The organism is Arthrobacter sp. B0490, assembly GCF_002929355.1.
GTDB lineage: Bacteria > Actinomycetota > Actinomycetes > Actinomycetales > Micrococcaceae > Arthrobacter_D.
On the sequence record NZ_PJIR01000015.1, the window covers coordinates 1 to 57,671 of the forward strand.

Here is a 57,671-nt window from a genome sequence, read left to right on the forward strand (position 1 = left end):
GAGCAGGAAAGAGCCCCGCTTCGCGAGAAGCGGGGCTCTTTCCGTACTGCGGCGATGCCGACGCATGCCGGCCGCGGCCATTCCCGCGCCGCCTGATCCCACGACGACATCGAACACAGCACTAACCGTGACGACGGATCACCGGTAGACCACGCCAACCCACGTTGTCCCCTACCAACGCCCGTGAACACCGCCGACCCTCGAATGCACCGGGCGCTCTTAGTACTCATCGGATTTCTCTTCGAGTTGGAGCACACGGGATGCGACGTCAGCTCGCGCGGTCCCCTCGATCTCTGAAATCGAGGACGATGCGACCGCGCTTTCCGCCGGCCTCGACGGCCTCGTGCACCTGGCTGACATGTTCGACCGGAACGACGTCGGCGACGCGCGGGGTGAGAACTTCGAGTCCCGCATTCCGGGCCTTTTCGCTCAACGTTTCCGGGGCGCCGTAGGCTTCGAGGACCGACAGGGATCGGCGGGTGATTCGGGTGGTCTCCGGCAGCTGCTTTGGGAGCACTTGGACGAGGATGCCTCCATCCCGAAGCGCCTCCTCGACGTCTACACCGATATTGGCGGCGTCGACGACACCGTCCACACCCTCAGGGGCGATCCGTTTTACCGCCGCGACGAGGTCGTCGTCCGAGGTGATGACCGCTGCCGCCCCCAACTCTTCGAGGGTGCGCTGATCGCTCGCTCGACCCTGCGCGATGACCGACATTCCCGCACGCCGCGCCAGCTGCACGACGTAACCGCCGAGAATGCCGCCGGCGCCCGTCACGAGCACGGTCTTAGACGAGTCCGGTTCTAGCCGATCAATGACCATTCCCGCAGTCAGCCCATTCATTGGAATCATGCTCGCAGCTTCGAGCGAGAGCCCGTCGGGCACGGCCGCGACGTCACCGCTTGGAACAATGACGTACTCCGCCTGAGCTCCGCCCTCGGCGCGACGCGGGCTCACGATACCCATCACTTTTGCCCCCACGTCGATATTGTCCTGCGGGGCGCCCGTGATCTTGTCGACGACGCCAGCGAACTCGAGGCCAGGAATCCACGGCTGAGGGATCGACTCGAACGCCTTCGCCTGGAGCCCCGCGCGCAGCATCACATCCGTGGGGTTAACGGGGGTGTAGTGCACACGCACCCGCACTTCGCCTTCGCCCGGTTCGGGGATGGGGAGCTCTTCCACCCGAATGTTCTCTGTTCCACCGAATTCACGTACGACTGCTGCTCTCATGGAGCTTCTCCTTTTGCCGCGCTGCTGCTCGGCCTCGGTTATTTTGGTCGGGTTAGCTGGGCTCAGCGTGTGGCTTGCGACTGGCGTAGCCGAGCTTCCTCGACGCTGAGCGGTCGGTCGTACGACGGGTCGGTTCGGTCACGCATCGGCGGCCTGGCGGACGTCGTAAACGAGCTTTCTGTCGGGTCAAAGTCCTTGCCGACGACCAGGCCGGTCAGGTTTTCGCGCCCGATACGCTCCTCGGTAGCCATCCAGTCGCGCACGACGACCCGGGCGGCAATCGCCCAGCGACCGTTGCGCTTCTCAAAGCGGTCAATGTATCGCCCGGCGACCATCGACCACGGCTCGCCGTGGTTGTTGAGGGAGACGAAGTGATAGTAGCTTTCGGTGTGGGCCGTCTTGCCGTCACTGTCGAGATCGCAGGTGTGGTTGAGGATTGCGTGCTGGTGGCTCGCGTGAGCTTCTCCGTGGACCGAGAACGCCCAATCGAGAAATTCGTCTACACCTCCCACGAACTGCCCATGGTCATCGATGGCGTCGTCGTGGTACGCGGATCGCGCCAGTTCGCGATCCCAGCGGTCCATGCCCCGTGCGTATCTGTAGACACAGTCGAGGATCTCCTGCCGATCGAGCAGGTACTGCACCGTATCTGATTGATTCGATTCCATGATTTCTCCTTTGTGTCTCGTATGCGTGTCGATGAATCCGGATACGCCCGCGTCACCGCTGATGCATTACGGTCTGCGTCGCGTTTCTGGAAACCGTCGCAGCGTAGAGTCGCAGAGCTATTGACGAATGCGCCCGTGCGGGACGCGGCCGGATCGCACACGTCCACAGCGGACTTTCCTACTCCTACCGGAGCGTGACCTGATCCGGCTCGGGAGCTTCGTTGCACTGTATGCAGAATCGCAATTATTGGGAACGCTTTTGTTCAGGGTATGCGAGTAGCTTTCGCTTACCGGTTGCCAGTAATGCATTAAGTCGTGGCCGCCAGGGCCAACCTGGCGGGGTGGATCTCGCTCCCTTGGGGATCGAAACATTCACGGCCATAGGACGACGCTCAGCGCTTCATGCTTCCCGCCCAGTGTCCTGCTCGACACGATCACCGCCAGCGACGATGTCGAGCACCGCGCTGTAGGAGTTGACCATGGCCGCGCCGATCGAGGAGCCGGCGCCCGGGTAGGTGTCGCCCATGACGGAACCCGAGCTGTTGCCGCCCGCATACAACCCAGCGATCGGCTTGCCCTCGGTGGACAGCACGCGCGATCGCTCATCGATCTTCAGACCACCCTTGGTACCGACGTCGCCGGGATACACGGCCACCGCGTAGAACGGAGCTTGGTCGATGGGGGCTAGGTTGGGATTTTTCAGAGTCGGATCGCCGTAATAGTGGCCGTAGACGCTGCTTCCCTTTCCGAAATCCTCATCAACGCCCTCTTTAGCGAACGAGCTGTACCGGCGCAACGTCTCTGCCAGTTGCTGAGCCGGCACGTTGATCTGCGCCGCCAAATCCTCCACCGTCTGTGCAACCTTCACGTATCCGCCGCTCGTCCATGACTTGGGAAACTTAGACATCGGGAACGTGCGCAGCAGCATGTATCGCCGCTTTCCCCGATGGTCGAAGATCATCCAAGACGGGATGGCTGGCGCGATCTCTTTCGCATGTTCCACGTACATCGCGTTCGCGAACTCGGTGTACGGGGCGGACTCGTTGTAATAACGCTTTCCCTCGCCGTTCACCACCAGAGTGCTCGGGTTCGCGCGATCGATGTGCAGAAACTGCACGCGTAGCTGACCGGTACCGTCCGCGGGCACAAGAGTGGACGGCTGACCCCAGATCTTGTCCATTAGTTCAACGGCCGCTCCCACCCCGAGCCCCGCGGCGATGCCATCGCCATCCTGTCCCTCGGGGGTCATCGTCCACTCCGCCTGCGAGGGCGACGGGTGGTACTCGTCACGCAGTTGCTGTGAGCGGCCAAAGCCTCCTGCTGCGATGATGACCGCCCGTCGGGCAACGATCGTCGACTCGACGCCGTTGCGCTGGACCTTGACTCCACTGACGCGCTTCTCGCCACCTTCATCTGAGGTCGTGAGCTCGACGACTCTCGTGGACAGATACAGCGGGATACCGGCGTCGCGCAGGGCCAAACGGAGACGACCGACAAGCGCGCGCCCCGCGGTGAGCTTCGGCTTCGAGAACTTCCCCTGGACCGTGCGATACAGCACACGGAATATGGCTCGCTTGCCGCTCCACGTGCGGGTCGCCATGTTGAGGTCGTGGAAATCGGCGGGAGTGATTGTCAGACCCTTCAGACCCATGGTGGCGATCGAAGGAGTCATCGCCGCCAGGTCTCCCCCGAGTTCTTCGGCGTCCAGCAATTCGGGAGCGATGGCGCGTCCCTCTTTCAGGCCGCCGGGCAACTCGGGATAGTAGTCGGGGTACCCCTTCGCCCAGTGGAAACGGAACCAGTGGCTGGCCTGCTCGAGTTCGAACAGCATTCGCCGGCCGTCTTCCAAGAAGGACTCCCGGCGTTCGGGCGATACCTGATCCCCGATCAGCGCATCAACGTAAGTGCGCCCGAGGTCGGGTGTGTCGGACGAACCCTCACGCTTGATGATGTGGTTCGCGGGAACCCAGACGATGCCGCCCGAAACGGCGGTGGTGCCGCCGTACGTGTCTTGCGCTTCGATGACAACGCAAGAGAGTCCGCGGTTGTGCGCAGCCAGCGCAGCGGTCATCCCACCAGCCCCTGAGCCGACGATGACGACGTCGAACTCGGCTTCGACGGTCATCGCTCTACCTCCACATGGGGCAAGCGCGGTGCTGAGCAGTTACTCATGGGGACTCCTCGTCGAGTTCAGTCATTGTTCACGCATGGCGGCCGGGGAAACGGCGTCCTGCACCGCCACAAGCGGCTATCGTTTGCCCCACTCTTTACCTCTGCAAACGGGGCCTGTCAGTATTCGTACTACGATACATGCATTCATATCGAGACTGTTTTGCGCGGTAGCAGAAGGACTTCCTACTCGCGCAAGAAGTTGAAGAGCACTTCGTGGAAGCGCTCTGTCTGCTCGATCTGCGGGCAGTGCCCAGCGTCTTCGATGACGACCACGCGGGCCGACGGAATGGGCTCGGCCACCTCGGTCGCCCATCCGGAAGGCTTCAACTTGTCGTACTGACCCTCGATCAGCAGTGTGGGAACCGAGATCCGTTCGTAGGCGGGAGGCGTGGCGGGCACACGATCGGGCGCCGTCGGCCGACGGAACCGTGCGGACGCGACAGCTTCCCACGCTCCGGGCTCGAGGCTGATCTGGTGGCGGCGCTGAAGGTAGGCCGGGTTGCTGTTCCATTCCTCTTTGTGGAACAGCGCCACGAGCAGCCGCTGCATGGCTTCGATTGAGCCGTCGTAGTCGAAGAGAGCAGTGACGTGCTCGTTGCGATCAACCTTTCCACCACCGCACACGCTCACGATTCGATTGGCGGGCAGCAAGGGCGCCTCTGATGCGGCATCGGCCAGCAGCAGGGTTCCAGCGATCGAGTTGCCGACGAAGGGTGCGTCGGTAATCCCGAGCTCTTCGAGGAAGCGTGCGAGGTGTAGAACCATCTTGCGCACGCCGAGCACGAAGTCGTGCACCTTCGCGCTCTGGCCGTAGCCCAGCCAGTCGGGGGCGATAACGTGATAGTGCTTAGCGAGTTCCTCGAAGTTGCGTTCCCAGCCGAGCTCTGCAGACCCGCCGAACTCCCCGCCGTGCAGTAGCACAAGCGGCTCGCCCGACCCTGCTTCCAGGTAGTGGGTTTCGAGACTGTCGACGGTGATGAATCGGGAATGGACTTCAGCGGACTGGCTCATGGAGTTCCTTTCGACGGTGATGGAACGGTGATGGAACGGTGATGGATATGGCATATGTTCAGGCGTCGGCCTAACGGCGCACTCAGGCGCCGCTCAGGGAGTGCTGGGTGCGATCGAACGGCACCACCTGGTCGAGGTGGCCGGCGCGGACCTTCGCCACCCACGCGGGATCGGCGACAAGCGCGCGTCCCACGGCGACGACGTCGAACTCGCCAGCCCGGAACTGTTCGGCCAGATAATCCAGGCGGTCTTCGACGGATTCCCGGATGACTAAGGGGTTCTTTGGTGCTGCCGCTCCCGCTCCGCGGAACTCGGTCTGCACGCCAACGGATCCGACGGTAATGACTGATCTGCCGGTTAGGCGTTTGGTCCAGCCCGCCAGCGAGAGCACCGCGTCGTCGTCGGGGAACTCAGGATGCCAGTGGCGTCGGGTGGATGCGTGGAAGGCGTCGACTCCTGCGTCGCCAAGGGGGACGAGAAGCTTTTCGAGCTCCGTGGGCGTCGTCGCGATTCGCTCCGTGTACCGGCTGGCCTTCCACTGCGAGAAGCGGAAGATGACCGCGAAGTTCTCGCCCACTGCGGAGCGCACAGCTTGCACTACCTCGAGCGGCATCTGCACACGCGTTCCGTAGCGTCCGTCTCGGGTGTTCGTGCGCTTCCACAGGAATTCGTCGAGGAGATAGCCGTGCGCCCCATGCAGCTCCACTCCGTCGAAGCCGATCCGCTGTGCTAGCGCCGCGGCATCGGCGAAGCTGGTAATGACCTGGTCGATCTGCTGAGTTGTCATCGGCTCACCAAGGGGGCCCGCATCGAGATCGAGGCCCGATGGAGACAGGGCCGGAACGCCGGGGTTCAGAGGGGGTGAGGCGCCACGAAGCGCTCCGACATGCCAAAGCTGCGGGACGATGCTTCCACCTGCGTCGTGGACGGCATTTACGACGCCGCGCCAGCCGTCCGCCGCGTGCTCCGTGAGTCGGGGCACATCGGCGCGGGGACCAGACGCGGCTTCGTCGTCGATGTATGCACCCTCGGTGATGATGAGGGCCGCGCCGCCCTCCACACGCATCCGGTAGTGCTCGGCGTTCTCGCTCGTTGGGATGCCGCCGGGCGACATCTCACGAGTCATCGGTGCCATCGCAAAGCGATTGCGAAGGCTCAGCGACTTCAGATTGAAGGGCGAGAAGAGCGGCGTGAGTGAATCTGTCACAGCGACGAGCCAATCATGGGTCTTCCCACTTTCAAGAGGCATTACGACTGCGGGCCGATTACTCCCGCGTCGGGGTGGATCACGAAAAATCCGGTCGTAGCACCTCGCAACCGGCCACGGCATAGCACGAAAGTATCATCACCGGAACGCTACGCACGATATCCGAGCGTTGGAGCATCCACAGCTTCGCGGAAGCCATGACCAAAGGGTATGCCGCTGGTTTCTGGAGGCGGCGTAACGAGTCAATTTAGGCGCGGTTTCCTGCCGTATTGGCGCACTGACCCTAGGTGCGTCCTCAGTGTTCGCCCACGATAGGCGCGATGGAACGGTCGCCGTTCCCGAAGGATCAGTACTATCCCGTCCACGAAGGCATCGATCCCGTCCTCACAGACGTTGATTAACGCCACCCCATGCCCTTTCGACGGCGCCTGCCTCAAACCGTTCCTGGATGCGATCGGCGGTCTTCTCTGCAGTAGACACTGGTGTCGGTGGTAATCGATGACAGCATGCGCCAAACGTCGTCGGACAGCCCGCCCCCACCGCTCCATTTCCGGTGACTACAGGGCACGCGTAATTGTGGACCGATGATGGCATTGGTGCAGCGCCCCGCGACCTTCCTTCCGTAGGTATCACCGCCGGCCTGAAAGATCACGGGCTGACCCTGCTCCGAAGAAGCCAAGGGCCAAGCCCCCGCGGAGAAACATGGCGGCCCGGGAGCTTGACGGTGCGAATCTGGCGTTCAGTTGGGTGCCCGGCGCGGCAATATTGGACGAGCGATCGTCAGTTACCCCGAGGACTCTCCTGCACGCGGGTTGGGTGGGCTGAAGATTTCGAACCATCGCCGGGTCCGCGGCGGCGGGGAAAGCTATGGCGCCGTGCGACGAGGACGATCACGAGTACGGGCACGAGAAGAGCGAACGTCGTGAAAGGCAGCGCGGCAGCACCTATCCCTGCGAGAACAGCGCCACCAATCGCCCCACCCGTCGCGATTCCGACGTTCCAGGCAGTCACGAGGATGGACTGAGCCGTGTCGACCGCGCTGCGTGCGGCGTTTGCCAGAGCGGTCTGCGGAACAGCGCTCCCGCCGGCGCCGAACCCAAGCCCCCATGCCCCTGCACTGACGAAAACGAGCGCGGGCGCACGCGACAGGATCCCCAGCACAAGCATGCTGCTCGCGAACAGAATTACACTCACGATCATGACGGTGCGAAGGTGCCGGTCGATGACTACCCCGGCGACCCAGAGGCCGATGAGCGCGCAAACTCCGAAGGTGAGCAAGAATGCCCCGATAAACTTGGACATATTGAGTGAAGCGAGGAACGGAGCCGCGTAGGTGTAGAGGACGTTGTGCCCGACGACGAAGAACACGGACGCTGCGATGATCCCAGCGACCCCGGGCAGCCGAGCGGCTTTCAGTACCGGCACGCGTTCACCCCTCGGCTGTCCGGGGAAATCGGGCACACCGATGAATACCCACACGAGGGTAGCTGCTGTGCACCCGGCCAGAATGACGAACATCAGACGCCAGCCCACCATATCCGCGACGAAGGCCCCCAGTGGTGTGCCGATGGCAAGTGCGATGGGCGGCCCTGACAGCGCTATCGTTAGACCTTGCCCGCGGCGCTCCTGCGGCGTAAGCCGGCTGGCATAACCGGCCAGGATCCCCCATAGGACCCCGGCAAAGATGCCCGCGACAAATCGGGCGGCGAGCGTCACGACGAACCATGGTGAGGCGGCGACGATGAGCATTGTCACGACGAAGCCGAGGAGGGCGGTTGTGAGCAGGCGACGGCGGGGCCATCCCGCCGTGGCGCTGATGATCGGGATTGCGCCGGCAATCGAACCGATGGCATATACGGTAACCATTTGCCCTGCAAGGCTCTCCGACACGCCGAGGGATTCGCTCATCACCGGCAGAATTCCTGCGGGCATAGTCTCCCACGCTACGGTGATGAAGCCTGCCGCCGCGAGTGCCAATAGGCTCCCCCACGGCAGCGCCCCGGAGTCGGACCGAGATACGCGCGCGGCGATCCGGCTCATAGTTGTGCCGCTATTTCGGCTTCGGCAGTCATCAGTGCGTCACGCTGGCCGGAAGAGCGGGCATGGTCTGACGTAGTCGTACAAGCTCCTCCGCGTGTTCGCTGAGCCGCCGATCTTCGGTGCTGGAGAGCGGGAGCGGTTCCACGTTCGCCGCGGTTTCGGTGGGAAGGACGTCTACGAAGACCGTCATGGAGCGTGTCGTGATTGTCAGAGGCTGGCCAGGCGCGCCGGAACTGACCGATACGGAGATGTGCATGCTGCGCGTTGTGGTGTGGATCAGGCGGGCGCGCACCTCCACAATGTGTCCGATGACGATCGGGGCGTAGAACTGGATACCGCCCGAGTACACCGCCACTGCCCGTGCGGAAGACCATGATGCTGCGCAGGCGTATGCAGCTTCATCGATCCATCGCATCACTGTCCCCCCGTGTGCTTTGCCGCCCCAGTTGGCGTCGGCCGGAGCGGCGAGGAATCGGAAGACGGTCTGAGGCGTCGTGCCGGCGTTGGAGTACTCCTGTGCCGCCATCGCCCGCTGAATTGCTCGGCGCGGTTCAATGCGATCAGCGACGAGCTGTTGCAGCTCGCTATCCGTTGCCGACGAGGGAGTCCATGGTTGCACCGCGATCGGACTGCCGTCTTCGTCGACGGCGACGAAGACGAGCATGCAGTGCATGGCGGATGAATAATCACGGTCCCGCACATCGCTGGCCTCCACTGTGACCAGCAGATGCATACTTGTTCGGCCGGTGTAGACGATGCGGGCATGCACCTGCACAAGTGCACCTGGCCGGATGGAACGCGTGAAGTGGACATTGCCTACATATGCGGTGACGCAGTAGGTCCGCGCCCATCCGACGGCGCACGCGTAGGCGGCTTTGTCGATCCACTCGAGCACTCGACCTGCCGGCACCGAATCGCCGTGCGCTGTCACGTCAGCTGGTGCCGCGAGAAATCGCAGAGTGATGCGATCGCTCGGCTCGTGGCCATTCTCTGAGGTGAACATGGGCCTCCGTTGATCAGAGCGGGGCTTCAACCCCCGCCGTATTTGAGCGCAGCAATTGCAGAAAGGTGAGCTCGATCCGTGCTTGTCGCAGAGGATGTGCCTGGTACGGCGCGGTCCGTCCCCTCCCGCCGAGGCGGAGGGGAACGGACCGGGCTGAGCGGCGGGGCAGTCGCACCGATCCCTGTGGTGGGGTTTGGCCGAACAGCACGGGTCAGCCGGTGATGCCCCAGAGCTCCTGGAAGGTGTCCTCCAGGCCGTCGGGCTGCCACCGCCCGTTGTCGGCCACGAACTTGTCGGCATTCTCAGCTGCGATCACCGCAACAGGCACGGTGCTGAAGTCGGTAATCGGCTGGCCGTTGAAGATTCGCGCGAGCGTGTCGACGTCACCGTAGGACAGAAGCGACTGAGAGATAAGGGTCGAACCGTACATCAGCGGAGAATGCTCGCCATTCTTGATCCACGTCGATACCGGCGCGTCTCCGTAGGTGTCGATGATCTTGAAGTCATCGCGGCCGGCTTGCTCCGCCAACCCGAGCAGGGAGGTGACTGCCGGACCGAACGGAGCGATGTAGGCGTCCAGCTGCCCCGGCGGGTACTGCGACAACATGTTCACCAATGACGGTGCGACCGGCTTGCCGATGTCAGCGGCAGTGAACGGGATCTCGACAATCTCGCATCCGGGGCATTCCTCCTTCAGCATGGGGATCAGTGCCTCCTGCCACGCCTTCACAATCGCTTGTCCGCTGTCCACTCCCACGACGATGGTCGCGTCGGGCTTGTCCAGCGCAGCCAGAACGAATCGGGTCTGCTGCTCGGCTACAAGCTCTACGTCCGTTCCGATCATGTAAACACCGTCCGAGGACTTCTCCGGCATGCACTGGTTGCAGATGACGGGAATGTCCGCGGCGCGTGCCGAGTCGATCGCACCTGCGACCTGAGAGGGGTAGATGAAGTCGAGTACGATCGCGTCCACACCGCTCAAGACGGCCTTTTCGATCAATGTTGCCTGCGTGCTGGGGGTGAACTTACCGTCCAGCGGACCATCCACCGTCCACCCCGCTTTCTCGATGATCGTCTTACGCTCCGCCGCGACCTCGGATGCTCCACCCGCACCTTGACCACCAATGATGTAGGTAATCTGCCGGTCACCGCCCACCGTGGTTGGCTCTTGCGGCAACGGGAGCTCGATCTCCTCGTTAAGGACTTCGTCGAGAGCTGCGTTGCTCCCAGCCGTGGGGTTGGGGCTGGTGCCACCATCGGCGTTGCCACCGCCTCCCGAACCGCAGCCCGCAAGGGCCAACATTGCAGCGATGGTGACGGTTCCGACGAGCAGCCGGGCGCGGCTTCGGTTTGACTTCGTTGCCGGCTGGTTCATCTGGTGCGTCCATTCATGTGTCGGATACCTCTTGAGGCGTCGGGTTGCCCTACGCCGAAGGGAAGCTGCAGGAAAGAGGTGAGCTTGACGCTGGTTGTGGGGTCGATGCTACGAATCGTGGCCATAGGTCCTCCAGGAGAAGCGTTAGATAAGGATGCTGAGCGGATTCTCAATGCGTCGCTGGAACGCCGCGAGCCATTGGGCCGCTACTGCCCCGTCGAGCACACGATGGTCGGCCGAAAGAGTTACAGTCATCACGGTTCCGGTAGTCAGTTCACCGTTGTCGTCGATGATTGGCGCACGTCGCGCGGCACCGACGGCCAGAATGCCGGACTGGGGCGGATTGAGGATTGCGCTGAATTGGTTGGTTCCATACATGCCGAGGTTGGAGACGGAGAAGCTCCCACCTTCCAACTCGTGCTGGCGCAACCGTCCGGCACGGGCGCGCGCGGCGAGTTCGGTCACGGTCGCCGACAACTCCCCGAGCGGTGTCCGGTGGACGCCGCGCACGACTGGAGTCGTGAGGCCCCCTTCGGTCGCGACCGCCACCGCTATGTCGACAGTGGAAAATCGGCGGATACTTTCGCCCAGCCAGATGGCGTTGGCCGCGGGCACCTCGACGAGCGCCGCCGCGACCGCCTTCAGCACGAAGTCGTTGACGGAGATCTTGCGGGGCGCCGACTCGTTGATCTGGCCCCGCAGCGCGAGCAATGCGTCGGCGCGGCAGTCTGCCACAAGGTAGAAGTGCGGGACGGTCGACTTGCTTTCAGTGAGGCGCCGGGCGATTGTTCGCCGCATCCGGTCGACCGGAATGTCTTCGTAGTCGGCGGATACGGTGGTCGGAGGTTCAACCGTCTCAGCGGGTGTCGGTGCCCGCGTTGCAGTCTCCGACTCGGGCGCTTCGGCGGCGGGCGTAGAAGCGAGGTGCCGCTCCAGATCGCGGCGCGTGACGCGACCGTCCGGCCCGGTGCCCGCGACGTCTTCGAGTGCAATGCCCTGGGAAGCGGCCAGTCTTCGTGCCAGCGGACTCGCAAACAGGCGGCTACGCGCCTTTTGTTCGCCGTACTCTTCGGGGGCCGCGGCTCCGGTCGCCACACCGATGTCGGGTGCGGGCACGGGTGCCGCTGTGTCGGGCGACGCGGGCGCCGCTGCGGTTCCAGCTTCGGCAGACGGTCCGTCCGTGTTCTGAGCGCCGTTCTCGGCGGTTGCCGCTCCCGCCGCGCGCAGCGCGGCTTCGATCGCGTCGTCTCCTTCGCCGTCGGCAACGAGGACGAGCACGGGGTCGCCGACGGCAACGTTCTCGCCCTCGGCGACGAGAAGGCGCCCCACGGTTCCGCCCGCTTCAGCGGCGAGTTCGATGATGGCTTTTTCGGTCTCGACCTCCGCGAGTGAGGCGCCGACCGTGACGGTCGTCCCCACACTCACGAGCCACGTCTGGATAGCGGCTTCGGTTGCCCCCGCCATCACCTCGGGCATGCGAACGATCTCGGCCATGTCAGTTTCCGAATCCGTCGCGGACGGCTTCGAGAGCCGTCACGACCTCTTCAGTGCGGGCGATTGCCGCACGCTCGAGCACACGGGAGATTGAGGGTGAGGCCTCGCTGCCGGTCACGCGGGCAATTGGCTGATCGAGCCAGTCGAAGTAGCGACGTTGGATCTCGTCAGCGAGCCATCCTCCGTACGAGGTGCCCTGCGCCCCCTGTTCCACGATGAGCACGGCGTTGGTCTTGCGGATGCTTTCGCCGATTGTGTCCCAGTCGATCGAGGCGCGATCGAGCCAACGCAGATCGATGAGTTCTGCATCCACGCCCGTCTGCTCGATCGCCTCGGCGGCGTGCTTGACCATCGAAAGATATGACAGCACGGTCACCTCGTTGCCTTCGCGCACAACCGCGGCAGACCCCGGTGGAATGATGTAGTCGAGGTCACCCTCGGGCACTGAGTCCGTAATGCCGTACAGGTCGACGTGCTCTATGACGAGCACCGGATCCTGCAGCGCGAGGGCTGCGTTCATGAGGCCCACGTAGTCGGCGGCGTTGGATGCCGCAACGATCCGCCAGCCCGGTGCTGTGGCGAACACACCAGCCGGGTCCATCAGGTGTTGGGAGCCATAGCCCGAGCCCATCGCGACCTTAGTACGCAGCACCAGGGGCACCGGGTTGTCGCCACCGAACATGTGTCGAGCCTTGCCGATTTGGTTGAACACCTGATCGGCCGCAACCCAGAGAAAGTCGGGATACATGAACTCCACGACCGGACGGAATCGACCGTCGAGAGCGAGGCCACCGCCCAGACCGACGAAGGCGTTCTCGCTGATCGGTGTACCCATGACCCGTGTGGGACCGTACTTCTTGGCCAAGCCCTTCGTGGCGCCGTTAGTGCCTCCATTAAGCCTGTGGACGTCTTCGCCCATGACCACAATCCGGGGATCAGTCTCCATCCGTCGGTCCATAACCTCGGACACGGCGTCGACGAATTTCACCCCACGGCTCGTCGAGCCTTCGGGCCGCGTGGGCAGGCCTTCCAGTTCGCTCGCGTCGCCACGCATTCCGACGTCGACGAATGACGGCTCCGGCCATAGCTCGGGTCGGATGCGGCGCTTGCCGGGACGTTCAGGATCGGATTCGACCAAAGCCTCCACCGCAGCGGCCGTGCCTTCAAGCACACGGGCGCGAAGCGAGCCGATCTGGTCATCGTTGATCAGTCCGCGCTCGGTCATCCGTTGGGCGACGAGGTCGAGCGGGTCACGTTCTCGCCACTCTGCTTCTTCGTCCTTGGTGCGGTAGCCGAAAGCACTACCGGGGTAGGGGCCGTTTTGGTGGAAGAACCGATACACCTCCGCCTCGATGATGGCGGGACCATTTCCCGATCGCATCAGCTCAGTGGCCTCGCCCATCGCCAGGTGCACCGCGAGAGGGTCCATGCCGTCAACACGCCACGAAGGGATGCCAAACCCTTGGCCACGCACGGAGAATCTGGGGTCTGCGGTGATTTCGTCCGCGCGGGTTGATACGCCGTAGAGATTGTTCTCCACAAAAAAGCACACCGGTAGCTTCCATGCGGCGGCAAGGTTCATCGACTCGAGCACGGAGCCGATCTGAGCGGCTCCGTCACCGAAGTAATTGACCGATACATCTGTCGTGTCGCTGTGCTTTTGTGCCCAGGCGTTGCCGGTCGCCATGGGAGCCCCACCACCGACAATGGCGTTGGTGCCGAGTGCGCCGGCTTCGAACCACTGGAGATGCATCGAGCCGCCACGGCCCCGGCAGTACCCCTGAGCTAAACCGAGAATCTCGGCGAGCGTTCGCTGTAGAACCGTCTGGACGTCGTCGCTGACCGCATTGGCGGGGTCGATGACTCCGCCACTGACGTGCGTTAACGCTTTCGCGAGAAATTGATGGTGCCCTCGGTGAGAACCGTTGACTCCGTCAGTGGAACGGAGGCCGACGATGGAGCCAACTGCACCGCCCTCCTGACCGATACTCGAATGCGCGGGGCCATGCACCAGCCCTTCTCCGGCCAGCTCGAGCACCGCCTCTTCAAAGGCCCGGATTAGGTGGAGCTGACTGAGCATGGTTCCCAGCAACGCCGGGTCGGCGGCGTCCCAGTCCGCCGAGGTTGTTGTCAGCTCAACCCAGTCGACTCCGGTCTGCAGTTTCGTCCGTTTCGGCATCGTTGCCTCATCCCATCTGCGGCCGCGGGCCGCTGTCGATCCCCCCGAGCGTAGGCGAAAACTCGATTCAATACAACACATCATGAACGTTACTCTCGCACTATGAGAGTCTTTTTCCTCGAAACTGGCGTTCAGCGGCACGGATTGAATGTATGTAGCCTTCCGAACGCCACTGCCGTAATCGCGTGTAGGCGGCTCGAAGCAAGGCCGTTGTTCATCCCGTCGGCAGTTGAGTTGCCGCGCTGTTGCCTTTTTGTGGCCCTGAGGCTGTGGTTGTGCGTCAGTTAGGCCGTCGGTAGGGGTTGCGGTGGTAAGGCTGCGCTTCCGCCGAGAGAAGCCTGAGGCGCTGCAGCCTGAGCCGTCCGCAAGGACTTGCCATGGCCGCGACGCTTGCCCGCACTCACGGCACAACAGGTGTTCGTATCGCCATCACCCTCCGGGGCCTCAACCTCGCCGATATTTACTCGCCGGGAGACCGGATTCGCCAAGACGAGCTGGCTGAACGTCATGGAGCTAGCCGGCCGATGCGCGAGGCCCTGCCAATGCCGGAGGCTGAGGGTCTAGCCAGGCTCGTCGCCAATACCGGTGCGTGGGTCTCCACACCCAGCATGGGGGAATGCCAGGAGCTGTATCCCATCTGCGAGCGACTGGAACCGATCTGCTCCGAATGAGTTTGCCGCTACTTGCAACCGACGAGGTCGAACGATTTGCTCTACTCGCAACGGAGATGGAATCGACGGCCGACGTAGAACGTCTCCTCGCTCATGACCGCGAGCTTCACCTCTCAGCTTCGAACCAAGCCCCAACCACCGTCCTCACTGAACTCGTGCTCAACCTGTGGAATCACACCCAGCAGTACCGTCAGGCTGTGACCCGATTGTTCTTGACGCAGGGCGACCGAAGTCTGCACTTTGACCATCATCTGATTGTCGGCGCGCTGCAGCTCGCCGACAGCGATGAAGCCGTGCAGGTGCTTGCGCAGCACAGCCACCGCAACCACCTTGGACTGGCGCGGCGCGGCGAAGTAGTCGATTGAGCAGCGGTGACCGACGGCTGGCTCCGCGAGGCAGGACTTAGCTGTTCAGCACCCGACCAAGACGCACAAAATAGTCCGGCGCAAGAACAGCACCGCCTTTAGTCAGTTCGGTAATGGTGTGCACCATCAGATCCCGTCGGAGTGCAGACTGCGAACGATTTGCTGCGGCAAGCGCATCGCGCAACTCCTCCTGAGTGAAATCGTTGCAGTACGCCGGAGTCCCCGGCTGCTGCCGCCAGGAGTCTTCCAAAACCCCGGCGTCCAGTCCGTCAAAGCCAGTGTCGCTAACGAGCGAGATACCGACCGCTCGATCCTCGTCAGAGTCTGCTGCAACCGGGATGGCGATGCGTCCAGGGCTCTTGGCTGGTTTGCCGTTTACGGCTAATGAGTGAGCTCCGATCGCATTCCAGGCTTTTACCACCGAGCGCCCGATTTGCTCGGAGACCCACACGCTCTCAACCTGTCCATCCTCTAACTCGTCGATGCGCCCGTCCCGGCCCGGGTAGTAGTTCGAAGTATCGAGAACTACGGCATGGGGCGGAAGCGCCGCCACTATGGGGGCAAGGCCAGCGAGGCGGTTAAGTGGCACCGATAGGATCAGAGCGTCGGCCTCGGTCGCTGCCTCCTCTGCGCATACGGCCCGTGCGCCTGCCGTAAGCGAATCGGCCGGAATAGTCTCCGGACCCTTCGAGTTGGCCACTACGACGTCGTGTCCACTCTGGCCGAGTTGCCGGGCCAGGCTCGCGCCTATGTGTCCAACGCCCAAAATACCAATGCGCATGGCTCTCCTCTTCGAGTGCGGTGGGCGAAGCCGATATCCTGCAACCCTTCGCCCGAACGGCCTCTGGCGATGTTACATGATGCCGTCCGACGCTCGCGCGCAGTGTTTTCATTCTGGTGCCCCAAAGAACGTCAATCAAAAAAGCGACACCAGCGTGAACGCAATGGTCCGAAGCGCACGGTTTGTGGAGCGCAGCTAGATTCAGTACCTATTCCTACCCGACGCTTTGCTCTCCCAACCCGCATCAGTCACGAGCAGGCTGGCTGGAACCGCTGCGACGAAAAGTGATCCGACATCCACTCGGCATCGGAACCACACCCATCAACCGAGTGTCACCAACCTCATGACCCAGCACACCTAGAGGACGAGGATGGTCACAACGGGGGCCACCAGAACGGCATGTACCTCCGGCCTCGGCAGGTAACTTACCTGCACCCGCATGAACAGAGAAAGGCCGCCCTTTCTCTGTGTTCGGGCAGCGCTCCATACCGCCGTCCCGGTTGTTGGTCTTCATCCGGAGCATTGTGTTTGCGTGCTGGTCAGGAGAAATCTGCGCAGGCGACCCCGATCGAACTGGTGTCGGGTTGGCGAACAGCATGTCGCGCCTGGCCCAGAGGGACGCACGACCTTATCGACTCGTACCCAGCGCAGCTGCAAGCTCGTTCCACCGGTTAAGTAGTGACCCACGTGCTGTCTACTTGAAGGTCGCAAGCAGCATTGGTGACTCAAACGCAGCCCAAATGCCACCTAAGCCGCCGGCATTCAAGCCCGCTGGCGTCTCTTCAGCAACAACTGCTTCGTTACTACAAGTGAAATCACAATCGGTTTATTGTCCGCCTTTAAGGGATTGGTTTGGTGCATCTTGGAGTGCTTTTGCTCCGATGCTGACGAGCACGAAGGCTTGGACGAGTAGCAGGACGAGACTGGCAAGAGAGTAGCCCGACACATCCGATGTGATGAGGACTGTGATGATCGCTCCAGCACCCATCAAGCCCATAATGCCACCGAGGCCAATGCAGGCCCATAGAAGGTAACGGGGTGTGCAGTAGTTCGCTTCTTCATCCCACATGATTTAGATGTCGGTTGTAAGAGATCACTTTTCTTCTAGACGAAAACCCAGCTTTATAGTGACCTGCCAATCGGCAACTTTGCCCTCCTCTAAGTGGCCCCGAATTTCCTTCACCTCAAACCAATCGAGGTTTCGAAGAGTTCGGGAAGCCGTTGCAATTCCATTCCGGACGGCTTCGTCGACTCCCTCATCCGACGTGCCGACAATTTCAGAAATGCTGTATGTGTGATGTGACATAATTACCCCTTATTGTGGTGTCGGGCGTCTCGGTTCCGAGACTCCTTGCAGAACTCTTTCGGCCGCCCGGAACGCTTGCTCCGAGGGGTTTCGCTAACCGTCCGCTGGAAAATCCCGGGCCGGTGCTGCGTATATTTAGTTGGCATAGGGGTCGGCGATTCCGATGTATTGGGTATAAAGGTACTCCTCGATGCCTTCGCTTCCGCCTTCTCTACCGAGTCCTGATTGTTTGATGCCGCCGAAGGGTGCAGCCGCATTGGAGACGACGCCGGCGTTAAGCCCGAGCATCCCGGTTTCGAGCTGTTCGCCCATGCGGATGCCCCGGTTCAGGTCGCGCGTGTAAACGTAGGCCACGAGGCCGTACTCGGTCTTGTTCGCGAGCCGTACGGCGTCGGCCTCGTCCTGGAAGGTGATGATCGGGGCGACGGGCCCGAAGATTTCCTCGGAGAAGAGCCGGGCACTTTCGGTGACGCCAGTGAGCAGGGTGGGCTGGTAGAAGTAGCCGGGCCCGTCTTCGGGTCCGCCGCCGACCAGTGCAGTGGCACCGGCGGACACAGCGTCCGTGACGAGCTCGTGTACTTTGTCCCTGCTTTTGGCGTCGATTAGTGGGCCGACCTTGGACGCTTCCTCAGTGCCCCGGGCCGTCGTCATCATCGCCATTCTGGCGGCGAACTTGGTCGCGAATTCCTGGGCCACCGAGTCATGGACGATGAAGCGGTTGGCAGCGGTGCAGGCCTCTCCCATGTTCCGGAGCTTGGCCAACATGGCACCATCGACGGCGGCGTCGAGATCGGCATCGTCGAATACCACGAAGGGTGCGTTGCCGCCCAGTTCCATGGAGGTGCGCAGCACGGTCTCGGACGCATCAGCAAGCAAGCGTCGTCCGACCTCGGTGGACCCGGTGAAGGACAGCTTCCGGAGCCGGCTGTCCTTGATCAGGGGCCCGGTGGTGGCACCGGCGCTGGTAGAGGCAATGACATTCAGGACCCCGGCAGGCAAGCCGGCTTCCATCATGACGGCAGCGAAAAGCTGCGAGGTCAGCGGGGTGAGCCTGGCGGGTTTGAGAATCATGGTGCACCCGGCCGCCACTGCAGGGGCGATTTTGCGCGTAGCCATTGCAAGGGGGAAATTCCATGGAGTGATCAGCAGGCACGGTCCTACCGGCTTTTTTGTCACCAGGAGACGGGATTTGCCGTCCGGGGACACGGAGTAGCGGCCTGATACGCGGACTGCTTCCTCGGAAAACCACCGCAGGAATTCGGCACCGTAAGCTACCTCACCGCGGGCCTCTGCCAGTGGTTTGCCCATTTCCAGGGTCATCAGCAGCGCGAAGTCCTCGGTCCGGGCAGTGACTAGTTCGAAGGCCCGGCGCAGGATTTCTGCCCTCTCTCGGGCCGGGACCTTGGCCCAGGAGGCCTGGGTTGCGGCTGCAGCGTCCAGGGCGGCTGCCCCGTCCTCAGCTCCGGCATCGGCGATGCTCATGAGCACTTTCCCGGTGGCGGGGTCTTCAACATCAAAAGTTTTGCCTGAGGTGGCGGGGCGCCATTGCCCGTTGATGAGCAGACCGGTGGGAACGGTGTCCAACAGGTCCAGTTCTGTCATTGCTGCGATAGTCATGCTTCTACTTCCATCCAGGTGGGTGCGTCTAAGAATGAGTGGGGGTGGAGCGTGGAGCAGGGGTGTCGTGTGAGTGGTGGTTCGGGAGGAAGAGCCCTAGTAGGCCCTGACGCGTTGTTTGACGACAAGGTGGATAAGGGCGAACACGTGATTCTCGTCGATGGCTTTCAGCGCTGCGGCGACAGCGGCCGGGATGTCCTGGTCGTGCTCAACCTTGACGCCGAATCCGCCGCAAGCCTGCGCCATGAGCGCGAATTCAGGGTTTTTCAGTTGGGTTCCGGAAATCCGCCCCGGGTAATGGCGTTCCTGGTGCGTGCGGATGGTGCCGTATTCCTGGTTGTCCATCACGATCACCAGCGGAGTGGCCCCATACTGAGCGGCGGTGGCCAGTTCCTGGCCATTCATCAGGAACTCCCCGTCTCCAGCGATGGTCACGATACGCCGGCCGGGGTATGCCAGGGACGCCGCGATCGCGGATGGCACCGAGTAGCCCATGGAACCGTTGCGCGCGCTGATCATCGAGGCGTAGCCCCGTGTGGGGAAGTACCGGTGGGCCCAGTTCGTGTGTTCACCGGCGCCGAGGGTGATCATCGCATCCGCGGGCAAGGTAGGTACCAGGTTGGCCATGAGAGTGTCCATTCGTGCCAGCCCGTCGCCGGGCGCAGGATCGGGCAGGGCGGCGAAGGATTCCTGTTCGCCACGCATCCGCGCGGTCCATGTCCGCCATTCGTCTTTTACAGGGAGCTGGAGTTTGACGAGGTCTCGGACGAACACGTCCGGTTTGGCGACGATTTGGTAAGACACGGGGCCGGACCGGCCGCGGAGAGACGAATCGATTGTGACCAGGAAGTTCTTCTTATTCCAGTCCTGCCGGCACAGGAACCCGTCGGTAATGACATCACCGGGCACAGTGCCGACGAAGACCAGTAGGTCGGTCTCCTCGAACAGGTCATAAGTCGGCCGTGGCCGGCCGTAACCTATCGGCCCGACGTAGGACGGGGAATCGAACGGAACAGTGCCCTGGGTGCGCCATTCGGCGGCGGCCGGGATGTGGTGTTCTTCCAGCCACGCCGTGAACTGGTCAGCGCCTTCCTGAGTCCAGTCGTTCCCACCGGTCACGAACAAGGGCTTGGTTGAGGCTGCCAGGGCCTCAGCGAGGGCCTCCGAGTCCGTGGTCGTCATGCCGCCGGTCGCTACCGGGATCCGCGGGTGAAGCGTTGGATCGATCTGCTTGCGGATGACGTCCTCCGGGAGACCGATGACGACAGGGCCTGGCCGGCCACTCATCGCTGCAAAAAACGCTTCAGCGACGATCTCGGAGGCCCGTTCGGCGTGGTCCAGGACCATAACGCGCTTGGTTCCGGTGCCAAACCACGCTTTGATGTCGAACTCCTGGAATGCTTCGCGGTCCCGGTGGGCGAAGGGGATCAGCCCGACGAAGAGGATCATCGGGGTGGAGTCCTGCCACGCAGTGTGCAGGCCCACATGGGCGTTCGCGGCACCGGGACCGCGGGTGACCATCGCGATGCCCGGGAGTTGGCTCATCTTGCCGTCCGCTTCCGCCATATAGGTGGCTCCACCCTCGTGCCGGCACACGATGGTTTCTATGTTGGAGCCGTGTAGGCCATCGAGGACATCTAGGAAGCTCTCACCCGGAACTACATGGGCACGTTTGATCCCATGGGCGACGAGGGAGTCCACGATGACGTGCCCCGCCGATTTCAAGGTGTCGGTGCGTTCAGGCTTGGATGTCTCAGAATGCTCGGACATGGTCTGTGTCATGTACTGGGCCCTTTGCGGTGATTCACTAGCGATTGATTGGGCGGTGCTGTGTCTGCCTCAGCAGATTGTGGTGGCATCGGCGGGTAGGCCTGTCGCCCCGACGGGCCGGAGCCAGACATCGCGAGGTCCATCGCGAAGCGCCCGGGCTCACCATGCAGCTCCGACCAGTGCAGGAACTCCGGCGTGTAGCGGTACGACGTCCACTCCGTGATGCCGAACATACGGCCATAGACCTCGAGGGCACCGTCCAGGTCTGGGACGAGGATGCCGATCTGATCCACAGCACCGATGGGGGTACCAAAATTCTCGAAACTCGTGACTTGCAATGCAGACACCTCGCTGTGCTGGCAATCGAAGTTCGTACGCTCACTATCTGGTGAAGATAGGTACGTTCACGATGCCATTTTTATCCCCTTACGTGCGCCTGTCAAACCTTGCCCTTCCCAGCGGTGACGGGCGCTCTCATTGCTCTCGGACTTTTCCTCGAGTGGGAGTGCACAGGATCCGTTCGCGCCGAGCGCAGTAGTCGATCGCGACATCAGCTCGCGCGGTCATGTCAATCTCTGAAATCGAGGACGATGCGACCGCGCTTTCCGCGGGCCGCGAAGGCTCGTGAACCCGGCTGACATCTTCGACCGGAACGACGTCGTCGACGCGCGGGGTGAGAACGTCGACTCCGCCTTCCGGGCCTATGTTCACCCGGTGATAGGTATCGCGGCGGCATTTTCATACATGATCTCTCGAACCTGTGCTCGTCGCGCTTGGTTGAGGGCACCACCAGCAACGGAATCGAATAGTGCGAGGAACTGGCTGCCAGGGCAACTGACCCGATGCGCCCCGAGAACGCCTACCCTGTTGCGACACCCCCACAACGATTGGACGCAGACACCATGGCAACCGACTACGACGAGCCGCGCGTCCGCCCGGAAGACCAGCCAGCCAACGAATCGCTCCAGGACATCCACGCCCAGCGCAGCAGCACCACACAGACCTCCATCATCGACGTCGAAGACGCCGACACCGCCGAGGGCTTAGACCTGCCCGGCGCCATCCTCGAGGAAGAGCTCATGGTGCAAGTCGTCCCCGTGCAGGAGGACGAATTCACCTGCATGTCCTGCTTCCTCGTGCACCACCGAACCCAGCTCGCGCGCGAGAAAAACGGCGACAAGTACTGCGCTGAGTGCGAAGGGTGAGAACCGAGCGGTCAGAGCGCTGCTACTGGACGCTTGAACCCCCAAGGAATTGCGATCACTCGCAATGGTGCAGACAGCGTCTGCACCATTGCGCGTACGGCCGCATCGAGCAACAGCGCGTTGCCAACCGGCTCAGGTGACGGCAATTCCTCGTGGTCTCGCGGTGGTTGTCGCAGTGCAGCAAGCTTCTCTGCGCCGATGGACACTTAAGCTTCTCCCGAGAGTTGACCTGGACGAGCTGAGGTGGACTGCCGCTCACTCACGAGCTCTCAGCGACGACTTCGTAATCTGCACCCCTAGCGTGACCTTCCCTCGTCACGCGCCTTCGTTTCTGCAGCCTTTCTACTTCGGGCCGAAGCGGCATCCTTTGATGCCGACGTCGCCGGGTCGGCTGTTGCGGCTGCTTCCCGTCGTCGACGGACGGCTTCAGCCTGCATGGCACTCAAACCCCGACCATCGTTGGTTCTGAATAATTCCTTGCTTTCACGCACGACCGTCTCCTTTTTGTTCTGGTCTGACACCCCCGTCGTCTGTTCGGACCCGGTGGTGTCATTGGCGGCGCGGTGCTTGGCGATTGCGCGGGCGACGGCCTCGGAGACGTTGTCAGCCTGCTGCAGCCGGGGCTCGGTCTGTGTGGCTTCGAAGATGTGCGCTTCACGCTGCTGCGGGCCCGGCAACGGATCGCTGGCTGCCGCGCGTTCGGCCCGAAGCCGGTCGATGACGCGGCGGGCGGCGGCCTGCTCGGTGGTCATCCGGTCTACGATCGCCGATTCATCCGCTCCCTGCCGGTTCTGTGGAGCAGTCCGCGGCGGGGTGGTGGTGAGCTCGCCGTGCTTGTGCAGGGAGGTGGCACGCTCGATGAGGCGCTGCGCGGTGGGATCGGCCCGGTACTGCTTCGGGATGAACGCCGTCTCATGGGTGCCAATTTTGTACCGGTTCCGGTATGCCTCAGTCTCCGCCGCGATGCGGTGCCACTCGGCGGCTTTCGCGTCCTTCCCGGGCACGGGACCGAGGGCCTTCGTCCACGCAGGCTTCTCTTCCGCGAGCTGCGCGCCGCGGACCATGACCCTCTGTCCGAGATGTACCCGGAGCCGGTGGAGCTCGGCCCGGTACGACGCCGGCACAAGCGGATCCTTCAGGAGGACGGCTGGCGCAAGGTCCTCGCTCACAGCTGCTGCCGTACTGGCCGGCTGCATTCTTGTATCCGTTGCGTCGCTTACTTGTGGCAGTGCGACGGCGCGGAGCTGCTGCTCGTGCCGCATGGCGTCGCCGATGGTGATCTGGTGGGCGGAGCGGGGATCTTCCCCGCGTGCGGTGCGCTCGATGGCGGCCTGGGTCGGGGAGAGATTTTGGCGGCGTTCCAGCTCGACGGTCATTGCCTTCACCCGCCACTGATCCTTGAACACGGATCTCGGTGTCTCTGCGCCAACTGGTGTGGCGGGGTCGATGGATTGGACCCGCGCGATGGCACTGGGGCGGGCATCGATGAGCATGTCGGTCCGCATGAGAGCGAACGGACGTGCCGCCCACTGCGTGTCCATCGGCACTTCCCCGGGCGAGCGGCGCGGCAGCTCGGATCCTGCTGCGTGCTGCGTGGCCTGCTGTGCGAGGCGCTGCAGGTGCTCATCGGACACGGCACCGAGGGGACGCTGGTCGGCGTTGGCAAGGAGGCTGCGGGCGGCGTCGATGCGCTGCTCGAGCCGGTACGCGAGGACGGCCGCCAGGTCCTGGGCTCCGTCGAAACCGCGAAGGTGCCCGGTGTCGGCGTGCTGCCCGCGCCCGCTGCTGTCACGGCTGACGCCAGCGGCCTGGGCCAGGAGTGAGGCGGGGTCGAGGCCCTGCGCTTCGGCTGCTCGCAGGTGCGTTGCTACCGCTTTCCATGCCTCGTGCGAGGTGAACTGCACGGCGGTCCGCGGCCCGATCACTTCGGCTGCGATGGTTCTGGTTTTGGCTTCCCACGCGGCGTTCTCGACCTCGTTGTAGACGCCCGCGAGGGTGGCAACGTCGCCAGTACGAACGGCTTCGGTCCGTACTGCTTCGTGCGCGGACAGGGTGCGGTCGTAGTTCGCGGTGATCGTGGACAGGACGCTGTCGCGGGTCACGGCCTGGTCGTTGTCGTCGCCGAGGGCAACATAGAGGCGGTTCGTCTCGCGTCCTCGGGTGGCAGCCACGTAGGCGCCAGCCCGCTCGGTCCGTGCGTCGAGGATCGCGTGAGCGGTATCCACGGTCGCACCTTGGGCGCGGTGCACGGTCGCGGCGTAGCCGAGCTGCCCGTGCTCGTGGAGGTAGTCGGCGTCGACGGTGATCCGTCCGCGGTGACCTGCATGCCGAAGGGTCACGCGCTGCCGCTCCTCACCTGCAGCTGTATCGGCAGCTAGATTCGTGGCGGGGTCTGCGGTGACTTTCTCGACGGTCCAGACGTCGTTGTTCTTGACGAAGTCCTTGCCCTGGTTGACCTGCAGGGTGCGGTCGTTCTTCCGCGTGACGACGGTGTCCCCGGTGTAGGCGCGTAGTCCGTCTCGCAGGACGACGGAGGGCGTCGCTTCGGTGATCGGGCCAGTGCCGTCGGCAAGGTTCCCGGTGGCGATGCGGGCGGCCTGTGCGCGGGCGTTGAGATCGGTGACGGTGGCGTTGTCGGTGGCAATCAACAGCGAGGTCTTACCGGCCTGGGTGTCGGCCATCCACGCACCGAGGGCGTCCTGCGTCATGGCCTCAAGGGTGCCGGCGGTGACGCGCTTGTTCTCGAGGTACCAGTGGAACGGGGTGTCCGCGCCGGCGGCGGGCGGCTCGCGCAGCGCCAGGGATGCCTCCGACTCGCCTTCCGTGCGGAAGCGGTGGACTTCTTCGAGGCGGACCGCTCCGACCTCGTTGTTGAGCAGGCGCAGCGCGCCGCCCGAGCCGATGGCGCCGAGCTGGCGGTCATCTCCGATGGCCCTGACGACTGCACCGTTGCGGGCGGCGACGGCGACGACGTTGGCGAGCTTCGGGGTGGTGACCATACCTGCTTCGTCGACGATGATCACATCCCCGGCACGCAGATCCCACACCGGCGTGAAGGCCGGATTGATGAAGCTCGAGCGCCCACCCGCGCCGTTGTCCTGCTGGTTCTGCTGCCGATTGCGGTGGGTGGCCAGGAACGCGTCGATGGTCGTCGCTTCCGCTCCGAGGTCCCCACTCATCACGGCGGCCGCAGCGGCGGTAGGGGCGAGTCCGATGACCCGTCCACCGGTGTCGCGTATGGCGTCGGCGGCAAGGGAAAGGCTGGTGGTCTTGCCGGTTCCTGCCGGTCCGATGCCGAGGGTCAGAAGCTTCTCGTCGGAGGCGAACGCACGCGCCACGTCGATCTGCCCCTGGGAGAGGGCATGTCCGCCACCCGTCGCCGCGGCCTCTGTGTGCTTCGCCAGGACTACGTCGAAGCGTTCCATGGACACGGCCGGGATGACGGTTTTCTGACCTGCCGCGAGGATCCTGTGCTCGGCGCTCAGCACCTCGTGGGAGGTGAACAAAGCGCTGTCAGCCTGCTGGAACTGGCTCGATCCGTCGGCCCGCTGGAACTCGCGCAGGCGCGGTGTGATAGCAACAGGCGTAACCTGGAGGCTGTGCGTGGCGGTGACGGAGCGCGTCACCTTCTCCACGGTCTCGTCGGTGATGGTCTGCCCGGGGAAAGCGTCTTTGAGGTGTCGGCGGGTCTGGGCGATGACGTGGTTCCGACCCCATGAGGCGCGCTTGGCTGACAGTTCGTGGACGATCTGACGGGCGTGCTCGTGCACGTTGAGGTCGGCGACACTGAGGCCGGCGGGAACGCCGTCGGGTGTGCGGGGGCCCATACTGCGGACGTGCTCGAGGAGGGCCGGTCCGACCGGCATCCCCATCCCCGCGCCCATCTCCCTGTCCAGCCCGGTGCTGTAGTCCTTCTGCCATTCGTCGACCAGCTCGGAGAGCCGGCGGGCACTTTTCTTCTCCGGCCGGGTCTCAAGCGTGGCCTGCTGTGCCAGGGCGATCTTCTGCTTGTCGCTGGGGGCGTACCCGTGCTTGTCGGTGAACTCGGCTTCGAGCCGGTTAATCGCTCCGGCGATGTTGGTGCGCCTCGAGGAGGCGCGGTGGATGCTGTCGAGGTCGATCCCGGCGACCTCGTAGACGGGCTCTCCGCCACCGGTGGATCGGGCGACGGTGCTGACGCCGAGGGACGCGCAGACCTTCTCGATGACCTTCGCGTTGTACGTCTCGGATGCGGCGACGCCCATCTTGTAGAGAGTGCGCCCGTCGAGGGACGACCATTTGCCGTCGCTGCCCATGACCTTGTTCGCGATGACGACGTGGTCGTGCAGCTGGGGGTCTCCGGCACGGGAGTCGTAGTGCCGGAACTGGGTGGCGACCAGACCGCCATCGACGTTGATCTGGCGGACACCGTTCTTCCCGCGGCGGGTGTAGAGGGCGTTCTTCTCGAGGAAGGTGATGGTCTCTTTGATGGCTTCGTTGTGCGCGGCCTCGACCGCTTTGCGTGCTTCGTCTCCGCCAAGCGCCCACAGCAGGGACACCGATTTGGCGGGCGAGAACACCAGGTCGTACCCGGCGACGGTCTGCTTCGACGGCGTCGTTTGCGCGGTCACGTACCGGGCGAGTTCTTCGTTGCTGCGGGCATTCCGGCCGTGGGACTCGCGGAACAGCTCGCCGCCGACCCGGAACCGGATCTCGTGCATGACTTCCGTCGGCAGCACCTTCTCGGCGTTCTCCGGCCCGCTCCAGACGGGTCCGCTGGTGCCCCGGAACCGGGCCACTTCCTCGTCGATGCGGCGCGTCATCGTCGTGTCCGCCGCGTCGTACTGGTGGTACTTCTGGCCCAGCTTTACATCGTTCGCGCCGCCGCCGGCGGCGATGATGCTGGCAGCCTCAGGGTGCAGACCCTCGCCAAACAAGGCTTTCATCTGCGCTTCGGTGACTTCACCGGAGACTCCCAACAGCTGCTCGGAGTGACCGATCCACTGCCCCGGAGGCATGCCCTCGACGGTGTAGTAGTCCCCCAGCTCTCGGTCGCCTACGCGTAACTCGTCGCCGCTGGCGACCTCGGAGGTGTAGTAGGTGTAGCCGTCCCCAGCACTGAGCTTATGGACGGTCATCACCCTCCCATCCTCATCCACTCCCCCACCCCCTTCGAGGCGGCACGCCGCGCAAGACTAGCCTCATTTATCAGGATGCAAGAGGTGTGACAGATTGTGCTGGTTGGAGTGGTGCGAAATCGCTTGGTGACGACGGAGGAGGAAACCGAAGATGGAGCGCCGTGGAGACCAGGACGATTGGTCCATCGAATCTCGATGCGGTTGTGCACATGAGAATGAGCGGTGGGTAACACGGTTTTCGTTATCCACCGTTCGTTCGATTGTGTGGAACCGCTAACGGACGTTATCCACCAGGTGGGCAGCGCAGAGACGTTGGTTATCTCGAAGCCGTCCACGTGTGGTCAACGTCCGTTGCATCCAGCCCGAGCGTCAGCGAGGTCCGCATGAAAGGTTGGTGGGCACCGGCGGTGAGCGAGGAGCCGAATAAGGAGCTGAGTGTTGCGCCTGTGACGGGTGGGCTCTGACCGTTAGGTTTGGTGGGGAAGTGCGTCGGATCGCAAGTCGCGGCCGAAGCAGGATCAGGTACGGGTTTTGAATGCGGGATGAGTGAAGGGGACGGGTCATCATGGCAGCACCGAGGAAGTCAGCGCAGCAGGTCGCGGCACGGGAAAAGGCGAGGGCGAAAGCCCAGGAACTCACCACACGGCACGAGAGGTTGATTGACCTGGCGGCGGAGTTCTTCGAGCAGGAGGAGCAGGCAGAGCAGATCCGCGCCGAGGCGCGCGAGCGTGCCGACGCGATCCTGGCGAAAGCCGAGCAGGACGCGGAGGCGGCCGCGAAGGAAGCCGGCGCGAAGGTGCAGCAGATGCTCGATACCGGGGAGAGCCGCGCAGCGGTGGCGGCCCGTCTCGGGCTCAGTACCGCCGAGGTGAAGCGGGCCCTGGACGGTGCCAGCGCTGGCACCTCATCCGCGGACACCGGGGATGCGAGGGACGCGGGGACTGCGTCGACGCTGGCGGGGACAGCGGACGAAATTGCGGAACAGGTTGCCGCCGAGACGAAGGCCGCCTGACGGCTGAAGCTCGACCTGGCAGCACGAAGTGAGGGGACCGACTGTGTCGGTCCCCTCTTCTGTGGAGAACACATCTGTGTGGGCCTTTCTCCTGGTCGTGTCGGTGTGTAGCGCGGCCGGGGCGCGCGTACCTGGTGCGCGGCACCGGAGGCGGAGTGAGCGTGAGTGCGAGGACGGCGGTTCGGCGCCGGCGACCACAGCTCGAGGTTCCCGGAGCGGCGGCGAACCGCCCCGCCCACCAGCGGTGAGCTGACCGGCTCCCCTCCACTGTTCGGGCCGGCCCGGGCCGGGGTTGGTGGTGCAGGGCTGTCGCTCCGTGCACCACCGGTGTCCGGTGCTACTCGGCGGCGTACTCTTCCGCGATCATCTCCTCGTCGGTGTGGACTTCCTCGAACGTCTCGCTGTGCTCGGTGTCCTCGTCGGGTTCGGTGGTCTTGTTCGCGCTGTCGAGGATGATCTGCTCGACCTCACTGGGCGTGTACCCCCACGTGACCAACTGTGTGAGGTAGGTCAGGTGGCTTCGGTGCGGTGAGCGCCACGAGTCCTTGGCGATGGTCTTCTCGAACCCTGCGCAGACCAGCGCGATCATGGGCACCTCGGGGCGGGTGGTGGTCTTCGCTACGTGGTCGCTGAGCGGGTTCCATCCCCACGTTTCCTTGCCTTCGATCTTCGCTCCGGCCATCTCGGCGGCGACGGCTCCCTCGTAGCCGCTGGCGACCTCGGGGTGGTGGGTCAGGGCGTGGACGGTGAAGTACTGCCAGCCCTTCGGTGCCTGCTTCTTCGCCAGCAGGGACCGCACGAAATCGCGTCGGACGACCGTCGCTGATTCCATGGCCTTGTTGTTGGCGATCAGGGTCTTCCGCTCGGCCTTCTGCTCGTCGCTCATGGGTCCCTTCGGGGCCGCTGTGCTCGTGACGTGTCGGAGGGTGAAACCCAGTTCCTTCCATCCGGTGACGACCGGGATGGTGCTGTACTCGCCGTGGTAGTTGTTGGCGATGCAGACGGCGTTCGCGTCCTCGTCTGTGGCTCGCTCTCCGTCGGCTCGGAGCAGACCGGTGACGACCACGTTCTCGTCCGTCGGGTAGTAGCCGTAGCTCACATCTTTCACGACGACGGTCCCGGCGGCTTCCAGCTCGGCCACCAGTGCGGCGCGGGCTTCCTCGCGTGCGCGCTTGTCGCGCATCTGCTGGGCGACGTGCGCGAGCATGTCCGGCTCGTCCGCAATGACCGATTCCAGCTCCTCGGTGGCGTCCTCGTCGCCCTCGAACTCGACCAGCACGAGAGCTTCCTCGATGGTGCGGCCCTTGGATAGTGCGGCTTCTCCTGCGGTGCTCATCTTGGCCTTCAACGCTCCTTCGACTTGGGTCTTGGCGCGTCCGGTCTTCTTCGCGATCTGCGCCGCGCTCACTCCCAGCAGGGACAGCTGGTGGAAGGCGTCGGCCTCGTCCGCGTCGGTCAGCGCGGACCGCTGAACGTTCTCCACGACTTGCGTGGTGATTCGCTCGGCTTCCGCCGGGCTGGCGACGACCATGACCGGGATCAGGGGGGCCTCGGCTTCGACCGCACCGCGCGTGCGGCGCTGACCCATCAGGACGTGCACGGTGGTGGTTCCGTCGCCGTTGTCCTTGCGGTGCGCGATCACGGGTTCGATCACGCCGTGCTCCTTGATGCTCGCGATGAACTCGGGCGTCAGGGCGGCGTCCTTGCGCACGTTCACGTCCACGGTGAGCGTGCGCGGGTCGATCATTTCAAGGGTCGGCTGAGTGGTCAGCTGAGCGTTCACGGTGTTGCTCCTTCGTTGCGGTGGTGGTGTCGGGGCCCTTGGTGACCAGCAGTGGACCCCTCCCCCGTTGTTTTTTGCCTGCTGGCGAGCTCGCTCGCTCGTTCCCGACGGAGCCGTGTGCAACCCGTAGGGCGGTGGTGGTGGGAAACCTCTCAAGGAAATAAGCGACGCAGGAGCGCCGTGGAGGTTTGTTGCCGGCACCGTCGGCGCAGCCGATTGACGCGGTGGAACGGGGACGGATAATCCGTAGGACAGCAGCAAAAAACACCCGGACTGGATGCGACGAAGGAGCAGCTTGGCCGGAACAGGCCGAAGCGAAGCGAGAGGACCATTGCTCTGGTTGGAGCGCCAGCGGAAACATGGGAAGCACTAAACCGCCGGCCACCCGCGGTCGCCGGCTAGGACCCAGCAATGACGAAGGGCCGGCAGCCATCGGTGCCGGCCCATACTCAGTCGCTCAAATACTCATTCACTCATCGACTCATTGGTGCCGGTCAGGCTTTGTGGGCGTGGTCGGGGCAGTAGTAGCGGCCGACATCGACGGTGATTGCCCGGTACAGCCAGCCCTCGGGCAGGGGACGGCCCGGGTCAAGGATCTTCGTGGTGGCGCGGCAGATACAGCACTGCGCCAGGGACGGGGTGCCCAGTGTCTGTGGCGTCACTGCGGCGGCGTCAGTCCTCGAAAAAGCGGCGTGCCTCGTTGGAGGCGTCGGCGACGTCGACGGGTCCGAAGTCGCTGGTTCCGCTCGTCGGCGTGCTGGCAGCCTCGAGCCGGTCCCCGAGGAGGTCCCCGAGCGTGGGCGCCGCCAGCTCGGGCAGGTGCAGCTGCAGGTTCTCGCTGAGGTCAGGGCTCAGGGCAGCGGCCTGGTCGGGGTTCTCGATGTAGTCCACGGGTCCCATGATCGTCTCTTCCTGGTCGGTGAATTGGTGTCACTGTACGTCTCGGTGGTGTCAGTCCTCAGTGCACAGCTGGGCGGCATGCGCGCCGGTACGCTCACTGGATCGACTGTTCGTTCTAGGCATGGGGAAGCAATGGCACTAGGTGGATTCGGAATTCTGATCGTCCCGGTCCTTTGGGCGCTGATGGGCTTGATCTTGTACGGGATCATTCGGTTCGGGGTGAAGCACGGGATGCGCTCGTACTACGCCGAAGCTGCCCGCCGGTCGATTGCTGCCGACGGCATTATCGGAGCAGAGGCCACGGGCCCGACTGCTGTCTACCCCACCGATGGCTCGTCTGAGGGTTCGCCTGGTGGTGCTGCGCGGTAGGTGCAGCTCGTGACTGGTTGTGGTGGTCGCGCCAGCGTGGATGGCGGCGGCCGGGAGAGATGTTCCTATAGACAAGTCCTCGAAGAATTGGGGCCGCCAAGCTGGCGGGTTGCGTGCATCCTCGTGTCGCCCTCAGGAGTCCCTGTGGCGACCTAGGATCAACTCATGACACTCAATAGGGCTGAGATCGATGGCGTACCAGTTTTCTGGGTCGATGGTCCCCCTCCGCTGAGTGCCGAACTCGTATTCCGTGTTGGTGTTCGAGATGAGTCTTTGGTGACGTCAGGCATCACTCATCTTGCCGAACACGTCGTGATGGGCGGCGTAGCGTCGCCCCGGCACGACCACAATGCGACGGTCGAACTGAGTTTCATGTCGTTCGAAGCTACCGGTCGTCCGGAGCAGGTGGTCGCGTTCCTCAAGGACGTTTGTGCAAACATCTGCGCTCCCGATTTCGGCTCCTTGGATGTTGAGAAGAAGGTTCTAGCTGCGGAAGCCTCATCTGTCGTAGGACCAGCAGTCGCAGAGCACCTCCTTCGCAGGTACGGCCTTTCCTCATTCGGGCTTGCAGCGGTCGATCAGCCGGCACTCACCGGCATTAGTCGGGAGGCTGTTGAAGAGGTCATCAGGACCTTCCTTACGAGGGGTAATGCGGCACTGGCGCTAACGGGCCCTCCTCCCCCGGGATTGTCCCTCGTCCTGCCTCCCGGCGAAGCGCGGCCTCCTCTCGCTGCAGTGCCGATCAGAAGTCTCCCGTTGCCGCTCTGGTTTGAATTGGGCGGGCCTCCCCTCGCCCTATCTTTTGAGTACGAGTCCGGGTCGGAGTTGGCGAGAACGAGCGCCTCAGCAATCGCGCAGATCCTCTGTCAACGAGCCTTGGCTGATCTAAGAAAGCAGCGCGGGTTGATCTACGACATCGAGTTCGACCTTTTTGAGGGTGGTAGTGGCCGGGGCCTTGTGTGCTTCACCGCCGATCCGCGAAAGGAGAATGCTGAACTGGTATGCAGCGAGCTTCGACGGATACTTCAAGACCTGGCGTTGCATGGGCCTGAGGAGTTGGAGTTGCAGCAGCTGACGGACGACATCAAAGATTTTGTAGCGGATCCTCGCTCAGCAGTCGTTGCCGCCGCCGATGCTGCCCGACGTCACCTGGTGGGTGAGCAGATTATCAGCCCGGAACAGATGGTGACGGAAACCGCTGCAGTGACTCCGCAGTCGGTAAAGGATGCCTTGTCCCTGCTCGATTCGACACTCATCGTGGGTATGCCCGAAGGAACAAGTACGTCGGATTCCACCTTGAATAGTTTCGGTAGCGAGGACCACGAACCGGTGTCCGGACGCGCCTTCAAGCGCAGCTTCCGTGGTTCCTTCCAAGGAGTCCCTTCGAAGGCTCGCCTTGTGGTCGGTGATGCTGGCGTAAGTCTCGTGGATCAGGTGGTAACCACTATTCGGTGGGAAGACGTTCGAGGACTTGAATACACGCCCTACGGAATCGCACTGCATGGCGTCGATGCCGCGTCTGTGGAGCTTCAACAATCGTGGTTCGCGAAGGGGCATGAGGCGTTTGCCCTCATCGAAAGCCGGGTCGATCCTTCCCTGAGCTACCGGACGGACATCAGCTAGTTAGGCGCTACCTCACCACAACAGGTGAATCAGTCGCGTGATCGGAGCGGGCAGAGTTTTTCCTTCAGGCGTAGTAGAGGCCGCGGCTCCAGGTCACTTTGGGCGTAGCTGCCGTAGCTCTTATCGTCCTTAGGACGTTCCTCAAACCAGGCGTAGGCGACTACTCGCTAAACGAAGATTGCGACGGGGATGACCTTCACTAGGCCGGAGCGAAGCGCAGGACCATTGCCCTGGTTGGAGCCCCAGCGGAAACCAGGGAAGCACGAGAACCGCCGCTCACCCACGGGCGCTGGCCGGGAACCCCAGCAACAACGAAGGGCCGGCACCCATCGGTGCCGGCCGTTACTCAACCAATCAAAAACTCATTCACTCATCGGCGTCGACCAGGCGCGGTGAGCGTGGTCGGGGCTGTAGTAGCGGCCCAGGCTTAGCCGAGCCAGTCCGGGGGGCCAGCGAGGCCGATCCGGTAGCGCGCCGCGTCCTCGGATGGGCTATGCGGCCCGAGGGCCAGCTGGAAGGTCCGCAACTGCAAGCGGGTGCGCTGCAAGCGGAGGCGGGCCGCGGGCGAGCGGTCGCCGCGGCCGGGCACCCCGGCGAGGGGGGCGATGGATGGGGAGAGCACCAGCGCCCCGGCGCTGGCGAGGCCGCTGTAGAAGATCCGTTCGGCCCGGTTCAGTCCGCCGGGGGCGGAGAGGAAGGTGAGGAGTTCGGCGGGGACGGGTTCGAGGTCGGGCTCCAGCGCGCGCAGGGCCTCGGTGAGTTCCCGGCGGCTGACCGGGAGGTCCTCGGCCCCGAGGGCCCGGGCGCTGCGGGACCAGTCGGCGATATAGGTGTCGGCCCAGTCGCGGCCGAACCGCGGGGCCAGGTTGTGGCCGACGGCCTCGTGGGCTCCGAGGAAGGCGTCGGTGAAGGCCAGGTGCACCCAGCGAAGCAGGGCGGGGTCGGAGGCGGAATAGGCGCGGCCGTCGTCGGTGTTGCCGCGGACCCGCCCGTGCATGCCGCGGACCCGCGCCGACTCCCGCTCGGCGAGCTCCGCGGAGCCGAAGGTGCTCACGGTGAGCCAGCGCGCGGTCCCGGCGAGGCGGGCCCAAGGGTCGCTGCGGTACGAGGAGTGCCGCGCGACCCCGGCCATCGCCAGCGGATGCGTGCCCTGCCCGAGGAGGGCCGCGACCCCGCCGACAAGGGTGGAGAGGTCGCCGTGGACCCGCCAGACGACGCCGTCGGGCTCGAACCAGCCCGGTCCCTCCCCGACCAGGGCGATGTCGCGCACCCAGTCCGGCGCCCCGGTGGGGTCCCCGGAGACCCGGGCGCGGAAGGCGCGACGGACGCGGAGGGCCAGGTCGGCGGGGCGCGGTATCGAGCTCACAGGCATCATGCTCCAACGACGGTAGGTCGGGTACGACGGACACCCCGGACAGGACTCCACTACGAAGCGTAGAACACGGCCCTGACACGGCGATTGAGGCGGGGACTCAGAGACTGGACGGATGCCCGCGAATCGACCAGCAAGTGACCAAGTCGCCTAGTGCGCCCTCCCATAGTCAGAAGAGCGTTGGCGCTTCGGGGTCGATGCCAGTGAGCAGGGGGCGGATGATCGGCTCGTTCCATCCGTGCTCGAGGAGGGCTGTGCGCAGGGTGAGCGACTGGGTGCGGAACTGGGCCCGGCCTACACCGCGCCACCGGAAGGTCGAGGCGTTGGCATGCCGGCCCTTCTGGGACCGGTCAAGCATGTTCAACGCCTGAGTACCGGGCAGCAGGTGAGTGTCTGTCCCGGTGCTGGCATGGACGCAGAGTGGGACGTCGCAGACGTGCATGAGTGCGATGCCCGGGTGCAGGGTCCCTCCGATGAGGAGTTCGTAGGCGAAGCGTTGCGGCCGCAGCGCGCGTTGCTCGCCGTCCCTGGTGACCCAGAACCGCCCGTAGCCGTCATCGGCCACCGCGCCAGTCCAGATCCAGCAGTCGTGCGGCCGCGGGCCCTTGACGACTTTTTCCCAGAACCGGTCAGCCTCTCTCCTGCGCTGCCTCATCGCCGCCTACCTCCGCCAGGACGTCATCGGACCCGCGGGACGGCGGACGATCAGTCGGCGACCCTCCATCCGCACCACACCGACGATCACCAGTGCAGCTCCAGCAGCAACCATCAACTGACCCCACCACGGCGCGGCGGCCGCGACGACCAGGATGTACAGGCCGGCGAACCAGAGCGCAATTGCCAGGGCGGCGGCGACCTGGTTGCGAACCCTCGGCGAGATGGGCAGCAACAGCAGCGGCAGCCGGAGGATGGCGCGGACGAACCGGTAGCTGTAGCGGATGCTCGAGGTCAGCAACCAGCGGATCAGTCGGATCATCGCGCTCCCCTGACTACGGGGCGGTTGTGGCGGATAGGTTTAGCTCGCATGGATATGGGCCTCGTGGGCTTGCTGGTGCCGGTACAGGGTGGCCCTGCTCCAGCCAACCAGACGCGCCGCGTCCTCGGCGGTCCTGCCTTTCGCGCGGGCGTCGGCCACGACGTCGAGCTTCGCGGCAATAACCTTCGGGTCCAAGCGTGGCCGGCCGAATTGGGTCCCGGTTTGCCTAGCCGCGACAAGGCCGGCGTTGACACGTTCAACGATGAGCTCACGCTCGTACTCGGCAAGGGTGGCGAGCATGTTCAACATCAACCGGCCCGTGGAAGTCTCGGGGTCGATGCCGTCCGAAAGGGACCGAACGAAGATGCCCCGCTCCCGAAGGAGGTTTACCGTGTTCAGCACATCGATCAACGACCGCCCGAGACGGTCAACCCGCCAAACCACGACGGTGTCACCTTCATTGGCGTACTCGAGGAGTTTCTTCATCCCGGGCCGCTCGATCGCAGTCCTGCTCCCGGACGTCACATCAGCAAACACGTCACGCTTCTGCACCCCGGCAGCGACGAGTGCGTCGAGTTGCAGCTTCGCATCCTGGGACGATGTGCTCACGCGGGTGTATCCGAGGTGCCTCATGCGACCAGTGTGCCTCGAAAAGTCCCAAGGACACGAGAACTAAGGCACTTTATAGCGAGACGACTTTCCGAGACAGAGCGTGCCCTGAGATTCCGCGGAAGTTCTCGGGCTTCAGGGACGCCGACAACGTGTCTTAGAAAACTGTAGTTTTTCGAGACACCATCGAAGACCAACCGGCCAAGGTCGACGTTTCACTTGTGGTACTTGGATGCTGATCGTCGACGCATCGGTCAGTGCCTGTCCGATGGCGACATCTTCGACGTTTAGGTCTCTGGTCTCGGGGCGGAAGGGGATTCAGACCAGTGTTCTAAGCCGCGTGTTTGGTACTCCAATCGATCCTCGCTTTACTAGTTTTGAAGGAAAGAGCAGGCTTTCGGGTTTTGCTGGCTGTCCGAGGATTTGAGCCAGCAGTGCCTCGGCGGTTGCTGCGCCGATGTCGTAGACGGGCTGTGCGACTACTGTGATGGGCGGTCTCATGAGCTGCGCCCATGGCATGTCGTCGTACATCATGAAGGACACGTCATCAGGGATGCTGAGATTGAGATTCTGAAGAGTGTGAAGAACGTCCAGGGCGATGAGGCTGTCAGAGGCGACGATGGCTGTGGCGGGGGATGGTCCAGACAGCAGCTCTTGGACAATCTCATGGATTGGTTGCGGTTTGCCGGCGCTGAGCCGAATCAGATCCTCGGGTATTGGCATGCCGGCCGTATGGAATGCTCTGCGCATACCAGCCAAGCGTTCAGATACGGGGTTCGACCCTAAGTCGGTTTCTGGGCTGGAGGACCAGTTTCCGGCTTCCAGGGTCGAGATGTAGCCGATGCGGGTGTGACCAGTGTCAATCAGATGCGTGACGGCCTCGTAAGCAGTGTCGTCCATTTTCGCCATAGCCGCAGGCACACCAAGGCCTGGTATCTGGCGGTCGAGCAAGACCAGCGGACGACCTGATTCAACGACGTCATGCAGGTGCCGAGTGGAAAGTTGGGAGGCCGGCGCCACGATCATTCCATCAACGCGCTTGTCGAGTAGTACCCGCACGGCTTCGGCTTCAGCTATGACGTCCTCTCCGGTGTTGATCAGAATGACATCGAATCCTTGAGCTTTGGCGGTATCCGAGATGCCTCGCATGGCGAGGCTGAAGAAGGGGTTCTCGATGTCCCCCACTACAACACCCAAGGTCTTGGATCTGCCCGTGTTCATGCTTCGGGCGAGCTCGTTCGGCCTGTACTCCAAAGTCGCCGCCGCAGCCAGGACGCGGGAGCGAACCTCGTCGCTGACGGCCCCGTAATCGCCGAGCGCTCGAGCCGCCTGTGCCTTTGAGACCTTCGCTTCGCGAGCAACATCTGCCACCGTCACGTCCCTGCGGCGAGGGGATGAAGCACTCATAGTCACCTTTCGGGAGGGATTGACCCTCCTGCAATACGCGTGTAGATTCCTCAGCAACCCAAATGTGAGCCCGGTCTCACTCTACGCTGCTGAGACCGGACTCAACTGCTGGGGATGTGATTTTCTTCTGAACTCCCGCTCCTCAGGCACCGAGGTGTCGCCATCGATTGGACGATCTAGTGAAAAGTACTCGCCGATTCCGCCCCTTGGTCACGGCCGCGGCCACAGCAATGACTGCTCTGCTGGTTCTCACCGGTTGCGGGTCGTCCTCGTCCGAGGCCCCGGAGGACAATCCTTACGGCCTGGTCGAACCTGGCACTATCCGCGTAGCCAGCTTGGGCGATTCCAAGCCCTACACCTTCACCGATGCCTCCGGCAATTTCACCGGCTTCGACGTGGAGCTGTTCCAGGACGTCGCCGGACGCATCGGCGTCGACGACGTGGTCTTCACTGGTCAGGATTTTTCCGGCCTGCTGTCAGCTGTCGCCAATGGGCAGTTCGATGTCGGAGTGGCGGCGATCGGTATCACCGAGGAGCGCAAGCAGACGGTCGATTTTTCCGAAGGCTACCTCGCCGGCTACCTCACGGTCATCACAACCAAGGACTCCGACATCAAGGATGCGGAAAGTCTCGCCGGGCACCGATTGGGAGTGGTGCAGGGCACGTTGCAGGAAGCCTACGCGGTGAAGAACTTCACCGAGACAGATCTCGTCCGTTTCCCGGACAACAACTCCGCTATCGCGGCGGTCAACGGTGGATCCGTCGACGCCCACTTCCTGGACTACGAGGCAGCCAAGGATTACATGGAGAAGTTCGGCCTGGTTTCGGCAGCAGACATTCCGTCCTTTGATGCTCCTGCAGGGTTCGCCATCGCCAAGGGCAAGGATGAGTTCAAAGTCGCACTCGATGAGGCCCTCGCGGAGGCCATGGAGGACGGCACCTGGAAAGAGCTTTACCAGAAGTGGTTCCCAGGCTCGCCGATGCCTGAGCAGTACCTGCCGTCCGCGGAGCAGACTTCTGAGCCAAGTTCCGAGCCAACCCCCGAGCCGACTCCGAGCAAGTAGCCCGGGCCCAGTTCCCTCGGGAACTCGCTCGGGAACACGCTCGGAACCTCACCCAAGGGCGGGCCACACACCGGCCCGCACCCCGGCCACAGACACTGAGAGCTTGACATGGACTTCCTCGACAACCTGATCAGAACATTCCTCGACTTCGATGCGATGCTCGCCGTCCTGCCGCAGCTGCTGGGAGTGGGTCTGGTCAACACGTTGATCATCTCCGCCGCAGCCACGGTGATCGGCGTAGTGCTCGGAATGGTGGTAGCCGTGATGGGCATATCGACATCACGTTGGCTGCGTATTCCTGCCCGGATCTACACTGACCTCTTCCGGGGACTGCCCGCCATCCTGACGATTTTGCTCATCGGACAGGGATTCGCCAGAATCAGCCAGGAAATTTTCGGCCCCTCACCGTATCCACTGGGCATCATCGCCCTGAGCCTCATCGCCAGCGCCTATATCGGGGAGATTTTCCGCGCCGGCATCCAGAGCGTGGAGAAGGGTCAGCTCGAAGCATGCCGCGCCCTGGGCATGGGGTACGGCAAGGCCATGGCATTGGTAGTCATTCCACAGGGAATCAGGCGTGTCCTTCCCGCACTGGTGAACCAGTTCATCGCAATCGTGAAGGATTCCTCGCTCGTGTACTTCCTGGGTCTTCTGGTTTCCGAACGTGAACTCTTCCGCGTCGGCCAGGACGCCGCAGTGCTGACAGGAAACCTTTCCCCTCTGGTCATGGCCGGGGTCTTCTACCTGATCATCACGGTCCCCCTTACCCACTTGGTCAACTACTTCGATAACCGGTTCCGCAGCGGAAAGCGCCGTCCTTCCGCCCCTAGCAGCGGACTGAACGAAGTGAAGGAACTCGATGCGGTTACCCCGCACATCACAGGGAGCAACACATGAGCACCTCCACGAACACCTCCGCCGACATCCTTACCTTCAGGGGCTCCAGCCTGGAAGTCCGCGACCTCACCATGGCCTTCGGTGACATCAAGGTCCTCCGCGGCGTCAATCTGTCCATAGCCCCAGGAACCACGACCTGCATCATTGGGCCTTCCGGTTCCGGAAAATCGACCCTGCTCCGCGGTATCAATCGTCTCCACGAACCAGCGGGCGGCGACGTATTGCTAGATGGTGAAAGTGCCCTGACCGTCAAACCTGACGTTCTGCGCAGTCGTATCGGCATGGTTTTCCAGCACTTCAACCTCTTCCCCGACCACACCGCCCTCGAGAACGTCGCCCTCGCCCTCTGGAGCGTCAAGGGGATGTCGAAGAGCGAAGCCAGGGAACGCGCCAGTCGCCGGCTCGCCGAAGTCGGCCTCGCCGAGCGCGCCGATCACCGACCACGAGACCTCTCCGGAGGGCAGCAACAACGAGTCGCCATTGCCCGGGCACTGGCCATGGAACCTGAAGTCATGCTCTTCGACGAAGCCACCTCCGCACTTGACCCTGAACTCGTCAAAGGCGTCCTGACCCTCATGGCTGGCCTCTGCGAACGCGGAATGACCATGGCCGTCGTCACCCACGAAATGGGCTTCGCCCGAAGAGTCGCCGACCAGGTGGTTTTCATGGACGAAGGCGAAGTCGTCGAAGCCGGCAAGCCCGCCGACCTCTTCGACAACCCTCAGAGCGAACGCCTCCAACGATTCCTCTCGGAAGTCCTCTAATGACCGCCTACACCCCCATCCGCACCGCCGTCCTCGGATTCGGCGTCTCCGGCAAGGTCTTCCACACCCCCCTCATTGACGCTGACCCGCGCTACTCACTCGCCGCGATCGTCACCGCCCACCCTGCCCGTGCCAGCCTCGCTGCACAGAAATACCCGACCGCACGAATCATCAACACCGCCGAGAACCTATTTGCCGCTGTCGATTCCGGCGAGCTGGAGCTGGACCTGGTCGTCCTGGGAACACCCCCCGGCAGCCACGTCGAACTAGCCGAAGCGGCCTTCTCCCGTGGGCTGAACGTCGTCGTGGACAAACCCTTCGTACCAACCAGTGCGGAAGGCGAGAGCCTCATCGACCGGGCCGCCGGAGCCGGCGTAGTAGTCACAGTTTTCCAGAATCGTCGCTGGGACGCGGATTACCTGACACTCAAGACGCTTCTTGCCGAGGGCGCTCTGGGACAGGTCCACTCTTTCGAATCCCGGTTCCAGTGGTGGATGCCCGAAGGTTTTGGCAACTGGCGAGACGAGGCAACTGTTGCCGAAGGTGGAGGAATCCTCCACGACCTCGGGGCACACCTCATCGACCAGGCCATCGATCTCTTCGGGCCTGTCACCGAAAGCTACGGAGAAACCGCCACACATACCCCCACCAGCGGTGCCGACCAGGACAGCTTCGTGTCCCTCCTTCATCAATCAGGGGTGCGATCGCGGCTCTGGATGAACGGCTTAGCCGCACAGGTCGGCGCACGATTCCATGTCCTGGGATCTACTGCCGCCTACACCAAGTGGGGACTGGACGGGCAAGAACCCGCACTCGACGCCGGCGTCCTCCCTACCGATGAGGCGTACGGCGCCGAGCCGGAAAGCAGTTGGGGCCTGTTCGGCATCGACGGCGCGACAGTACCCGTACCCGCCGAGCGTGGCAGCTACCCCACGTTCTACTCCCAGCTCGCCGCAGCACTACACGACGGGGCCCCCTTGCCGGTCGATCCCGCCCAGTCCGTCACAGTCCTGCGGATCATCGAAAAAATCCATGGCGCCGGCTGATCCTGCCGCCCATCCCCAGAAAGTGAGTTATCCATGACATCCTCCACACCAGCCCAAGTTGCCGTTATCGGCGGCGGCATCCTCGGGGTCTCCACCGCTGTTCACCTGCTCCGCGGGGGCACCTCGGTCGTCCTCGTCACGGAAGCCGAGCTCGCCAGCGGCGCGTCCGGACGATCCCTGTCCTGGCTGAATTCAGCCGGTGAACGCACCAGCCCGTACCACGAGCTGCGCGTGACAGGCATCGACCGATACCGCACGCTCTTCGCCGCGGATTCAACTCGGGAGTGGCTCCATTTCGACGGCGGTCTTCATTGGGCCGCTACCGGGGAGGAAGAGACCACCAAAGCACGCCACGCCTACGAAAAGGCACACGGCTACGACTCGAAACTCGTTAACCCCGAAACGGTTCGGGATTACACAACGGGCATCAACCCCGCAGCCGTACCCAACACGGCGATCTTCAACCCCGGTGAGGGATGGGTCAGCCTCCCTCACCTAATCGAATTCCTCATGGAAGAGTTCAAGCACCTCGGCGGAGAACTGGTCACCCACGCAGGAAAGACATCCGTCCTGGTTACCGATGGGCGAGCCACCGGAGTTGCGACCGCCGAAGGCGAGCAGTACCGGGCGAACGCAGTGGTCGTGGCATGTGGCCCGCAAACCCCTGCCGTGGTGAAAGAACTCGGAGTAGACATCCCCGACGCCTCACCAGTGTCGATGCTCGTGATCACCGAACCCACTCCCCAGACAGTGCGTCCGGTGATGAACACCCCGAGGGCGGCACTCCGTCCCAATCCCGGGAACACCTTGGCGCTGGACCACGATTGGTACGAGGAAAGCATTACCGAAAACGCGGACGGCACCTACACGATCCCCGAACCCGTGGTGCAGCAACTAGCAGACGAAGCCGCAACACTGCTTGAAGGAGCACCTACTCTGAGGGCCGCATCCTGGAAGCTGGGACGCAAACCCATACCCGGTGATGGAGAACCAGTCTTCGGAGAACTGCAAAAAGTACCAGGATGCTTCGTGGCCTTCACCCACTCCGGAGCGACACTCGGGCTTATCGGCGGCGAACTACTGGCCGAGGAAATTCTGACCGGGCAAAAGCACCCGATGCTCGAGACATTCCGGCCCGAACGCTTCCACTAATCCACCCCTCCCAATTGTTTGAAGAGAGCCTCCGGGCGGCGAGGCTTCCTTGCTCCCAGCCCGGAGGCTCTGTCTCGAAAAGCTAAAGGTTTTTGAGGCACTGCAGTGAGGCCAGCATGCGACGCTCGGGCGCTGGATTTACGATCCGCTGACTGCCTCGAAATCTCATATTGCCGCATCTTGTCTCAACTCTCCGTCATGCCCGGTCGCGGTGACAGCGGCCCGGCGAGTTGCGAAATACTTCCGGCGACTAGTAAGTCCAAGAATGGTGCTACGTCGTTACCTGTGGTATAGCGCCCTCTTCATGGCAGCTTGCTGCATCTTGTGTTTGCACTTGGGGTACTCACTGCACCCGTAGAACAGCCCGTGGACGGATTGTCTTTGGACCATGAATCCTTTGCCGCAACCTGGGCAGATGACACTCGCTGTCGCTTTGCCGTCAGCATCCCGCAGGGTAAGTCCGTGGTCTCTCACGAGCTCCAGCAGGAATGAAGACTCCTTGTTTTGGACGGTGAGGAGCAGGACTTGCCGTTTCGCACGGGTCAGGGCCACGTAGAACAACCGCCGCTCTTCCGCCATGGGGAAGCTGTCACCGTGGGGCATGGCGAGTTGGAGCACCGGGTCATCGACGATTTCGCTGGGGAAAGCGTCCCGTCCTTTTGTCAGGCCGAGAATGATGATGTAGTCCGCTTCCATGCCCTTGGAGGAGTGGATGGTGTCGTATTGGACGTCGAGGTACTCCCACCGGCCTCGGGACCTGTTGCTCTGGGCGAATTCAGCCGGCATGTGTTTCAGCTGTTTCCGGTACCGGCCTAGCACTCGAACCTGCACTTTGGTGCCGTTGGTAGGCACGACGGTTCCGTCCTGCACTGCCCTGTTCAGTTCCTCCAGGTATCGACCTATGATTCCGGCATACTGATCCGGCTCGCTGACGGATATCGCGCTGATGGATCGTGGAGAGTCTGGGGTCGAGGAAACGACACGTTTAGAGAGTTGCGCTGGGTTCTGTTGGATGAATGCGCTGGAGACGTCGCAGATGCTTTGCGGTGACCGGAAGGTTTTTTCCAGGCGCAGGGTTTCCCCGGGCCCGAACCACTGCTCGAATCTGGTCATGACGGACAGGTCCGCTCCGGCGAACCTGTTGATGCTCTGCCAGTCATCACCGACCGCGAAAAGGTACTTGCCCGGCTTATCCACCAACGCCTTAGCCAAACGTGCCCGCCCGTAGCTGGCATCCTGCATCTCGTCGACCATGACCAGGTCGTATCCGCCGTTCCAACTGCCGGTTTCCAGGTGTTCCACGGCTCGGTTCAGCATGTCCTCATAGTCGATGTACTCCCCGGCTGTCAGGTGTTCCTCCCACTTCGCCCAAATCTCCCCGAAGAGACTCAAGAACATGGCGTGCCTGAACTGGAAACTCTGAGTGTCCTGGTCGTGGAGCCGTTCCTGCAGTTCGGCTTCTGTCAGTTGGTTGTTTTTCACATGAATGAGAAAGGTCCGGAAGGTTCTGATGAGTCTTTCGTCATCGATCGGGGTGGGGCCTTTCACAACCCTGTCCGGGTCCGGGGCGAGGATGATGCCCCGGTCGGTGAGTTCCTTCTCGAGGTAACTGAACGCTGTTCCGTCCTTCACCCCGGCCATTGTCGTCTCCAGCAGTGTCGTCTCGTACTGCTGGTGGGTTTCCCTCTTCCACTGCACGCCCTCGATGTAGCCCTCGAACGTTGCTGGCGCGCGGCCGTGGCTATCGAGGGCGAAGTGCTCGTGGTAGACATCAATGTCCGGGTAGTAGAAGTCCGGGGTGTACTGCCGGTGCTCAGCATCCACGGTGTCGATCTCATACTTAGGTTCGTATTCATATGTGACCCCGTTGAAGAACAACCAGTCGGCGATCATCCGTTCACCATGGCTTTTCACCAGTTCGCCCTGCAGCGTCCGGAAACTCGACGTCCTGCTCTGTGCATCCCAGTCAGTGGGACCTTCCTCTTCCTTCCCGGGTCCCGGCAGATCACGGAACAGGACGATGCGGAAGAACTCCCAGCGCATCCGGAACGCGGGGTTCGCATCCTTCAACTCATCCACGATGCGCAGCATGTGCGCAACAGCCTGCCCGCCTTCCAGCCAAGGGGCTAGCGAGGGTTTACGTCCGGTGGCTTTGCCGATGACTCCCAACCCGAACGCATGGAAGGTTTGCGCGGTGATGGCATTTCCGGCCAGTCCAAGGGGTCGCAGTCGATCCCGGATCCGAGCTTCGAGTTCCTTGGCTGCGTCCTTGTTGAAAGCCAGAAGCAGGATTTTTTCCGCCGGCACCAGGTTCCGGTGCAAGGCATACGCAGCTTTGGCGACCATGGTCGATGTCTTCCCTGACCCGGCCGAGGCAATCACCTGGACCCGGTTCTCGAAACAAATCACCGCTCGGGCCTGCTCCTCTGTCAGAGGAGAGCGTTCCACCCGGTCAAAGAAGTCCCGGCAGACCACCAACTCACTGGCTAGATGCTTTTCATTCCAGACTCTGATGTAGCCGGCGGGATCAGCCCAGACATCGATAGCGTCCAACACAGAACCATCCTGAGCTTCGACGTGCTGAGCCAGGGCTGGCTCTTTCAGCAACGCACCCAACCGAGCACCGGGTTTCGCGGACACCCACTGAAACTGGAACTCCCGTGTCAACCATCCCTTGGCCGCTAAATGCGCGCGTGCCGCCGCTTGGAGGTCTGCTACCCACACCTGAACTTCCTGCACATCGGTGTCGAAGGACTCGCGAAGGCCTGCCGCCCGGGCTACAGCCCGGATGGACGCATCGAAAGTTGCAGCGGACCTGGCAGGAATCCCCTGCAGTACCAGCCACCGGTCCTCCACCTGCATATCGATACTCGAGAAAAAAACACCCGGCCGTACCATCGGCGCGTGTAGCGATGAGAGACTGAGTCGCCAAGTATCACCCGACCGAACAACGGTCAGGCTCGCGTCGTCAATCGAAAGCTCCCACTTAGGAGACCCGGTCATCCACCTTCCCAACCAGGAAGGACCCCACCTCAGTAACACGCCAACCAACCCCTACCGCTTGACCGGCACTACAAGCCTCACCGCCCTAGCATGCACCTCCTAAGGACATAAGCGCTGCTATTGGTGCTTTACCAAAGCAGGTGAACATGTCAACCAAAACTCCACCAATCCCAGGTCGGCAGCACCACGGCAAGAGCTTTCAGCGGAACGCCGCGCATCAAAGCTACTCCCGAGCCCCTGTCTTGTATCCCATGGGTTGCAAGACAGTCGGTCGAGACACCACCACTCCCCCGCCGCTACTGCTCCCCTGGTGTCTTGATACCGTGTCTCGTAAGCAAGATCACTAAATAGTGACAAAAGAGTTGGTTGCTAGACAGTTTTGAGGCCATCAACGTAGAGGATTGGCATAGGGAAGCTGATCGGGTGCGCGAGGGTCAACGCGCGCCCAGGACACAGACCGGCAGGTCGCCGACCTCCTGGCCGTAGGCGTGCGCCGCGATTACTTGTACATCGATCACGGTGTCAGTGGTGCCCACGCCCGGCGGCCGCTGTTCGACAAAGGCCTCGAGGCGCTGCATGAAGGCGACACTCTGATCGTCACGACCCTCGACCGGCTCGGCAGGTCGACATCGAACATGCTCACCTTGGCTGATGAACTCCGACTCCGGCAGGTCAACCTCCGGGTGCTGAATCTCGGCGGCGGGAATGTCGACACCGGCACACCGATGGGATTCATGGTCTTCACCGTCATGGCGGCCCTCGCCCAGATGGAACTCGAGATCAAACGCGAACGCGTCAATGACTCCAACACCAACCGCCGCGATGCCGGTCTGGACCTCGGAGGCCGACGCCCCGTCTTTTCGGACAGTCAGATTGCCAACGCCCGCCGACTCATCGAACAGAGACAACCCGCATCCCATGTCGCCCGCGACCTGGGCATGTCACGCCCTACCCTGTACCGGCGCATAGCGAACCTTGATGCTAGGCAATGGATTGCCACCCAACCCGGCACATGAGGCAAAAATCAACTGAGACCTCCCACCCATGACCGGCACGGCAAATCAAGCCAGTCGGTGAGAAAAGGTCGAGTCACTCAGCTGCAGTGGTTCACACTGCGGCGTTGTAATACGACGATCCGTGAAGCGAGGTAAGCGAAAGCTTTCAATATCCCGGGTTACCTGACGGAAGTACCAGTCGGTGCCTAGACTTTACCGAGAGGGCCACCGGACTTCCTATCAAGATGACCGATCCGCAGGATTCTTCGTTCGACTGTTCGCGTTGCCTTCGGAAAGGGTGAGGAAGATGCTGGGCTCGTCCGACTTCCCACCCCCAGCGGCCGGGTGATGCACGGGTGACCGGAAGAAACTCGTCTGAGCTGGATGAGTTGTGTTCGACACTGTGCTCATCGTTCATTGAAGCGGTTCCGGTAACGGGGGCCGCGCTGTCGGCATTCAGCGGCTCCCCGCAGGAGACCATGTTGGGTGCCAGCGACTCGCTGGGCGCCCGGTTGGATGAGTTGCAGTTCGACCTGGGCGAAGGGCCACGGTGGGAGGCTGCCCGCTCCCGGATGCCCGTCCTCCTCCCCTACGTGCGCTCGATGCCGCACGAAAAGTGGCCCGTCTTCGGGAAAGCGCTGACCGAGACCGATGTGCAGGCCCTCTTCGTCTTCCCCCTGGTCGTCGGCGCCCTCGATATCGGAGTTGTCGAGCTCTATAGGACTGCCCCTGGGGAGTTGAACGAATCCGGGCTGGGTATGGCTCGCGCGCTGGCCGACGGAGCGGCCTGGAGCCTGCTGCGTCGCGTCCTTGCCCCGGACGACGGCGACAACTTGGGAGTTGGTTTATCTCCGTCGCGCCGGGAAATCCACCAGGCAACCGGCATGGTGCTCGCCCAGACCGGGGGAACGGCCGCGGACGCGTTACTCCTGCTGCGGGGGCACGCGTTCGCGCACGGGCAGACCGTGCGGGAGAGCTCCGGGGACGTCCTGGAACGTCGGCTGGATTTCATACCGCCCGCGGCCCGTGAACGGGCCTGAAGAGGCCTAAAGAGGCCTACAGTGAGCTTCATGGAATCCACCACTCGGGCAGGCCGGGTCAGTGCCGCCTTCGTGAGAATTGCTGACACCCTCATCGATGAATACGACGTGCTGGATCTTTTACACACGCTCGTGGACGAATGCGTCGACCTGCTCGACGCAACCGCCGCCGGCCTCATGCTGGCCGGCCCGGACGGCGTCCTGCAGGTCCTAGCCTCCACGAGTGAGGAAAGCCATCTCGTGGAAGTCCTACAGCAGGAAACAGGGGCCGGGCCGTGCGTGGAGTGCTACGTCACGGGGGTCCCCGTCACCATCCGCGACATCGCCGGAACCGGCGACCGATGGCCCGAATTCAAGCAAGCAGCCGCAGCCCAAGGCTTTCGCTCCGTCCACGCCTTCCCGATGCGGGTCCGCGGCAGGACCATCGGCGCCATGAACCTGTTCCGCACCGACACGGGGGAACTCAGCGCAGAGGATATCGCGATCGGTCAGGCACTGGCGGACGTGTCGACGATCAGCATCCTGCAGGAGCGCACCATCCGGGAATCCGCCGTCGTCAACGACCAGCTCCAACGTGCCCTCAACAGCCGGATCCTCATCGAGCAGGCCAAGGGCATGATCTCCCACATCTCGACCGTGGACACCAACGAAGCCTTCCAACGCCTCCGTTCCCACGCCCGGGCACACAACACGAGCCTGCGCGACACCGCAGAAGCAGTCCTGAACCGCACCCTCACGCTCTGACTCACGAGCGTCTCATGCTCGAACGAGCTGACGGGCAGGGGGTGGTAATGTCCCGCCTGCCGGCTTTCCGGCCATGTTCCGCGGCTGCGGCCAAACCCGCTCTGGTCCGTTCGGCGAGCTGATCACGCTCGAGATGGGCGAAAGCGGACATGACAGTGAGCATGGCTTTGCCCATCGGTCCGGTAGTGCTGATGCCTTCGGTGACGCTGCGGAAGTGCACTCCCCTGCGTTCCAGGTCATCCATGAGAGCTAGCAGATTGCGGGTGTCACGTCCGAACCGGTGCAGCTTCCACACCACGACCTCGTCACCCTTCCGAAGGTGATCGAGGAGTCTGTCGAGCTCGAGCCGACTCGCCATCGTCCCGCTTACACCATGATCGGTGAAAATCCGGTCGCAGCCCGCCGCCGAGAGAGCGGCGTGCTGCAAGTCAGCGTTCTGCTCCATCGCGCTGACCCGGGCGTACCCGATACTTCCCATCCCATGCTCCTCATGCTCATCAAAGGCTAATTTTCACTTTGTTGAGAATAGTAATGAGACACGTTACTGAGACGGGTCATGCCTGCGAACTTCCTTGCACGTGTTGGAGTACACCGTCCCCACTCGACCATCTCAGTTGTCCGGTCAAGGGGTCCCTCGGCGGGACGGGCCTACGAGTGACTCATTGGATCACCTGAGGTTGTGGTCCAGGCCTCCTGATAGGTGGAGCGTTGCCAGTGCTGGCGCGGGCCCTCCCACTCGCGTGCGACATCGGTCAGCCACATCGTCGTATCGGGATTCCACCCTGCGAGAACCGTGGACATGTCGGCGTCGACCCGCAGCGCCCGACTAGCGCCACTGAGGTAGGCCAGGACGGTCAGATGCACCGCATCCCACCGCTCCGCGACCTTCTCCCAGTCCGGGATCACCCATCTGCCGTCGTGACCGGTACACCGGTACCAGTCATGGCGCCGGGAGGCCGTGACCTCCAGCGGGTACTCACGGCACAGTGACACCCAATCGTCGGCGGTGCGTACCTCGTAGGTGCGGCCGACGCCGCGCACGGGGATCACCGTGGCGTGCTCCTCGCCGAAGGAGTCCTCGATGAGGTTCAACCCCAGCGGCACCCGTCCGATTGTTTGCAGGGTTCCGTGCGGGAAGGACCACCACGTCCCCGACCAGTTGGCCTGAGGATTTCGGGGTCGTTCCTTCTCTGCCCGGACCTCCTCCGCGCGGGTGTCACGCGCCCACGTGGGGAGGGCTCGCGCTGGGTCCCTGGTCAGGGGTGCAGGATCATCTGCGGGCCGCCAGTTAATAGCCCACTGCTCGACCTGCCGGCCGTGCGACCACCACGGTGTAGAGGACGCCGTCATCACGTGCTGAGCGATCGGGGCAAGGGCTGTTCTCACTTCGGGAAGCGCTGCGAGGACATCCTCCCCGTCCGGCTCCTGCCAGGGCCGAGACGTGTCGACCGCTGCGGCCAACGCCCGCTCGATCGCAACCCCGCCGATCCGCGTCACATCGGACGAGGCCAGGCCGGCGATGAGGTCCGTCATCGACGGTCCCGGCTGATCAGGGTTCTCACCGGAGGTAGCGGTGATCAGCACCCGCGATGTGCCCTTACCCAAATCCAGGTCATGGGCGAGCCAGAACGCGGCGGACCTGATCGACGGGTCCACCTCCATGGCCAGTTCCAGGCACAGACGTCGTCCACGAGGCCCTCCCAGCAGCACATCCGCGCCCGTATCCATCCGCTCACCCTACGTGCGCGGTGGATAGTCTTACTGCGTGCAGATTGTTCCTTTTGCCGCAGGACATCGCGAATCGCTCCTAGCTCTCTCACTGCGTGCATGGGAGCCTGTCTTCCCGCTACTCAAGCCAGCCGTGCCTGCGTTCGTCTATGAGTCCTTCTATCCCGAGGGGTGGCGTACGCGGCAATTCGACGATCTGAGCGCCACCCTCGACGCTGAGCCACAAAACGTTGACGTCGCGCTGATTGACGGCCTACCTGTCGGCTGGGTCTGCACTCGACTTCACCCGGAGGACACCATGGGTGAGGTGTACGTCCTCGCCGTAGACCCAACACATCAGGGAAAAGGGGTGGGTACCGCGCTCATGCAGCACTCACTCGAACGAGCTAGATCACGCGGAATGCGAATGATGATGGTCGAGACGGGCGACGACCCCGGCCATGCGCCTGCGCGTCGCGTTTACGAGGGGGCCGGATTTGAGCGGTGGCCTGTCGCTCGCTACTTCAAAGACATAACCCCAGAAGCTGAGTAACACCCGGCTTCACCCTGACCGGTACATCATGTCCAAGTGAAGCTAGGTGACCGGCCACAGGGCGCTGCAAGAAGCGCGGCACTTGGCGCTGCGACTCATAGCTTAGATTCACCGGCCTCGAGCCAATTCTTGCCGTCGGTCCGGTCAAAGGATCCTACGCAGACAGGACGGTCTGGGCGGCCTGAGCGGTCTCGACCGGCCCGCGCGTCGAGGGTAACCCGAGCTTTGATCGGCTCGCCTCAGCTCGGACTCCTCTTCGTCGCTTTGCTGCGCTTCACGCCCTGACGTCGTCGCCGAGGTGCCGATAGATCGTGCCCCGCGGGACCCCGAACGTCTCGGCGATCTGCTGCACCGTATACGTCTTCTCGTCATACATCGCCCGCGCCTGACGGACCTTCGTCGCTCTCATCTTGACCCGGCCACCGCCCTTCCGGCCCCGCACCCTCGCTGCGGCCAAACCATCCTTCGTACGCTCCATGATCAGGTCATGTTCGAACTCCGCGATCGCCGCAAGCATGTGGAAAACAACCGTCCACCTGGGGTCGTCGGATCAATGCCCTGGAAAAGTGCCTTCAGCCCGACGCCCCGCCGCTCGAGCCCGTCGACGACTTCCTTCAGATTCCGCACCGACCGGCCCAGCCGGTCAAGTTTCGTCACGACCAGGGTGTCCCCGGCGCGCAGATACTCCACCGCGTCATCAAGCGCCGGCCGCTTCGCCAGCACACCCGAGGCGTGCTCGATGAAAATTTTCTCGCACCCAGCAACCTCGAGCGCATCGGTCTGACCATTCAGGTTCTGATCCCGGGTCGAAACACGCTCATAACCAACAGCTGCCATGCCCGGAACTGTGCCGCGAACGTGGGTCGCAATACATAGCTCTCGGACACGCTCCATGGAACATGACGCGCCGTTCTCGGCCCTCATGGATCGGAGTGTTCCATGGACGGTCGTCTATGGACTTAAGGTTTGGACATGGGGGTGGCTGTTCCGGAATCGATGTGTCCATTAGAAAGAGAGGGGGTTGCAGGGCAGCTACGGCTGCCCTGCAACCCCGTCGAGACCCATATGGCCGACTGCTTGACCAACGGGTCTCTTTCACCGGTCGACAGCATGCCGTGTCGACCCGCAATAACTGGTGGCGGGAAAGCCGGATTCGAGAACATGTGTCTGTGCCTCGGCCAGGCGCTGCCCGTCGGTGCCATGATGGAACTGCGCAGCCGGTGGTGTGTGTCTGGTTGGTGCCCGGTTTCCGGATGAGGGTCGCTCGGCACGTTGTCGGATTGGTGAGCGGATGCCTCATCGTATGGAGTAGTAATCAGCAATGACGTGACGGCTAGAGAGGACGACCTATGGGCAAGCGGCCGACGGTAGATCGGGGTATGCCCTCATCCCACTTCGGTGGGGTCGAGCGGGAGCACGACCTTGCTACCGAGCTGGCGGGCCTCGCCCGGTCCCTGCAGCAGGAACCCGATGGCGACGCGATCCTTGAAGGGTTCGTCCACGCGGCCCTGGAACTGGTGCCCGGCGCCGATGAAGGTTCCGTCAGCGTGGTCCTGGGCAGGAAGAACATCGGATCCCGGGCCCCGTCAGGCGATCTTCCCAGACGCATCGACGCACTGCAGATGGAAACGGATGAGGGGCCCTGCCTGGAAGCCGCGTACAAACACCGGACCATCCGCGTCCCGAACATGGATACCGAACAGCGCTGGCCCCTCTTCGCCCGACGCGCCGCCGAGGCGGGTGCCCGGGGCATGCTGTCCATCCAGCTGTGGGTGCAGGGCGACGATCTCGGCTCCCTAAACCTGTACTCGCACGAGTCCGACGCTTTCACCGACGAGTCGGAGAACATCGGCCTTCTCGTCGCTTCCCACGCCGCGGTCGCGTTCGCCGAAGCCGAAGAGTCCCGCCAGCTGAAAGCAGCCGTTCACTCACGTGACCTCATCGGCCAGGCCAAGGGAATCCTCATGGAACGCCATAAGATCACGGGCCCTCAGGCGTTCATCGCTCTGTCCCTGGCCAGCCAGCGGACCAATACGAAACTCTTAAAGGTCGCCGAACACCTCGTTAACAGTGGTGAACTTTTAGGGGAGAATTAATGTGCCGCTACCCCAAGAACTGAATTATCCTGCTGACACTCGTCAAGTACTTCGAGGTGCTCAGCGAACGCCGCAGCCCAACGGATTCAGGATCCATAGATGAGACATCAACTCAGCATTAGATCGAATCCGCAGTCATCGTAGCCAGCGGCGCAGTCTAGGCACCGTGGGCACCTGGTGCCTGGTGCCTGGTGCCTGGTGCCTGGTGCCTGGTGCTTGGTGCTTGGTGCTTGGTGAGAATCAAAGAACCACTTGGCATCGCGCGCAACCAGCTCCGGGCATTTCCACTGCATCAGGTGCCCTTCGTTGGCATAGACCTCAATAGGCGCACCGGCGATCTGCGACACCAGTGTCATTTTCAGGAGTCGCCTGTACGGAACGTCAAAAGTCATCCGCACCGGGTTCAAACGCGGCACTCTTAGCAACAGAGGCCCGGCAATGGGCACCGTGGACGCATGAACCCTGTAGCTATTGCTGTTTAGCGCGGACAACATCCGAAAAATGCACGACAGTGCAGGGGACTTCTGCCATTGGGTTGTCAGGGTCCCTGCACCCGAAGCCTTCCACCGCGTGAAATGGCGCAGATGACTTCTAAAAATGACAGCGTCTTTTTCACATCGGGGACTGTTCACGACTTGGTCCTATGCGAAGAGCGCGACCGCCATGACCATCGGCAGCGAGACTACAGAGGCGATGGAAGTGACCATCGTCAGCGTCTTGAAGGTCCCTTGGGTCGAGAGCCCAAGCAGTGATTTGAACATCCAGAAGAAGTTGCTGTTGACCTGAAGAGCGAACATCGCGCCCGAGGCGATGGCCAAACCGATGACGAGCGGTGAGACGTCGATCGACCCGAGGACCGGACCGATGATCCCCGCGGCCGCGATGGCTGCCACTGATACCGATCCGATAGCCAGGTGCAGTACCGCAGCGATGACCCACGCAAGCAGGATACTTAGGATGACCGGCGCCCCCGCATCGGCTGTGAAGAGGCCGGCCAGAATCGTGTCTAGCCCGGTCTCCCCGATGACCGCACCAAGGGACCCGCCGATACCGGTGATGAGCAGAATCTCACCGGTGGTGTGAAAGCCCTCGCTCATTGCCGTGTCTGTGCCCTTTGAGCCCAGGGTGCGCCGGCACAGTACGTAGGCACCCAGTAGGCCGACGAAGAGCGCGAAGTTAGCGTTGCCCACGAAAGCGATGAAGTCGTTGGAGAAGTCGAACAGCTCCGCGAAGGCACCGAAGGCGATCATTACCAGGGGTACGAGGATGGGCAACAGGCAGACGAGCAGTGGAGGGGTGGCGGTGTCTTTCTCGACGAGTTCGGTGGTCTCCAGTTCGACCATCGCCTCGTCGACTTCTTCGTCCCTGTCCGCTTTCCAGTAGGAGCCGCGCAGGATCAATCGGAAGATCAGCGTCGTCGCGATCGCGGTCAAGGGTCCGAGTACGAGGCCATAAATTAGCCAGATGCCCAGGGGGATACCCAACAGGCCAGCGATGGAGACCGCGGCCAGCCCTGGGATCACGAAGACGTAACCTGCGAAGATCCCGGTCCCGAGCGCACCGGCCATGTGCGGCAAACCGGTCCGGCCGATGAAGGGCCCGCTTGAGCGCGCAACCGGAGAGGCCAGTACGACCTGCACGTCCACGTAGATCGAGGGGAAGATCGTCGCCATCGCAGCGGTCAACGCGTACGGGAGCCGGCGCGCACCGACGCCGTTGACGAGCATCATCACCATTTTCTGGAAAGCGCCAACCGCATGAAGCATCGCTCCAATGAGCACTCCAAAACCGATGAGCAGGCCGACCTCGCCCATGATTTCGCCGAACCCAGTGGCGATCGCCGTGATCGTCGCAGTAAAACCGACACCAGTCGCGAGGCCCAAGTAGAGCGAGCCGATAATCAGCGAGATCACCGGGTCGACCTTGACCTTGATGATCAGCAGGATGATGACGACGATGGCTATCGCGGTATGAAGGACGATCATGGCCTGCCCCCACCGGTACGGGCAAGGACGAAGCCATTCGATACCGTGTCCACATCGACCCCCACTCTGGCACTTCTTGGTCGCCGCTGTTCCGCGTCGACGACGAGGCTAACGTCGGTATCCCCACGGACACCGCAGGTTCCCGCGAAGATGACACCGGGTCTACTCCGGAGCTCGTTGATGTGCTTCCATCCGGTGGGCTCAGTTCATACTGGCAGTCCGGCAGTGTCAAGGCTCTGAAGGACATAACCCAACTTCAGAAAGTCGTGCACCCGGGACTCTAACGGGGAGTCAACGAGCTGGCGCAGCTCTAGGACTCACCGATCAACTTTTGGAAGGGGCATGGGCGCGGAGGGCGCTTGGCCTGCCAATCAAATTGATAATTGATAGTGGTACGGCGGTGAGCACGATCCGCGAGGAAGTTCGACACCGGGAAGTATATTTGCTTGGCCGCTGGATGAGGAAGTTGTAAGGCGGGTTTCAGTGGTAATGCCTGAAGGAGTTCTGACGTCGTGGATTTACGTCTGATTTCATATTGCTTCTGCCGATGCCCCGGGTATTGCAGGGTTCTATCGTCGTTTTTGATAATCCCCATTACCTCACGGGCGATAGCCACTTCTACTCGCCGCAATGGACGCAGATCGAGGAAGTGAAACACCTCTGAGAGAGGCAGCAAGACGGAACCTATTGGGTGCCGTACATCCTGCCTGTAGTGCCAGTGGATATCATCGGTCCGTTTTTACAATCAACACGTCGCAGGGTGCATTGCGGGCCACGCTGTTCGCGACGCTACCCAACACGCGACCAATGCCCCTCAATCCGACGTTGCCCACAACCAGCAATCCGGCCCCCACACGCGCTGCTTCTTCGACCAATGCCTCCTGCGGCTTCCCGCGAACGGCGACGGCGCGGATGCTCAGGCCGGGATGTTCCTCGCGCAGTTTGGCCGCAACTCGTTCCGCCATTTTTTGCGCTTGTTTGACGTCGTCAAGTATCCAGGTGTCATTCCCGATCTTAATGACCTCGGTATTTTCCTTAACGTGAGCACTGAGCACTGCGAGTTCAGCATTGAGGCCCTCAGCAATCTGGGCCGCCCGCGAAGCCGCTTTGAACGCAGTGTTGCTGCCGTCAACTCCCACCATCACAATATCTGACATTTTTGCTTCCTCCTCATTGCTTTGCTTTCGACCATGGCCTGGCTTTGACCAAAGACAAGCCAAAGTGAACCGTTTCGACTACGGCGTGTGCCTCCTTATTCCTATTCACAACAATAGATGTAGAAGAACGGTTCCCACATAGAAGATGTCGCCATCTGTCAGTCATAAGACCTCCAGCCCGCTCATCGCCGCTGTTTGCAGCATTAAATCCGAGACCAGGACGCCCTGAAGTAACCCTCCAATCTCCCTGGACCGTTCCAAGTCTGACGCATCCGCTGCTATCGACGGTCAGAGAGCATGTCTGTTGCGAGCGAAGACTCAGCAAGGGATGGTGGTCTCAACTGGTCAGTGCACCACTTCTTGGCAGGATGAGTGGCGGAGGTGCGTGTGGGAGTTCACGACGGAGCAGCAGCAGGCAATCTGGGAGGGGCGGCGGGACGGTGAATCGTTCCGTCAGGTCGGTGACCGGGTGGGTCAACCGGCGCACGTGGTCCAGTACTTCCTCCGGGATCACGGAGGCATCAAGCCGAGCATTCCTCAACGGAACCGCCAGCACCTGACTCATCAAGAGCGCGAGAAAATCTCTCGCGGTGTTGCAACAGGGTTGTCTATCCGCGGAATCTCCGCGACTTTGGGAAGGTCTCACTCGAGCATTTCGAGGGAGCTCGTCCTAATCCGTTTCTGACATGACGAGGCGGGTGAGGACAGTAAGCAGATCAGTCAACTCACTTGTCCACTCTGACGACCACTCGTCAGCCGTGATGTCGTCTAGTGGGCTGGACCTACATCCCGCGGGGGCTGGCCGTCACCGCCAGATGCCCGATGACCCGGAGGGGGACCTCGACGTCGGCGACGGCCTTCGAGGTGAACTCGAACGCGTTGGTCAGGGTGCCGCTGCCGTTGGCGAGGACGCCTTCCCGGGTGGACTGCTCCACAATGGTAGCGACCTCGTCGAGGGTGTAAGCGCTGGTCGCCTCGTCCTTCGGCTCGACCTTGAACAGGCGCAGAATGCCGTTGGCGATTCCGTTCAGCGCCCAGATGACCGGTCGAACGACCTTGGACACGAAGACCAGGGGCGGCGCCAGAAGCAGGGCGGCCTTTGTGGGTACAGAGAACGAGATGTTCTTTGGGACCATCTCACCCAGGACCACGTGCAGGAATGTGACCAGCAGCAGGGCGATGACGAACGCGATCACGCCGACGGCTTCGGGCGAGGTACGACGAAGGGGCGCTGCGCAAGCAGCGCCCCTTTTTGTCATGTCCTAATACCGCATCGTGGGACAGGTCCGCGCGGCTCTGGCACAGCTATCTACGGTGTGCGGGGAGCGGCCGGCGCATCAGCCACAGCAGTGCGCGGTCTTCCCTGGTGAAGTACCGGGTGGGCGTGGGTGAGCGCCTCGAAAAGCCTGCAATGACGGGGCCCATGGGGTTATCTCCTACCAGGGCGACTTTCGAGTACGCCTGATACGCGTTCATGCCGGCCCGCGCCTCGGGGCTCACGCCGCGCACCCCGACGATGCGCACCAACAACGGCATGCGCTCCCCACCCTGCAGCGTGAGCCGCTCCTTGCTCTGCAGGGTAGACAGGGCCAGCGCTGCCTCCACGGCATCGGCATACTCGATGTGGATTCCTGGTTCCCATTCAAGGCGTAAGACACCCTGGTCCGCACTGGCAGTGAACACGATGGCGATCTTCCCCTAGGTAACGTCGTAGGTACGGCGGGTGATCCTGATCCTGCGCGAGTGGAATCTACAGCGCCTCAGCGATTGGCATGATCCGCTTCCGGTGCTGTCGTCCAGACCGGGTGGCACCCTGCCTGAGCACCACTCCGGCATGGGGATAGCCGAAATGGCGATGCCAGTCTAACCATGGGACAGACCGGTCTGTTCACGGGATTTCATAGCGCGTGCAGCAAAAGGCATGTTAGCGGCCGAAGGATGGGCAACTGACGCAGGAGTCCCTCCTACTTCACACTGTCTGCTGCGGCGCCCGGGAGCATCATCATCGCCCACGGCAACCACCCCGGATCCGGCACCGGCCAAGGCCTGGCCCAAGCCCTTCCCCACCTTCTGGCCAAAGGCAGAACCTTCACCACCCTCAGCACCGCCATGACGCCCTAACGCCCACACCGCGATAGGCCCACAGGACCACCCCATAGCTCCCAACCGCGAGGGCAGGATCGATGCACCGCGCGGTTTGTC

Annotated in this window: 45 protein-coding genes and 5 pseudogenes; 17 read left to right on the forward strand and 33 right to left on the reverse strand. The window is 62.7% G+C overall.

Annotation, left to right across the window (positions count from 1 at the left end):
- Nucleotides 1-268: 268 nt before the first annotated feature.
- The 10 genes from CXQ97_RS16275 to CXQ97_RS16320 all read right to left on the reverse strand — a co-directional run bounded on the left by CXQ97_RS16275 (nt 269) and on the right by CXQ97_RS16320 (nt 14,383).
- Complete coding sequence (locus CXQ97_RS16275; protein WP_104181939.1) at nt 269-1,234, reverse strand: NADP-dependent oxidoreductase; 966 nt, start codon at nt 1,232-1,234, stop codon at nt 269-271.
- Nucleotides 1,235-1,296: 62 nt separating this feature from the next.
- Nucleotides 1,297-1,902, reverse strand: a complete 606-nt coding sequence (locus tag CXQ97_RS16280; RefSeq protein ID WP_104181940.1) for a nuclear transport factor 2 family protein — start codon at nt 1,900-1,902, stop codon at nt 1,297-1,299.
- A 400-nt stretch (nt 1,903-2,302) separates the two neighbouring features.
- On the reverse strand, nt 2,303-4,027 hold the full coding sequence (locus CXQ97_RS16285) for an FAD-dependent oxidoreductase (protein WP_104181941.1): 1,725 nt from the start codon (nt 4,025-4,027) through the stop codon (nt 2,303-2,305).
- A 230-nt stretch (nt 4,028-4,257) separates the two neighbouring features.
- Nucleotides 4,258-5,085 carry an alpha/beta fold hydrolase gene (locus CXQ97_RS16290; RefSeq protein ID WP_104181942.1) on the reverse strand — a complete coding sequence of 276 codons (828 nt, stop codon included), beginning with the start codon at nt 5,083-5,085 and terminating at the stop codon, nt 4,258-4,260.
- Between the two features lie 82 nt (nt 5,086-5,167).
- On the reverse strand, nt 5,168-6,292 hold the full coding sequence (locus CXQ97_RS16295) for a 12-oxophytodienoate reductase (protein WP_104181943.1): 1,125 nt from the start codon (nt 6,290-6,292) through the stop codon (nt 5,168-5,170).
- 780 nt (nt 6,293-7,072) lie between these two features.
- Complete coding sequence (locus CXQ97_RS16300) at nt 7,073-8,332, reverse strand: MFS transporter (RefSeq protein WP_104181944.1); 1,260 nt, start codon at nt 8,330-8,332, stop codon at nt 7,073-7,075.
- 31 nt (nt 8,333-8,363) lie between these two features.
- Entirely contained in the window at nt 8,364-9,335 is a 972-nt protein-coding gene (locus CXQ97_RS16305) for a hotdog domain-containing protein (RefSeq protein ID WP_104181945.1), read from the reverse strand.
- Nucleotides 9,336-9,546: 211 nt separating this feature from the next.
- Complete coding sequence (locus CXQ97_RS16310; protein ID WP_104181946.1) at nt 9,547-10,710, reverse strand: substrate-binding domain-containing protein; 1,164 nt, start codon at nt 10,708-10,710, stop codon at nt 9,547-9,549.
- Between the two features lie 144 nt (nt 10,711-10,854).
- Complete coding sequence (locus tag CXQ97_RS16315; protein WP_104181947.1) at nt 10,855-12,204, reverse strand: 2-oxo acid dehydrogenase subunit E2; 1,350 nt, start codon at nt 12,202-12,204, stop codon at nt 10,855-10,857.
- Between the two features lies 1 nt (nt 12,205).
- Complete coding sequence (locus CXQ97_RS16320) at nt 12,206-14,383, reverse strand: thiamine pyrophosphate-dependent enzyme (RefSeq protein WP_104181948.1); 2,178 nt, start codon at nt 14,381-14,383, stop codon at nt 12,206-12,208.
- Nucleotides 14,384-14,760: 377 nt separating this feature from the next.
- Here CXQ97_RS16320 and CXQ97_RS19620 point away from each other — a divergent pair, with 377 nt between their 5' ends.
- Both CXQ97_RS19620 and CXQ97_RS20680 read left to right on the forward strand, forming a co-directional pair.
- The gene (locus tag CXQ97_RS19620) at nt 14,761-15,054 is read left to right on the forward strand and encodes a GntR family transcriptional regulator (protein WP_146069689.1); all 294 of its coding nucleotides are present in this window, start codon (nt 14,761-14,763) and stop codon (nt 15,052-15,054) included.
- 56 nt (nt 15,055-15,110) lie between these two features.
- Nucleotides 15,111-15,419 (forward strand): FCD domain-containing protein, encoded by a 309-nt coding sequence (locus CXQ97_RS20680; RefSeq protein ID WP_368784515.1) that lies wholly within the window; start codon nt 15,111-15,113, stop codon nt 15,417-15,419.
- Nucleotides 15,420-15,456: 37 nt separating this feature from the next.
- Here CXQ97_RS20680 and CXQ97_RS16330 read toward each other — a convergent pair.
- The 5 genes and pseudogenes from CXQ97_RS16330 to CXQ97_RS16350 all read right to left on the reverse strand — a co-directional run.
- Nucleotides 15,457-16,209 (reverse strand): annotated as a pseudogene (locus tag CXQ97_RS16330) (NADPH-dependent F420 reductase); the annotation flags it as partial.
- A gap of 1,084 nt (nt 16,210-17,293) precedes the next feature.
- Nucleotides 17,294-17,506: a dodecin gene (locus CXQ97_RS16335; RefSeq protein ID WP_104181951.1), complete on the reverse strand. Its 213-nt coding sequence runs from the start codon at nt 17,504-17,506 to the stop codon at nt 17,294-17,296.
- A gap of 135 nt (nt 17,507-17,641) precedes the next feature.
- Entirely contained in the window at nt 17,642-19,123 is a 1,482-nt protein-coding gene (locus CXQ97_RS16340) for an NAD-dependent succinate-semialdehyde dehydrogenase (RefSeq protein ID WP_104181952.1), read from the reverse strand.
- 96 nt (nt 19,124-19,219) lie between these two features.
- Nucleotides 19,220-20,905: a thiamine pyrophosphate-dependent enzyme gene (locus tag CXQ97_RS16345; protein WP_104181953.1), complete on the reverse strand. Its 1,686-nt coding sequence runs from the start codon at nt 20,903-20,905 to the stop codon at nt 19,220-19,222.
- A complete protein-coding gene (locus CXQ97_RS16350) occupies nt 20,902-21,240 on the reverse strand; it encodes a VOC family protein (protein ID WP_146069690.1) in 339 nt (112 codons plus the stop codon). The genes CXQ97_RS16345 and CXQ97_RS16350 overlap by 4 nt, the downstream gene beginning before the upstream one ends.
- Before the next feature lie 555 nt (nt 21,241-21,795).
- Here CXQ97_RS16350 and CXQ97_RS16355 point away from each other — a divergent pair.
- Nucleotides 21,796-22,098 (forward strand): DUF4193 domain-containing protein, encoded by a 303-nt coding sequence (locus tag CXQ97_RS16355; RefSeq protein ID WP_104181955.1) that lies wholly within the window; start codon nt 21,796-21,798, stop codon nt 22,096-22,098.
- A 296-nt stretch (nt 22,099-22,394) separates the two neighbouring features.
- Here the strand turns inward: CXQ97_RS16355 and mobF are convergent, their stop codons facing one another.
- Complete coding sequence (mobF, locus tag CXQ97_RS16360) at nt 22,395-27,215, reverse strand: MobF family relaxase (RefSeq protein WP_104181956.1); 4,821 nt, start codon at nt 27,213-27,215, stop codon at nt 22,395-22,397.
- 565 nt (nt 27,216-27,780) lie between these two features.
- Between mobF and CXQ97_RS16365 the strand changes: the two genes are divergently transcribed.
- On the forward strand, nt 27,781-28,227 hold the full coding sequence (locus tag CXQ97_RS16365) for a hypothetical protein (protein ID WP_104181957.1): 447 nt from the start codon (nt 27,781-27,783) through the stop codon (nt 28,225-28,227).
- A 337-nt stretch (nt 28,228-28,564) separates the two neighbouring features.
- Here CXQ97_RS16365 and CXQ97_RS16370 read toward each other — a convergent pair whose 3' ends face one another.
- The 3 genes from CXQ97_RS16370 to CXQ97_RS16375 all read right to left on the reverse strand — a co-directional run bounded on the left by CXQ97_RS16370 (nt 28,565) and on the right by CXQ97_RS16375 (nt 30,910).
- Complete coding sequence (locus CXQ97_RS16370) at nt 28,565-29,998, reverse strand: ParB/RepB/Spo0J family partition protein (protein ID WP_104181979.1); 1,434 nt, start codon at nt 29,996-29,998, stop codon at nt 28,565-28,567.
- A 506-nt stretch (nt 29,999-30,504) separates the two neighbouring features.
- Nucleotides 30,505-30,672 (reverse strand): hypothetical protein, encoded by a 168-nt coding sequence (locus tag CXQ97_RS19975; RefSeq protein ID WP_181035122.1) that lies wholly within the window; start codon nt 30,670-30,672, stop codon nt 30,505-30,507.
- Nucleotides 30,673-30,682: 10 nt separating this feature from the next.
- Nucleotides 30,683-30,910: a hypothetical protein gene (locus CXQ97_RS16375; protein WP_104181958.1), complete on the reverse strand. Its 228-nt coding sequence runs from the start codon at nt 30,908-30,910 to the stop codon at nt 30,683-30,685.
- A 534-nt stretch (nt 30,911-31,444) separates the two neighbouring features.
- Here CXQ97_RS16375 and CXQ97_RS19625 point away from each other — a divergent pair.
- Nucleotides 31,445-32,902, forward strand: a complete 1,458-nt coding sequence (locus CXQ97_RS19625) for an insulinase family protein (protein WP_146069692.1) — start codon at nt 31,445-31,447, stop codon at nt 32,900-32,902.
- A 427-nt stretch (nt 32,903-33,329) separates the two neighbouring features.
- Here CXQ97_RS19625 and CXQ97_RS16390 read toward each other — a convergent pair whose 3' ends face one another.
- The 5 genes from CXQ97_RS16390 to CXQ97_RS16410 form a co-directional block, all read right to left on the reverse strand.
- Nucleotides 33,330-34,268 (reverse strand): oxygenase MpaB family protein, encoded by a 939-nt coding sequence (locus CXQ97_RS16390; RefSeq protein ID WP_104181961.1) that lies wholly within the window; start codon nt 34,266-34,268, stop codon nt 33,330-33,332.
- A gap of 175 nt (nt 34,269-34,443) precedes the next feature.
- Nucleotides 34,444-34,839 (reverse strand): hypothetical protein, encoded by a 396-nt coding sequence (locus CXQ97_RS16395; protein ID WP_258062684.1) that lies wholly within the window; start codon nt 34,837-34,839, stop codon nt 34,444-34,446.
- A gap of 96 nt (nt 34,840-34,935) precedes the next feature.
- Nucleotides 34,936-35,250, reverse strand: a complete 315-nt coding sequence (locus tag CXQ97_RS16400; RefSeq protein ID WP_104181963.1) for a hypothetical protein — start codon at nt 35,248-35,250, stop codon at nt 34,936-34,938.
- Nucleotides 35,251-35,289: 39 nt separating this feature from the next.
- Nucleotides 35,290-35,883, reverse strand: coding sequence for a recombinase family protein (locus CXQ97_RS16405; protein WP_104181964.1), 594 nt, complete (start codon nt 35,881-35,883; stop codon nt 35,290-35,292).
- A gap of 294 nt (nt 35,884-36,177) precedes the next feature.
- A complete protein-coding gene (locus tag CXQ97_RS16410) occupies nt 36,178-37,230 on the reverse strand; it encodes a LacI family DNA-binding transcriptional regulator (RefSeq protein ID WP_306740148.1) in 1,053 nt (350 codons plus the stop codon).
- A 266-nt stretch (nt 37,231-37,496) separates the two neighbouring features.
- Here CXQ97_RS16410 and CXQ97_RS16415 point away from each other — a divergent pair, with 266 nt between their 5' ends.
- The 5 genes from CXQ97_RS16415 to CXQ97_RS16435 all read left to right on the forward strand — a co-directional run bounded on the left by CXQ97_RS16415 (nt 37,497) and on the right by CXQ97_RS16435 (nt 42,189).
- Nucleotides 37,497-38,330 (forward strand): ABC transporter substrate-binding protein, encoded by an 834-nt coding sequence (locus CXQ97_RS16415; protein ID WP_104181980.1) that lies wholly within the window; start codon nt 37,497-37,499, stop codon nt 38,328-38,330.
- A gap of 108 nt (nt 38,331-38,438) precedes the next feature.
- Complete coding sequence (locus CXQ97_RS16420) at nt 38,439-39,227, forward strand: amino acid ABC transporter permease (protein WP_104181966.1); 789 nt, start codon at nt 38,439-38,441, stop codon at nt 39,225-39,227.
- Nucleotides 39,224-39,991, forward strand: a complete 768-nt coding sequence (locus CXQ97_RS16425) for an amino acid ABC transporter ATP-binding protein (protein WP_104181967.1) — start codon at nt 39,224-39,226, stop codon at nt 39,989-39,991. The genes CXQ97_RS16420 and CXQ97_RS16425 overlap by 4 nt, the downstream gene beginning before the upstream one ends.
- The gene (locus CXQ97_RS16430) at nt 39,991-41,037 is read left to right on the forward strand and encodes a Gfo/Idh/MocA family oxidoreductase (RefSeq protein ID WP_104181968.1); all 1,047 of its coding nucleotides are present in this window, start codon (nt 39,991-39,993) and stop codon (nt 41,035-41,037) included. Before CXQ97_RS16425 ends, CXQ97_RS16430 begins: the two co-directional genes overlap by 1 nt.
- 33 nt (nt 41,038-41,070) lie before the next feature.
- Nucleotides 41,071-42,189 (forward strand): FAD-binding oxidoreductase, encoded by a 1,119-nt coding sequence (locus tag CXQ97_RS16435; RefSeq protein WP_104181969.1) that lies wholly within the window; start codon nt 41,071-41,073, stop codon nt 42,187-42,189.
- 279 nt (nt 42,190-42,468) lie between these two features.
- Here the strand turns inward: CXQ97_RS16435 and CXQ97_RS16440 are convergent, their stop codons facing one another.
- Complete coding sequence (locus tag CXQ97_RS16440) at nt 42,469-45,231, reverse strand: UvrD-helicase domain-containing protein (RefSeq protein ID WP_258062685.1); 2,763 nt, start codon at nt 45,229-45,231, stop codon at nt 42,469-42,471.
- A gap of 367 nt (nt 45,232-45,598) precedes the next feature.
- On the opposite strand from CXQ97_RS16440, the pseudogene CXQ97_RS16445 reads away from it, so the two are divergent.
- The 3 genes and pseudogenes from CXQ97_RS16445 (at nt 45,599) to CXQ97_RS16455 (ending at nt 47,971) form a co-directional block, all read left to right on the forward strand.
- Nucleotides 45,599-46,208: pseudogene (locus CXQ97_RS16445) on the forward strand (recombinase family protein).
- Nucleotides 46,209-46,543: 335 nt separating this feature from the next.
- Nucleotides 46,544-47,227: a GAF and ANTAR domain-containing protein gene (locus tag CXQ97_RS16450; RefSeq protein WP_104181971.1), complete on the forward strand. Its 684-nt coding sequence runs from the start codon at nt 46,544-46,546 to the stop codon at nt 47,225-47,227.
- Between the two features lie 30 nt (nt 47,228-47,257).
- Nucleotides 47,258-47,971: a GAF and ANTAR domain-containing protein gene (locus CXQ97_RS16455; RefSeq protein ID WP_104181981.1), complete on the forward strand. Its 714-nt coding sequence runs from the start codon at nt 47,258-47,260 to the stop codon at nt 47,969-47,971.
- A 1-nt stretch (nt 47,972) separates the two neighbouring features.
- Here the strand turns inward: CXQ97_RS16455 and CXQ97_RS16460 are convergent, their stop codons facing one another.
- On the reverse strand, nt 47,973-48,449 hold the full coding sequence (locus CXQ97_RS16460) for a recombinase family protein (protein WP_104181972.1): 477 nt from the start codon (nt 48,447-48,449) through the stop codon (nt 47,973-47,975).
- A gap of 170 nt (nt 48,450-48,619) precedes the next feature.
- Nucleotides 48,620-49,699 (reverse strand): hypothetical protein, encoded by a 1,080-nt coding sequence (locus CXQ97_RS16465; protein ID WP_104181973.1) that lies wholly within the window; start codon nt 49,697-49,699, stop codon nt 48,620-48,622.
- 37 nt (nt 49,700-49,736) lie between these two features.
- Between CXQ97_RS16465 and CXQ97_RS16470 the strand changes: the two genes are divergently transcribed.
- Nucleotides 49,737-50,231 carry an N-acetyltransferase gene (locus CXQ97_RS16470; protein ID WP_104181974.1) on the forward strand — a complete coding sequence of 165 codons (495 nt, stop codon included), beginning with the start codon at nt 49,737-49,739 and terminating at the stop codon, nt 50,229-50,231.
- A 274-nt stretch (nt 50,232-50,505) separates the two neighbouring features.
- Here CXQ97_RS16470 and CXQ97_RS20685 read toward each other — a convergent pair.
- Nucleotides 50,506-51,068, reverse strand: a pseudogene (locus tag CXQ97_RS20685) (recombinase family protein).
- 512 nt (nt 51,069-51,580) lie between these two features.
- On the opposite strand from CXQ97_RS20685, the gene CXQ97_RS16480 reads away from it, so the two are divergent.
- Nucleotides 51,581-52,327, forward strand: coding sequence for a GAF and ANTAR domain-containing protein (locus CXQ97_RS16480; protein WP_258062686.1), 747 nt, complete (start codon nt 51,581-51,583; stop codon nt 52,325-52,327).
- A gap of 641 nt (nt 52,328-52,968) precedes the next feature.
- Here CXQ97_RS16480 and CXQ97_RS16485 read toward each other — a convergent pair.
- The 3 genes from CXQ97_RS16485 to CXQ97_RS16490 all read right to left on the reverse strand — a co-directional run bounded on the left by CXQ97_RS16485 (nt 52,969) and on the right by CXQ97_RS16490 (nt 55,469).
- Complete coding sequence (locus CXQ97_RS16485) at nt 52,969-54,312, reverse strand: GntP family permease (protein WP_104181975.1); 1,344 nt, start codon at nt 54,310-54,312, stop codon at nt 52,969-52,971.
- Between the two features lie 310 nt (nt 54,313-54,622).
- On the reverse strand, nt 54,623-54,988 hold the full coding sequence (locus tag CXQ97_RS19630; protein WP_146069693.1) for a hypothetical protein: 366 nt from the start codon (nt 54,986-54,988) through the stop codon (nt 54,623-54,625).
- A gap of 49 nt (nt 54,989-55,037) precedes the next feature.
- Nucleotides 55,038-55,469 carry a universal stress protein gene (locus tag CXQ97_RS16490; RefSeq protein ID WP_104181976.1) on the reverse strand — a complete coding sequence of 144 codons (432 nt, stop codon included), beginning with the start codon at nt 55,467-55,469 and terminating at the stop codon, nt 55,038-55,040.
- Between the two features lie 328 nt (nt 55,470-55,797).
- Between CXQ97_RS16490 and CXQ97_RS16495 the strand changes: the two are divergent.
- Nucleotides 55,798-56,136: pseudogene (locus tag CXQ97_RS16495) on the forward strand (helix-turn-helix domain-containing protein); the annotation flags it as partial.
- Nucleotides 56,137-56,299: 163 nt separating this feature from the next.
- Here CXQ97_RS16495 and CXQ97_RS16500 read toward each other — a convergent pair.
- Nucleotides 56,300-56,677 (reverse strand): annotated as a pseudogene (locus CXQ97_RS16500) (CNNM domain-containing protein); the annotation flags it as partial.
- Between the two features lie 97 nt (nt 56,678-56,774).
- Entirely contained in the window at nt 56,775-57,152 is a 378-nt protein-coding gene (locus CXQ97_RS16505; RefSeq protein ID WP_146069694.1) for an STAS/SEC14 domain-containing protein, read from the reverse strand.
- A gap of 40 nt (nt 57,153-57,192) precedes the next feature.
- On the opposite strand from CXQ97_RS16505, the gene CXQ97_RS19980 reads away from it, so the two are divergent.
- Nucleotides 57,193-57,336, forward strand: a complete 144-nt coding sequence (locus CXQ97_RS19980) for a hypothetical protein (protein ID WP_181035124.1) — start codon at nt 57,193-57,195, stop codon at nt 57,334-57,336.
- Nucleotides 57,337-57,671 lie beyond the last annotated feature (335 nt).

Excerpts from the sequence above, each read along its gene's own strand:
- CXQ97_RS19620 (WP_146069689.1), top strand. The coding sequence starts at position 14,761 with ATGGCCGCGACGCTTGCCCGCACTCACGGCACAACAGGTGTTCGTATC.
- CXQ97_RS16345 (WP_104181953.1), bottom strand. The coding sequence starts at position 20,905 with ATGACACAGACCATGTCCGAGCATTCTGAGACATCCAAGCCTGAACGC.
- CXQ97_RS16420 (WP_104181966.1), top strand. The coding sequence starts at position 38,439 with ATGGACTTCCTCGACAACCTGATCAGAACATTCCTCGACTTCGATGCG.
- CXQ97_RS16285 (WP_104181941.1), bottom strand. The coding sequence starts at position 4,027 with ATGACCGTCGAAGCCGAGTTCGACGTCGTCATCGTCGGCTCAGGGGCT.
- CXQ97_RS16485 (WP_104181975.1), bottom strand. The coding sequence starts at position 54,312 with ATGATCGTCCTTCATACCGCGATAGCCATCGTCGTCATCATCCTGCTG.
- CXQ97_RS16280 (WP_104181940.1), bottom strand. The coding sequence starts at position 1,902 with ATGGAATCGAATCAATCAGATACGGTGCAGTACCTGCTCGATCGGCAG.
- CXQ97_RS16400 (WP_104181963.1), bottom strand. The coding sequence starts at position 35,250 with ATGATCCGACTGATCCGCTGGTTGCTGACCTCGAGCATCCGCTACAGC.
- CXQ97_RS16320 (WP_104181948.1), bottom strand. The coding sequence starts at position 14,383 with ATGCCGAAACGGACGAAACTGCAGACCGGAGTCGACTGGGTTGAGCTG.
- CXQ97_RS16335 (WP_104181951.1), bottom strand. The coding sequence starts at position 17,506 with ATGTCACATCACACATACAGCATTTCTGAAATTGTCGGCACGTCGGAT.
- CXQ97_RS16405 (WP_104181964.1), bottom strand. The coding sequence starts at position 35,883 with ATGAGGCACCTCGGATACACCCGCGTGAGCACATCGTCCCAGGATGCG.
- CXQ97_RS16435 (WP_104181969.1), top strand. The coding sequence starts at position 41,071 with ATGACATCCTCCACACCAGCCCAAGTTGCCGTTATCGGCGGCGGCATC.
- CXQ97_RS16460 (WP_104181972.1), bottom strand. The coding sequence starts at position 48,449 with ATGGGAAGTATCGGGTACGCCCGGGTCAGCGCGATGGAGCAGAACGCT.
- CXQ97_RS20680 (WP_368784515.1), top strand. The coding sequence starts at position 15,111 with ATGGAATCGACGGCCGACGTAGAACGTCTCCTCGCTCATGACCGCGAG.
- CXQ97_RS16355 (WP_104181955.1), top strand. The coding sequence starts at position 21,796 with ATGGCAACCGACTACGACGAGCCGCGCGTCCGCCCGGAAGACCAGCCA.
- CXQ97_RS16480 (WP_258062686.1), top strand. The coding sequence starts at position 51,581 with ATGGGCAAGCGGCCGACGGTAGATCGGGGTATGCCCTCATCCCACTTC.
- CXQ97_RS16425 (WP_104181967.1), top strand. The coding sequence starts at position 39,224 with ATGAGCACCTCCACGAACACCTCCGCCGACATCCTTACCTTCAGGGGC.
- CXQ97_RS16490 (WP_104181976.1), bottom strand. The coding sequence starts at position 55,469 with ATGTCAGATATTGTGATGGTGGGAGTTGACGGCAGCAACACTGCGTTC.
- CXQ97_RS16455 (WP_104181981.1), top strand. The coding sequence starts at position 47,258 with ATGGAATCCACCACTCGGGCAGGCCGGGTCAGTGCCGCCTTCGTGAGA.
- CXQ97_RS16415 (WP_104181980.1), top strand. The coding sequence starts at position 37,497 with ATGACTGCTCTGCTGGTTCTCACCGGTTGCGGGTCGTCCTCGTCCGAG.
- CXQ97_RS16305 (WP_104181945.1), bottom strand. The coding sequence starts at position 9,335 with ATGTTCACCTCAGAGAATGGCCACGAGCCGAGCGATCGCATCACTCTG.
- CXQ97_RS16375 (WP_104181958.1), bottom strand. The coding sequence starts at position 30,910 with ATGGGACCCGTGGACTACATCGAGAACCCCGACCAGGCCGCTGCCCTG.
- CXQ97_RS16365 (WP_104181957.1), top strand. The coding sequence starts at position 27,781 with ATGGCAGCACCGAGGAAGTCAGCGCAGCAGGTCGCGGCACGGGAAAAG.
- CXQ97_RS16430 (WP_104181968.1), top strand. The coding sequence starts at position 39,991 with ATGACCGCCTACACCCCCATCCGCACCGCCGTCCTCGGATTCGGCGTC.
- CXQ97_RS16290 (WP_104181942.1), bottom strand. The coding sequence starts at position 5,085 with ATGAGCCAGTCCGCTGAAGTCCATTCCCGATTCATCACCGTCGACAGT.
- CXQ97_RS16340 (WP_104181952.1), bottom strand. The coding sequence starts at position 19,123 with ATGACTATCGCAGCAATGACAGAACTGGACCTGTTGGACACCGTTCCC.
- CXQ97_RS19625 (WP_146069692.1), top strand. The coding sequence starts at position 31,445 with ATGACACTCAATAGGGCTGAGATCGATGGCGTACCAGTTTTCTGGGTC.
- CXQ97_RS16310 (WP_104181946.1), bottom strand. The coding sequence starts at position 10,710 with ATGAACCAGCCGGCAACGAAGTCAAACCGAAGCCGCGCCCGGCTGCTC.
- CXQ97_RS16275 (WP_104181939.1), bottom strand. The coding sequence starts at position 1,234 with ATGAGAGCAGCAGTCGTACGTGAATTCGGTGGAACAGAGAACATTCGG.
- CXQ97_RS16465 (WP_104181973.1), bottom strand. The coding sequence starts at position 49,699 with ATGGATACGGGCGCGGATGTGCTGCTGGGAGGGCCTCGTGGACGACGT.
- CXQ97_RS16315 (WP_104181947.1), bottom strand. The coding sequence starts at position 12,204 with ATGGCCGAGATCGTTCGCATGCCCGAGGTGATGGCGGGGGCAACCGAA.
- mobF (WP_104181956.1), bottom strand. The coding sequence starts at position 27,215 with ATGACCGTCCATAAGCTCAGTGCTGGGGACGGCTACACCTACTACACC.
- CXQ97_RS16300 (WP_104181944.1), bottom strand. The coding sequence starts at position 8,332 with ATGAGCCGGATCGCCGCGCGCGTATCTCGGTCCGACTCCGGGGCGCTG.